Origin of the sequence: Pseudomonas sp. Irchel 3A7, assembly GCF_900187565.1 — a bacterium.
Lineage (GTDB): Bacteria > Pseudomonadota > Gammaproteobacteria > Pseudomonadales > Pseudomonadaceae > Aquipseudomonas.
Map to the genome: position 1 here is coordinate 56,231 of NZ_FYED01000010.1, position 55,629 is coordinate 111,859.

At 59.7% G+C, this 55,629-nt stretch carries 54 protein-coding genes and 1 tRNA gene (2 of these 55 only partly in view); 30 read left to right on the forward strand and 25 right to left on the reverse strand.

Going from position 1 to position 55,629, the window contains the following annotated elements; all coding sequences use genetic code 11:
* On the forward strand, positions 1-379 hold the 3' portion of the coding sequence (locus CKW21_RS17375; protein WP_095195180.1) for an LLM class oxidoreductase. Its footprint begins 644 nt before the window's first position; 379 of the gene's 1,023 nt are visible here — the last part of the coding sequence; the start codon falls outside the window, past its left edge; its stop codon occupies positions 377-379.
* A 30-nt stretch (positions 380-409) separates the two neighbouring features.
* On the opposite strand, the gene CKW21_RS17380 is transcribed toward CKW21_RS17375, so the two are convergent.
* The gene (locus tag CKW21_RS17380; protein WP_095195181.1) at positions 410-1,588 is read right to left on the reverse strand and encodes a GGDEF domain-containing protein; all 1,179 of its coding nucleotides are present in this window, start codon (positions 1,586-1,588) and stop codon (positions 410-412) included.
* A 181-nt stretch (positions 1,589-1,769) separates the two neighbouring features.
* Here CKW21_RS17380 and CKW21_RS17385 point away from each other — a divergent pair, with 181 nt between their 5' ends.
* Entirely contained in the window at positions 1,770-3,974 is a 2,205-nt protein-coding gene (locus tag CKW21_RS17385; RefSeq protein ID WP_095195182.1) for an OsmC domain/YcaO domain-containing protein, read from the forward strand.
* Positions 3,975-4,089: 115 nt separating this feature from the next.
* On the opposite strand, the gene CKW21_RS17390 is transcribed toward CKW21_RS17385, so the two are convergent.
* Positions 4,090-5,427, reverse strand: coding sequence for an MFS transporter (locus CKW21_RS17390; RefSeq protein ID WP_095195183.1), 1,338 nt, complete (start codon positions 5,425-5,427; stop codon positions 4,090-4,092).
* Between the two features lie 254 nt (positions 5,428-5,681).
* Here CKW21_RS17390 and CKW21_RS17395 point away from each other — a divergent pair, with 254 nt between their 5' ends.
* The gene (locus CKW21_RS17395; RefSeq protein WP_095195184.1) at positions 5,682-6,608 is read left to right on the forward strand and encodes a Gfo/Idh/MocA family protein; all 927 of its coding nucleotides are present in this window, start codon (positions 5,682-5,684) and stop codon (positions 6,606-6,608) included.
* Between the two features lie 20 nt (positions 6,609-6,628).
* On the opposite strand, the gene CKW21_RS17400 is transcribed toward CKW21_RS17395, so the two are convergent.
* On the reverse strand, positions 6,629-6,847 hold the full coding sequence (locus tag CKW21_RS17400) for a DUF4287 domain-containing protein (RefSeq protein WP_095195185.1): 219 nt from the start codon (positions 6,845-6,847) through the stop codon (positions 6,629-6,631).
* A 132-nt stretch (positions 6,848-6,979) separates the two neighbouring features.
* Positions 6,980-7,405, reverse strand: coding sequence for a DUF2871 family protein (locus tag CKW21_RS17405; protein WP_095195186.1), 426 nt, complete (start codon positions 7,403-7,405; stop codon positions 6,980-6,982).
* 165 nt (positions 7,406-7,570) lie between these two features.
* Between CKW21_RS17405 and CKW21_RS17410 the strand changes: the two genes are divergently transcribed.
* Entirely contained in the window at positions 7,571-8,230 is a 660-nt protein-coding gene (locus CKW21_RS17410; RefSeq protein ID WP_095195187.1) for a TetR/AcrR family transcriptional regulator, read from the forward strand.
* A gap of 7 nt (positions 8,231-8,237) precedes the next feature.
* Here CKW21_RS17410 and CKW21_RS17415 read toward each other — a convergent pair whose 3' ends face one another.
* On the reverse strand, positions 8,238-9,155 hold the full coding sequence (locus CKW21_RS17415; RefSeq protein ID WP_095195188.1) for a LysR family transcriptional regulator: 918 nt from the start codon (positions 9,153-9,155) through the stop codon (positions 8,238-8,240).
* A gap of 121 nt (positions 9,156-9,276) precedes the next feature.
* Here CKW21_RS17415 and CKW21_RS17420 point away from each other — a divergent pair, with 121 nt between their 5' ends.
* Positions 9,277-10,020: an SDR family oxidoreductase gene (locus CKW21_RS17420; protein ID WP_095195189.1), complete on the forward strand. Its 744-nt coding sequence runs from the start codon at positions 9,277-9,279 to the stop codon at positions 10,018-10,020.
* Positions 10,021-10,279: 259 nt separating this feature from the next.
* On the forward strand, positions 10,280-10,672 hold the full coding sequence (locus CKW21_RS17425; RefSeq protein WP_095195190.1) for a GFA family protein: 393 nt from the start codon (positions 10,280-10,282) through the stop codon (positions 10,670-10,672).
* Positions 10,673-10,729: 57 nt separating this feature from the next.
* Here the strand turns inward: CKW21_RS17425 and CKW21_RS17430 are convergent, their stop codons facing one another.
* The 4 genes from CKW21_RS17430 to CKW21_RS17445 form a co-directional block, all read right to left on the reverse strand.
* Positions 10,730-11,908 carry a PLP-dependent aspartate aminotransferase family protein gene (locus tag CKW21_RS17430; protein ID WP_095195191.1) on the reverse strand — a complete coding sequence of 393 codons (1,179 nt, stop codon included), beginning with the start codon at positions 11,906-11,908 and terminating at the stop codon, positions 10,730-10,732.
* Positions 11,905-13,281 (reverse strand): pyridoxal-phosphate dependent enzyme, encoded by a 1,377-nt coding sequence (locus tag CKW21_RS17435; protein WP_095195192.1) that lies wholly within the window; start codon positions 13,279-13,281, stop codon positions 11,905-11,907. Before CKW21_RS17435 ends, CKW21_RS17430 begins: the two co-directional genes overlap by 4 nt.
* Before the next feature lie 313 nt (positions 13,282-13,594).
* The gene (locus CKW21_RS17440; protein ID WP_095195193.1) at positions 13,595-13,879 is read right to left on the reverse strand and encodes a hypothetical protein; all 285 of its coding nucleotides are present in this window, start codon (positions 13,877-13,879) and stop codon (positions 13,595-13,597) included.
* Between the two features lie 85 nt (positions 13,880-13,964).
* Positions 13,965-14,657, reverse strand: a complete 693-nt coding sequence (locus CKW21_RS17445; protein ID WP_095195194.1) for a glutathione S-transferase family protein — start codon at positions 14,655-14,657, stop codon at positions 13,965-13,967.
* A gap of 557 nt (positions 14,658-15,214) precedes the next feature.
* Between CKW21_RS17445 and CKW21_RS17450 the strand changes: the two genes are divergently transcribed.
* Positions 15,215-16,540, forward strand: coding sequence for an OprD family porin (locus CKW21_RS17450; RefSeq protein ID WP_095195195.1), 1,326 nt, complete (start codon positions 15,215-15,217; stop codon positions 16,538-16,540).
* Between the two features lie 180 nt (positions 16,541-16,720).
* Here CKW21_RS17450 and CKW21_RS17455 read toward each other — a convergent pair whose 3' ends face one another.
* Positions 16,721-18,424, reverse strand: coding sequence for a sigma-54-dependent Fis family transcriptional regulator (locus tag CKW21_RS17455; protein WP_095195196.1), 1,704 nt, complete (start codon positions 18,422-18,424; stop codon positions 16,721-16,723).
* A 384-nt stretch (positions 18,425-18,808) separates the two neighbouring features.
* Between CKW21_RS17455 and CKW21_RS17460 the strand changes: the two genes are divergently transcribed.
* The 7 genes from CKW21_RS17460 (at position 18,809) to CKW21_RS17490 (ending at position 24,542) form a co-directional block, all read left to right on the forward strand.
* On the forward strand, positions 18,809-19,063 hold the full coding sequence (locus CKW21_RS17460; RefSeq protein WP_095195197.1) for a phenol hydroxylase subunit: 255 nt from the start codon (positions 18,809-18,811) through the stop codon (positions 19,061-19,063).
* A gap of 42 nt (positions 19,064-19,105) precedes the next feature.
* Positions 19,106-20,101, forward strand: coding sequence for an aromatic/alkene monooxygenase hydroxylase subunit beta (locus tag CKW21_RS17465; RefSeq protein WP_095195198.1), 996 nt, complete (start codon positions 19,106-19,108; stop codon positions 20,099-20,101).
* Positions 20,098-20,370, forward strand: a complete 273-nt coding sequence (locus CKW21_RS17470) for an MmoB/DmpM family protein (RefSeq protein ID WP_095195199.1) — start codon at positions 20,098-20,100, stop codon at positions 20,368-20,370. Before CKW21_RS17465 ends, CKW21_RS17470 begins: the two co-directional genes overlap by 4 nt.
* Before the next feature lie 47 nt (positions 20,371-20,417).
* Positions 20,418-21,929, forward strand: a complete 1,512-nt coding sequence (locus CKW21_RS17475; RefSeq protein ID WP_095195200.1) for an aromatic/alkene/methane monooxygenase hydroxylase/oxygenase subunit alpha — start codon at positions 20,418-20,420, stop codon at positions 21,927-21,929.
* 135 nt (positions 21,930-22,064) lie between these two features.
* Positions 22,065-22,424, forward strand: a complete 360-nt coding sequence (locus CKW21_RS17480) for a phenol hydroxylase subunit P4 (protein ID WP_095195201.1) — start codon at positions 22,065-22,067, stop codon at positions 22,422-22,424.
* 10 nt (positions 22,425-22,434) lie between these two features.
* On the forward strand, positions 22,435-23,496 hold the full coding sequence (locus CKW21_RS17485) for an NADH:ubiquinone reductase (Na(+)-transporting) subunit F (protein ID WP_095195202.1): 1,062 nt from the start codon (positions 22,435-22,437) through the stop codon (positions 23,494-23,496).
* Positions 23,497-23,651: 155 nt separating this feature from the next.
* Positions 23,652-24,542: a transporter gene (locus tag CKW21_RS17490; protein ID WP_095195203.1), complete on the forward strand. Its 891-nt coding sequence runs from the start codon at positions 23,652-23,654 to the stop codon at positions 24,540-24,542.
* A gap of 132 nt (positions 24,543-24,674) precedes the next feature.
* On the opposite strand, the gene CKW21_RS17495 is transcribed toward CKW21_RS17490, so the two are convergent.
* Positions 24,675-26,387 (reverse strand): amidase, encoded by a 1,713-nt coding sequence (locus CKW21_RS17495; protein ID WP_095195204.1) that lies wholly within the window; start codon positions 26,385-26,387, stop codon positions 24,675-24,677.
* A 334-nt stretch (positions 26,388-26,721) separates the two neighbouring features.
* On the opposite strand from CKW21_RS17495, the gene CKW21_RS17500 reads away from it, so the two are divergent.
* Positions 26,722-26,796: transfer RNA gene (locus tag CKW21_RS17500), tRNA-Gln, on the forward strand.
* A 569-nt stretch (positions 26,797-27,365) separates the two neighbouring features.
* Positions 27,366-28,466, forward strand: coding sequence for a polyamine ABC transporter substrate-binding protein (locus CKW21_RS17505; RefSeq protein WP_095195205.1), 1,101 nt, complete (start codon positions 27,366-27,368; stop codon positions 28,464-28,466).
* 128 nt (positions 28,467-28,594) lie between these two features.
* On the opposite strand, the gene CKW21_RS17510 is transcribed toward CKW21_RS17505, so the two are convergent.
* The 7 genes from CKW21_RS17510 to CKW21_RS17540 all read right to left on the reverse strand — a co-directional run bounded on the left by CKW21_RS17510 (position 28,595) and on the right by CKW21_RS17540 (position 35,589).
* A complete protein-coding gene (locus CKW21_RS17510; RefSeq protein ID WP_095195206.1) occupies positions 28,595-31,036 on the reverse strand; it encodes a TonB-dependent receptor in 2,442 nt (813 codons plus the stop codon).
* Positions 31,037-31,124: 88 nt separating this feature from the next.
* A complete protein-coding gene (locus CKW21_RS17515; RefSeq protein ID WP_095195207.1) occupies positions 31,125-32,105 on the reverse strand; it encodes a FecR domain-containing protein in 981 nt (326 codons plus the stop codon).
* Positions 32,102-32,608, reverse strand: a complete 507-nt coding sequence (locus tag CKW21_RS17520) for a sigma-70 family RNA polymerase sigma factor (RefSeq protein ID WP_095195208.1) — start codon at positions 32,606-32,608, stop codon at positions 32,102-32,104. Before CKW21_RS17520 ends, CKW21_RS17515 begins: the two co-directional genes overlap by 4 nt.
* A gap of 226 nt (positions 32,609-32,834) precedes the next feature.
* Positions 32,835-33,293, reverse strand: coding sequence for a MarR family winged helix-turn-helix transcriptional regulator (locus CKW21_RS17525; RefSeq protein ID WP_095195209.1), 459 nt, complete (start codon positions 33,291-33,293; stop codon positions 32,835-32,837).
* 152 nt (positions 33,294-33,445) lie between these two features.
* The gene (locus CKW21_RS17530) at positions 33,446-33,898 is read right to left on the reverse strand and encodes an Ohr family peroxiredoxin (RefSeq protein WP_095195210.1); all 453 of its coding nucleotides are present in this window, start codon (positions 33,896-33,898) and stop codon (positions 33,446-33,448) included.
* A 79-nt stretch (positions 33,899-33,977) separates the two neighbouring features.
* On the reverse strand, positions 33,978-34,430 hold the full coding sequence (locus CKW21_RS17535) for an Ohr family peroxiredoxin (protein WP_095195211.1): 453 nt from the start codon (positions 34,428-34,430) through the stop codon (positions 33,978-33,980).
* A gap of 202 nt (positions 34,431-34,632) precedes the next feature.
* Positions 34,633-35,589: a LysR family transcriptional regulator gene (locus tag CKW21_RS17540; RefSeq protein ID WP_095195212.1), complete on the reverse strand. Its 957-nt coding sequence runs from the start codon at positions 35,587-35,589 to the stop codon at positions 34,633-34,635.
* A 99-nt stretch (positions 35,590-35,688) separates the two neighbouring features.
* Between CKW21_RS17540 and CKW21_RS17545 the strand changes: the two genes are divergently transcribed.
* On the forward strand, positions 35,689-36,438 hold the full coding sequence (locus tag CKW21_RS17545; RefSeq protein WP_095195361.1) for an SDR family oxidoreductase: 750 nt from the start codon (positions 35,689-35,691) through the stop codon (positions 36,436-36,438).
* 8 nt (positions 36,439-36,446) lie between these two features.
* On the opposite strand, the gene CKW21_RS17550 is transcribed toward CKW21_RS17545, so the two are convergent.
* From CKW21_RS17550 to CKW21_RS17560, 3 genes are read right to left on the reverse strand one after another with little or no spacing between them, the layout of a single operon-like run.
* Positions 36,447-36,725 carry a Rho-binding antiterminator gene (locus CKW21_RS17550; RefSeq protein ID WP_095195213.1) on the reverse strand — a complete coding sequence of 93 codons (279 nt, stop codon included), beginning with the start codon at positions 36,723-36,725 and terminating at the stop codon, positions 36,447-36,449.
* 4 nt (positions 36,726-36,729) lie between these two features.
* On the reverse strand, positions 36,730-36,990 hold the full coding sequence (locus CKW21_RS17555; protein WP_095195214.1) for a DUF2024 family protein: 261 nt from the start codon (positions 36,988-36,990) through the stop codon (positions 36,730-36,732).
* The gene (locus CKW21_RS17560) at positions 36,990-37,730 is read right to left on the reverse strand and encodes a hypothetical protein (RefSeq protein WP_095195215.1); all 741 of its coding nucleotides are present in this window, start codon (positions 37,728-37,730) and stop codon (positions 36,990-36,992) included. Before CKW21_RS17560 ends, CKW21_RS17555 begins: the two co-directional genes overlap by 1 nt.
* A gap of 125 nt (positions 37,731-37,855) precedes the next feature.
* Here CKW21_RS17560 and CKW21_RS17565 point away from each other — a divergent pair, with 125 nt between their 5' ends.
* The 3 genes from CKW21_RS17565 to CKW21_RS17575 all read left to right on the forward strand — a co-directional run bounded on the left by CKW21_RS17565 (position 37,856) and on the right by CKW21_RS17575 (position 40,510).
* Complete coding sequence (locus CKW21_RS17565; RefSeq protein ID WP_095195216.1) at positions 37,856-38,419, forward strand: MarR family winged helix-turn-helix transcriptional regulator; 564 nt, start codon at positions 37,856-37,858, stop codon at positions 38,417-38,419.
* 201 nt (positions 38,420-38,620) lie between these two features.
* A complete protein-coding gene (locus tag CKW21_RS17570; protein WP_095195217.1) occupies positions 38,621-39,841 on the forward strand; it encodes a helix-turn-helix domain-containing protein in 1,221 nt (406 codons plus the stop codon).
* A gap of 36 nt (positions 39,842-39,877) precedes the next feature.
* Entirely contained in the window at positions 39,878-40,510 is a 633-nt protein-coding gene (locus CKW21_RS17575; RefSeq protein ID WP_095195218.1) for a PQQ-binding-like beta-propeller repeat protein, read from the forward strand.
* Positions 40,511-40,772: 262 nt separating this feature from the next.
* Here CKW21_RS17575 and CKW21_RS17580 read toward each other — a convergent pair whose 3' ends face one another.
* Together CKW21_RS17580 and CKW21_RS17585 are read right to left on the reverse strand one after the other, a co-directional pair.
* Positions 40,773-41,159 (reverse strand): cupin domain-containing protein, encoded by a 387-nt coding sequence (locus CKW21_RS17580; protein WP_095195219.1) that lies wholly within the window; start codon positions 41,157-41,159, stop codon positions 40,773-40,775.
* A gap of 97 nt (positions 41,160-41,256) precedes the next feature.
* The gene (locus CKW21_RS17585; protein WP_256590271.1) at positions 41,257-42,069 is read right to left on the reverse strand and encodes an AraC family transcriptional regulator; all 813 of its coding nucleotides are present in this window, start codon (positions 42,067-42,069) and stop codon (positions 41,257-41,259) included.
* Between the two features lie 187 nt (positions 42,070-42,256).
* Between CKW21_RS17585 and CKW21_RS17590 the strand changes: the two genes are divergently transcribed.
* Positions 42,257-43,174: a LysR substrate-binding domain-containing protein gene (locus CKW21_RS17590; RefSeq protein WP_095195220.1), complete on the forward strand. Its 918-nt coding sequence runs from the start codon at positions 42,257-42,259 to the stop codon at positions 43,172-43,174.
* Between the two features lie 116 nt (positions 43,175-43,290).
* Here the strand turns inward: CKW21_RS17590 and leuD are convergent, their stop codons facing one another.
* Complete coding sequence (gene leuD, locus CKW21_RS17595) at positions 43,291-43,899, reverse strand: 3-isopropylmalate dehydratase small subunit (RefSeq protein WP_095195221.1); 609 nt, start codon at positions 43,897-43,899, stop codon at positions 43,291-43,293.
* A 3-nt stretch (positions 43,900-43,902) separates the two neighbouring features.
* Positions 43,903-45,324, reverse strand: a complete 1,422-nt coding sequence (leuC, locus tag CKW21_RS17600) for a 3-isopropylmalate dehydratase large subunit (RefSeq protein ID WP_095195222.1) — start codon at positions 45,322-45,324, stop codon at positions 43,903-43,905.
* A gap of 460 nt (positions 45,325-45,784) precedes the next feature.
* Between leuC and CKW21_RS17605 the strand changes: the two genes are divergently transcribed.
* From CKW21_RS17605 to CKW21_RS17645, 9 genes are all read left to right on the forward strand, one after another.
* Positions 45,785-46,471: a GntR family transcriptional regulator gene (locus CKW21_RS17605; protein ID WP_095195223.1), complete on the forward strand. Its 687-nt coding sequence runs from the start codon at positions 45,785-45,787 to the stop codon at positions 46,469-46,471.
* A 184-nt stretch (positions 46,472-46,655) separates the two neighbouring features.
* Entirely contained in the window at positions 46,656-47,507 is an 852-nt protein-coding gene (locus CKW21_RS17610) for a glycine betaine ABC transporter substrate-binding protein (protein ID WP_095195224.1), read from the forward strand.
* A 168-nt stretch (positions 47,508-47,675) separates the two neighbouring features.
* A complete protein-coding gene (locus CKW21_RS17615) occupies positions 47,676-48,794 on the forward strand; it encodes a glycine betaine/L-proline ABC transporter ATP-binding protein (protein ID WP_095195225.1) in 1,119 nt (372 codons plus the stop codon).
* Positions 48,791-49,639, forward strand: coding sequence for a proline/glycine betaine ABC transporter permease (locus CKW21_RS17620; protein WP_095195226.1), 849 nt, complete (start codon positions 48,791-48,793; stop codon positions 49,637-49,639). Before CKW21_RS17615 ends, CKW21_RS17620 begins: the two co-directional genes overlap by 4 nt.
* The gene (locus CKW21_RS17625) at positions 49,636-50,487 is read left to right on the forward strand and encodes a proline/glycine betaine ABC transporter permease (RefSeq protein WP_095195227.1); all 852 of its coding nucleotides are present in this window, start codon (positions 49,636-49,638) and stop codon (positions 50,485-50,487) included. The genes CKW21_RS17620 and CKW21_RS17625 overlap by 4 nt, the downstream gene beginning before the upstream one ends.
* A 293-nt stretch (positions 50,488-50,780) precedes the next feature.
* Positions 50,781-51,791, forward strand: coding sequence for a GlxA family transcriptional regulator (locus tag CKW21_RS17630; protein ID WP_170948686.1), 1,011 nt, complete (start codon positions 50,781-50,783; stop codon positions 51,789-51,791).
* A gap of 300 nt (positions 51,792-52,091) precedes the next feature.
* On the forward strand, positions 52,092-52,814 hold the full coding sequence (locus CKW21_RS17635) for a GntR family transcriptional regulator (RefSeq protein ID WP_095195229.1): 723 nt from the start codon (positions 52,092-52,094) through the stop codon (positions 52,812-52,814).
* Between the two features lie 107 nt (positions 52,815-52,921).
* A complete protein-coding gene (locus CKW21_RS17640) occupies positions 52,922-54,241 on the forward strand; it encodes an FAD-binding oxidoreductase (RefSeq protein ID WP_095195230.1) in 1,320 nt (439 codons plus the stop codon).
* A 170-nt stretch (positions 54,242-54,411) separates the two neighbouring features.
* Positions 54,412-55,629: the 5' portion of an MFS transporter gene (locus tag CKW21_RS17645; protein ID WP_095195231.1), read on the forward strand. It continues 111 nt past the right edge of the window; 1,218 of the gene's 1,329 nt are visible here — the first part of the coding sequence; its start codon is at positions 54,412-54,414; its stop codon lies beyond the right edge, outside the window.

The window sequence follows — 55,629 nt, forward strand, 5'->3', positions numbered from 1 at the left end:
CGGTCAGGCCCAGCAGAGTATCGAATGGTTGGCGCAACACCTTGATGGCTATCTGGCCGGCGTGCAAAGCCCGGAGCGGTTGGCGTCATTGAGTGAGAGCTGGCACGGCCTGGTGCAAGAGGCCGAGGGCCGCAACGCCTTCAAACCGTTGGGGCTGGGCGGGTATCTCGACCTCAGCGACAACCCGGACCAGCCATTCCAGCGCATCCAGGGTGGTTTCCGGGCGGGGCGCAACGGCCTGCGCAATTACCTGGAGCAAGCGCAAGCCGCCGGTGTCTCGCACATTGCGCTCAACCCCAAGGTCAGCCGTCAACCCTATGGCGAAATCCTCGAAGAACTCGGCGAATACGTCCTGCCGCACTTTCCGTCACATGCGTGAAATCGCGGATGGCTGCCTGCAAACAGCCCATCAACCTGCTTGCAGCGGTTCTTGCCTGGCCAGGGTCCGATCGACCAGTCGCATGCTGTCGCGTCCGCCCCGCTTGGATTCATAGAGTGCTGCGTCGCCTTGCTCGATCAAGGCCGCCAGGCTGGCGGGGGGATGGTCGTAGAGGTTGGCGCCGATGCTGAGGGTCACCGCTTCGGGGGTGGCGAATGCCTGAGAGGCGGTGGTATGGAATTGGTCACGCAGGGTGTTGCCCAGTTCCACGACGCGTTCGCTCGAAGCGTGACTGAGCAAGATGACGAACTCGTCACCGCCCAGCCGGGCCGCGAGCGAGTCTTCGGGCAGCAGCGAACGGATCATCTCGCTCAGCGCCACGAGCAGTCGGTCGCCTGCAGTGTGGCCATACAGGTCGTTGACCAGTTTGAAGTTGTCGATGTCGATCAGCAGCAAGGCGCCCGGTCGGACGGTCGAGACTTGCGCCAACAGGCGCGGTGCCCGCACCTCCAGGGCGCGGCGGTTGTACAGGGCGGTCAATGGATCCCGTTCGGCCAGCCGTGAGATGCGTTTCTCCCGCTGATAGCGCTCGGTGCCGGTCATCGACAGGGCGATCAACATGATCGCCATCACGCCCTCGACCAGCGAAATCTGAATGATTTCGCCACGCAAGGAGGCCAGATCGATCAGGGTGCCCGGTACCACTGCCGTCAGTGCCTTGATGACATAGAAAAGGCCGTGGACCAGCATCACATAACGCAGTTGTACCGCCCCCACGCTCAGCGACTTGCCATGGGGGCGCAGCAAAAAGCTGGCCCTGAGCGACAGCAGGGCGACGAGCAGCGAATTGGCCACCAGCATGATCTTCGACCAGGAGGGCTCGTCCGGCAGTAACAGCAGCGCAAGCCACGATACGAAAATCAGGTACCAGGCACGGGACAGGCGCTTTTGGGTGAAGCGCGCAACGCCCAGCAGGAAAAACCAGTGGGCCACCACCAACAGGCCATTGGCGAACCAGATGCCGATCAGCAGAAGACCGCTCATGCGCAGCAAGGCCAGGGTCGAGCCCACGGTAATCGTCGCAAATCCGGCGCTCCAGAACAGCAGCGAAGGTTCACGAATGCTGCGCCACTCGATCGCCAGGTACAGCGCCGCGGCGGCTGCGAGGGCGGTGGAGATTGCCAGCATTGTGGGTGGGTCGAGCGCCATGTCTTTACTGCCTGTCTGATTCTGGGTGAAAAGGCAGGATTGTAGCGTTTGGGCGGCTTTTTCGCTGACGGCGTCGTCGGGCAGCGCCAAACCCCGGGTTTTCGCTGAAAGGACAATACATCCGCTGGAAAACCCGGATAATGACGGCCAATTTGTTAGCTCGCTATTCTGGTAATCCCGCATGGAAATCAAGGTCAACTTTCTCGACAACCTTCGACTTGAAGCCAAGTTCGATGACTTCACCGTGGTGGCCGATCAACCAATCCGCTACAAGGGCGATGGTTCGGCACCGGGTCCATTCGACTACTTTCTGGCTTCGTCGGCCTTGTGTGCGGCGTACTTTGTGAAGTTGTACTGCGAAACCCGCAACATCCCCACGGATAACATTCGCCTGTCGCAGAACAACATTGTTGATCCGGAAAACCGCTACAACCAGATTTTCAAGATCCAGGTCGAGTTGCCGGCGGATATCTCCGACAAGGACCGCCAGGGCATTTTGCGCTCCATCGACCGTTGTACGGTGAAGAAGGTGGTGCAAGCCGGGCCTGAGTTTGTGATCGAGGAAGTGGAAAACCTCGATGCCGATGCCCAGGCGCTGCTGATGCCCCATTCGGTGTCGGAGGCGGGCACTTACATCGTGGGCAAGGATCTGCCGCTGGAGCAGACCATCGCCAACATGTCGGGCATTCTGGCCGGCCTGGGCATGAAGATTGAAATCGCTTCGTGGCGCAATATCGTGCCCAATGTCTGGTCGCTGCATATCCGCGATGCACACTCGCCGATGTGTTTCACCAACGGCAAGGGCGCGACCAAGGAAGCCGCGCTGGCGTCGGCACTGGGCGAATTTATCGAGCGACTCAACTGCAACTTTTTCTACAACGATCAGTTCTGGGGCGAAGAGATCGCCAATGCACCGTTCGTGCATTACCCGGACGAGCGCTGGTTCCAGCCCGGCCGCAAGGATGAATTGCCGGCTGAAATTCTCGACGCGTATTGCCTCAAGATCTACAACCGCGATGGCGAGCTGCGTGGCTCGCATCTGTTCGATACCAACTCGGGTAATGAAGAGCGCGGCATTGTTTCGCTGCCGTTCGTACGCCAGTCGGATGGCGAGGTGGTGTACTTCCCGTCCAACCTGATCGAAAACCTGTACCTGAGCAATGGCATGAGTGCCGGCAACACCTTGGCCGAAGCCCAGGTGCAATGCCTGTCGGAAATCTTCGAGCGCGCGGTGAAACGCGAAATCATCGAAGGTGAATTCGCACTGCCGGATGTGCCGCAGGAAGTGCTGGCGAAGTACCCGGGGATTCTGGCCGGTATTCAGGCACTGGAAGCCCAGGGCTTTCCGGTGCTGGTGAAGGATGCGTCCCTGGGCGGTGAGTTCCCGGTGATGTGCGTCACCTTGATGAACCCGCGCACCGGCGGCGTGTTTGCCTCGTTCGGCGCGCACCCAAGCCTTGAAGTGGCGCTGGAACGCAGCCTGACGGAACTGCTGCAGGGCCGCAGTTTCGAAGGCCTCAATGATTTGCCTCAGCCTACCTTCGAAGGCCATGCGGTCACCGAGCCGAATAACTTCGTCGAGCACTTTATCGACTCCAGCGGTGTGGTGTCGTGGCGCTTCTTCAGCTCCAGGTCGGACTACGAATTTGTGGAGTGGGACTTCTCGGGCCAGGGTGAAAACTCCAACGCCGAGGAAGCCGCGACCTTGTTCGGCATTCTCGAAAACATGGGCAAAGAAGTGTACATGGCGGTGTATGAGCATATCGGCGCAACCGCCTGCCGCATCCTGGTGCCGGACTACTCCGAGATTTATCCGATCGACGATCTGATCTGGGATAACACCAACAAAGCGTTGTTCTTCCGTGCCGATATCCTGAATCTGCATAGCCTGGACGAGACCGGGCTGAAGTCCCTGGTCGAGCGTCTGGTGGAAAGCGAGCTGGATGATTACACCGACATCACCACCTTGATCGGCATCGAATTCGACGACAATACCGCCTGGGGTCAGCTGACGATCCTGGAGCTGAAGCTGTTGATCTGGCTCGCCTTGCAGCAATACGAAGAGGCGAAAGAGGCGGTGGAGATGTTCCTGCAGTACAACGACAACACGGTCGAGCGCGGGCTGTTTTACCAGGCCGTGAATGGGGTGTTGGAGATGGAGCTGGACGAGGATCTGGAACTGGCGGACTACGAAGCCAATTTCCGCCGCATGTTCGGCAACGAACGTATGGATGCCGCGATCGGTTCGGTGAACGGCAGCGTGCGTTTCTTCGGCTTGACGCCGACAAGCATGAAACTGGAGGGGCTCGACAGGCACCTGCGCCTGATCGACAGCTACAAAAAACTGCACATGGCACGGGCCAATGTGGCGGCTTTATCCCGTTGAAACAGCGCCAACAAAAAAAGCACCTCAGGTGCTTTTTTTGTTTTTGGCGGCCGGTCTTTTGTCTTGATTCATCCGCAGGCCGAGTCGGTCGACCCACCGCAACTCATGATTTCTTTCAGGCCACGGCGTTCACGCTTGCTGCTTTTTCTTGCGTCGGGATGTCGTGCAGGGAAATCCTTGAGGTTTCCGGCAATGCCAGGCCACCTGCCAGCGCCAGCAACGCGATGGCGATCAGATAGAACGCCGGCGACAGGTTGCTGCCGGTGGTGCTGATCAGCCAGGTCGCCACCAGCGGCGCGGTGCCGCCGAAGAGGGTGTAGGCCATGTTGTAGGTGATGGCGGACGCGGTGTACCGAGTCCGGGTGGGGAAAGTTTCCGAGAGCAAGGCCGCAGTCACCACGCCACACAACACGGCGCCAATCGCCAGGAGCATAACGCCGACGATGGAAGCTGCGAACGAGCCGGAACTGGCCATCAGGAACGATGGATACACGGCCACGATCAACAGCGCGCAAGCGGTCATCACCGTCATTCGACGCCCCACCCGGTCCGAATACAGGCCTGCCAATGGACAAATCGCGGCGGCAAACAGCAAGGCAATCAGCGACACCAGTAATGCCGAGGCTCGACTCAGACCGCCAGCCACTTGCAGGTAGGTGGCAAAATAGGTAGTGAACATATAGAACGACAGCGCCGTCAGTGACACAAAAGCGCCCAGGCAACAAATAGCCGCACCATGGTTGCGCAAGGTTTCCTTGAGCGGAGAGTGTGCGACGGCATGTTCCTGAGTGACCGCCTGGAATGCCGGGGTCTCATCCAGCTTCCAGCGCAGGTAAAGGCCGACCAGTCCCAGTGGCGCAGCAATCAGGAACGGCAGGCGCCAGCCCCAGCTGCCCATCGCTTCGGTTGATAATGACGCCTCGAGGGCGTAGGCCACCACGGCTGCCGCGGCGAAGGCGGAAAATGTCGACACTGGAATGAAACTGCCATACCAGGCGCGTTTATCATTTGGAGCATGCTCCATAAGGTAGGCACAGGCACCTGCGTATTCTCCACCGGCGGAAAAGCCTTGAGCGCAACGGATCAGGGATAGCAGGATCGGGGCCGTGACGCCGATGGCGGCGTAAGTCGGCAAAAGGCCGATCAAGGTCGTGGCACCGGCCATCAGCAGAATCGTCATCGCGAGGGTTCGTTTGCGGCCGATCCGGTCACCCAGCATGCCAAAGAAAATCCCGCCAAGAGGCCGGAACGCGAAGGCTACGGCGAACACCGCAAAAGTTTTGAGCAAGGCGGCACTGGGATCACCGCTGGGGAAAAATTGTTGGGCGATGGTCGTGGCCAAAAAGCCATAGACGGCGAAGTCGAACCACTCGACGAAATTACCGATGGCGGCCGCGACAATCACTTTTTTCAGGGTGTTCGGGCTGACCTGCTGTGCCGTTGCGCTCGTCATGCTGGACCTCGACATTCCGTGTGTGAGATTTCGATTATCGGGCCTGTCTCTGAAACGGTTCACTTCAAAAGTGTCATCCGCATAGTCAGTACCGACTCATGTCATTGAATCAAAGCATGATCCGCGCCAAGCCGATCGCAGCACTCGTGCTCACGTACCCGATCGAACGTGAGCACGTAAGCAATGACTTCCCCGCGATACAAACGTAATCTGGCCGGGCGCTTTCCAATACAAGAAAAAAACAGGAGTCATTGATGCAACCGATCCGTCTCGGTCTGGTGGGCTACGGCAAAATTGCCCGGGATCAACACGTTCCAGCGATCAATGCCAACCCGGCGTTCCAGTTGGTGTCTGTCGCCACGCAAGGGCCGCCCTGCGCCGCGGTGGCGAACTTTCATTCCCTGGGCGAGCTGCTCGAAAATGGCCCGCACGTCGATGCGATTGCGTTTTGCACACCACCGCAAGGACGTTTTGCCCTGGTGCAACAGGCGCTGGCTGCTGGCAAACACGTGTTGGTAGAAAAACCGCCCTGCGCCACGTTGGGTGAAGCCATGGCGTTGGTGACACAGGCTGAGGTGCAAGGCGTCAGTGGTTTGTTCGCCTGGCATTCACGCTACGCTCCCGGCATCGAAGCCGCCCGGGACTGGTTGGCCACCCGCACCCCGCGAAGCGTACAGATCGACTGGAAGGAAGACGTGCGCAAGTGGCACCCCGGCCAGGCATGGATCTGGCAACCTGGCGGCCTGGGCGTCTTCGATCCCGGCATCAATGCCTTATCGATTGCGACCCATCTGCTGAAACTGCCGCTGTTTGTCGAGTCTGCCGAGCTGCGAGTGCCCGGCAACTGCCAGTCGCCGATTGCCGCTTCCGTTAAAATGTCTGACGCGCACCACCTTGATGTCCGCGCGGAGTTCGATTTCGACCACGGTCATGAGGAGCTCTGGAGCATCGAGATACGCTGCGCCGAAGGCATCCTGCGACTGGACAACGGGGGCGCACTGTTGAGTATTGACGGCGTGCACCAAGCCGTGTCGAACGAGGGCGAGTACGCGGCGGTCTATCGACATTTTCAACAGTTGATTGGCAACAAGGCCAGCGACCTGGACCTCCAGCCACTACGACTGGTGGCCGACAGCTTTTTTGTCGGCAGTCGGACGCCGGTTGAGCCGTTCTACGATTAGTGGCGGCCGGGCCATGCATGTCAGGCGCTTTTGGCACCCGCCAAATGGTACGCCACCAAAGCATTGGCATGACCATGGCCCATGCCGTGCTCGGTTTTGAGCAAGGCCACCATTTCCATATGCTTCTTGCCACTGACGGTGTTGAGTAAATTCAGCCAGTGGGAAATGGGCTGCCCGTACTTTTTCTCAATCGAGGGAAAGTACGACGCTGGCCCTTTTACTTTCTGCTCTTCGGTCATGCTGCAATCTCCATTTTTGCTTCGAAAGCAGTATAGGCAAGGTTAGCCATTTGCCATTCCTGGGACCACTCAACAGCTTAAGGGCCCAGGATGGGCAACCTGTTGCTCAGTGCCGAGCACATGCAGGACGCATCATGACAGGCGTGACTCCCGTGTCGCGCTGCCCAGGTATCCGGCGGTTGCACCGATGCGCGAGAACACCAGCCATACAAAAAGCAGCACACTGCAACCAATGAGAATCGAGGCGATGGCAATCAAGGGTTCCACTGACGGGAAGCCCTTGAGGCGCAGCGTCAGTGCACCGAGCATTACCGGGACGCCGACGTTGTACATCCAGAATTGTGCGGCAGCTGCGCGCCCTTCGGTGATGGACGGGTGCACTGCGCAGATGAGTCCGAACAGGGCCATCGACACCCATCCCAATAGATTGATATGGGCATGTACCGCGAAGAGCGAGTGGTCGCCGGAAGCGCCCATCGCCACACCCAGCAGCACGCCAATGGCAAAGTAGAGGGCAGCGAGCCGAAACCAGGTCCGCGAACGGGGATTGTGATTCATGGCATTCACCTCATGCGCCCTGAGGCGCGCTCAGTTGCTGAAAAATGATGTGAAGTCGTCAAGCCCGGCGCGGTGGTTGTGCCGGGTTTGCCACATGTCTATCATGAGACTCAAGTTCTATCGTGAGACTTAAGTCTCATTACAAGACGGAGTATCATTTATTCCATGTGCAGCCAGAAGTCAATCCCGTCGGACCTGAACGGCGATTCCCAAGGTCGCGCCAACCAGCGCAACCGAACGCGCCAGGCGCTTATCGAGGCCGCCGTCGAACTGCGCGACGAGGGCCTTAACCCTACCGTTGCCCAAGTGGCCGAACGCGCGAGGGTGTCGCGCGCCACGGCGTATCGCTACTTTCCCTCGCCTGAGGCGTTGATCAGCGAGACGGCGGCCGATCGTGACATGCAGCCGTTGGAGCGTTTCTGGAGGCCGGGAGACGATCCGGTAAAGGGCATTGGCCTGGCGGCGAACGCCTTGAACACACTGTTGATCGACGACGAGATCGGCCTGCATGTGATGGAGCGTTCGTTCATGACGGTGTGGCTCGAAAACGAGTCCCGCGAGGCACCCCTGCGGCCCGGGCGACGCATGAGCTACATTGAGCCGATCGTCGATTCGCTGAAGGATGAACTCACACCCCGGGCGCGCAAACGCCTGAAGCAGGCGCTGTCGATCGTCATGGGCACCGAGGCGCTGATCGCCGTGCGCGACATCAGTGGCGCGAGTGTCGAAGAGTCACTCGACGCCACGGCCTGGGCGGCCCGGGCGCTGGTCCGTCAGGCGCTGGCGGAGAATGAGCCGGCGCGGCGCAAGCGCGGCAAGTCGTAGCGCTCGTTCAGCGTTTGCTCTGCGGGAAGATGTCCGGATTGGAGAAGCTGTTGACCAAATGGTCGTACACCAGCCTGACCCGGGGCGCCACCGGCCCTGACTGCGGGCGATACATGATCAGTTCGGTCGGTGCCGGAGCATCCTGTTGCATGACCTCGACCAGCCGGCCTTCAGATAAATACGGCTGCGCCAGATAGCTGGGCATTTGCCCGAAGGCGAGCCCCGCCAGAACAATCTCACGCTCGGTTTCGGGATCGTCGCAAGTAAAGGCCGGGGACACGGGCAGGAACGCCTGTCCCTCGGCCAGCACCCACGGCCAGGGGCGGCCGTTGTTGCGATCCATCAGCATCGACAGGGGCAGGCGTTTCAATTCCTCGATGCTGCCGGGGTGTTGAACGGCGTCGAGGAGTGATGGGGTCGCCACGATTTTCAAGTCGACACGGGCAACCGTTCTGGCGATGTAGCGCCGATCCCGTACGGCACCGATACGAATGCCGATGTCTATTTTGCTGGCCACCGCGTCGGTGAGCTGATCATCAAGGCTCAAGTCGATGCTCAGGCCGGGGTTTTCGCGCATCAGCGGTTTCAGGTATTCGATCACATACAGCTTGCCGATGGCGTGGGGAGCCGTGATGCCGACGCGGCCGGCAATGCCTTTTTCCTCGTGTTTGCTGTTGGCGAGAAACAACTGATCGACACGCTCCAGGGTTTCCCGCGCCTGGAGGGCCAGTTCGGCGCCAAACGCGGTCACGTGGACCTGTCGGGTGCTGCGATGGAACAACGGCTCGCCGAACGTGCGTTCCAGCTCCTTGATTGCCCGGGTCACAGTCTGTGGAGAGGTGCCGAGACGAATGGCGGCATCGCGAAAGGTCAGCGACTGCGTCGCCACCGAAAAGATGCGAATCAGCTCCATGCGATTGAGCATTGCCGTCAACTCCTGTTCCAGAAAGTGGAATTCTCAAATCCGAACTCTTCCATTTTCTGATAGATAAAACCAGCGCAGACTGAATCCATCAACCCAGGCAAGCCTCAACAGGAGCGCGAACATGAGTACAAACATCCAGGGCAAAGTGGTCGTCATCACCGGTGCAAGCAGCGGTCTGGGCGAAGCAACGGCTCGTCATCTGGCAGCACTCGGCGCACAGGTGGTGCTTGGCGCTCGTCGCCAGGATCGTCTGGACGCGATTGTCCGGGAAATCACCGCCGCTGGCGGACAGGCGATTGCCCATCCCATCGACGTCACCCGCCAAGAGGACTTGACCGCGCTGGTCGCCAAGGCCGTCGAAGCGTTCGGTCGCATAGATGTCATGATCAACAACGCAGGTCTGATGGCGATCTCGCCAATCGCGGAGCGGCGTGTCGATGAGTGGGATCGCATGATCGACATCAACATCAAGGGCGTGCTGTATGGCATCGCGGCAGCGTTACCGCTGTTCGAGAAACAGGCCAGCGGGCACTTCATCAACATTTCCTCGGTCGCCGGCATCAAGGTGTTCAGCCCCGGTGGATCGGTCTACAGCGGCACCAAATTCGCCGTACGTGCCATTTCCGAGGGCCTGCGTCACGAAGTGGGCGGCAATATCCGCACGACCACTATCGAGCCGGGCGCGGTCGATTCCGAACTCAAGTTCGGCAGCGGCCACCAGCCAAGCGCCGAGGTGGTGGGCGAGTTCTACAAGAAGGCCATCCCCGCGGCTTCGGTTGCACGGGCCATTGCCTACGCGATCGAACAGCCGGCGGATGTCGACATCAACGAGATCGTCCTGCGTCCTGCTTCGCAAGACTTCTGATCGTTGCCTTGCACCGTTTGCGCCTTTGCCGAAAGGCCAGGGCGCTTTGGGTTATTCAATGGCGCACGTTGCGTTTTTCTCCGGCCACGACTTGCCGTTCTCATGCGGTTTACCGACAGTGAAACCTTGGCAATTATCAAACGGCTGGTTTTACTATCGATCATTGGCCGATCGCGAAACGGTCGAGCCATTGCTCTCGGCCAACTGACGGACTTCGTTGTCAAACTTTGCGACCCGTCGTGCGAAGAGGAGATGCACCATGGAACGATTCACCGGCGGTTGCCTGTGCGGCAATGTGCGGATCGTGGCGTCGGGACGCCCGTACCGGGTCGGTCTTTGTCATTGTCTCGACTGCCGCAAGCACCATGGGGCACTGTTTCACGCCTCCGCGATTTTCCCTGAGAATGCGGTGACCATCGACGGTGAAACCCGGGACTACGCCGGGCGGTTTTTCTGTCCGCGCTGCGGCTCATCGGTGTTCAATCGCACCGACGATGAAATCGAAGTGAACCTGGGGGCCCTCGATGCGCCCGACCAACTGACGCCCACCTACGAAAGCTGGACCGTACGCCGCGAAGCGTGGTTGCCGGCGTTTCCCTTCGACAGGCATTACGAGCGCGATCGCGAGTCCACGGGGCGTCTTGAGGAATAACCCGCCGCCGTGCCCCATCGGCACGGCGGCGGACCTTCGCGGCCTGTCCTTGAACCGTCAGATCCGCGCCAGCGCCTGAGCCAGATCCGCCCGCAGGTCTTCGACATCCTCGACCCCCACGGACAGCCGTACCAGTGCATCGCCGATACCCAGTTGTGCACGGGTGTCGGCGGGGATGGTGGCGTGGGTCATGATGGCCGGGTGTTCGATCAGACTTTCGACGCCACCCAGGCTCTCGGCGAGGGCGAAGATCTGCACGTTTTCCAGAAAACGTTTTGAGCCGGCAAGGTCGGTGTTCAGGTCCAGTGAGATCATCCCGCCGAAGCCGCGCATTTGCTGACGCGCCAGTTCGTGCTGCGGGTGCGAGGGCAGGCCCGGGTAGTAGACGCGCGCCACCTGTGGCTGACGTTCCAGCCATTGCGCCAGTTCCAGCGCGTTGCTGCAGTGGCGTTCCATGCGCAGCGCCAGGGTCTTCACGCCGCGCAGGGTGAGGAAGGCGTCGAACGGCCCGGCGATGGCGCCTACCGCGTTTTGCAGGAAGCCCAGGCGCTCGGCCAGTTCGGCGTTCTGGCCGACCACGGCGATGCCGCCGATCACGTCGGAGTGGCCGTTGAGGTACTTGGTCGTCGAGTGCAGCACGATGTCGAAACCCAGCTCCAGCGGGCGCTGGATCCAGGGGCTGGCAAAGGTGTTGTCGGCCACGCAGATGATGCCGCGGTCACGGCAGGTGCGGGCGATGGCGGCGAGGTCGGTGAGGCGTAGCAGGGGGTTGCTCGGCGTCTCGACCATCACCATGCGCGTGTCGTCCTGCAACGCCGCTTCGAAGGCGCCCGGCTTGGTCAGGTCGACGTAGCTGAAACGGTGTCCGGCGCTGCGCTGGCGCACCTTGTCGAACAGGCGGAACGTGCCGCCGTACAGATCATTGCCGGAGACGATGTGCGAGCCGGCATCAAGCAGTTCGAGCACGCCGGAGATCGTCGCCAGCCCCGAGGCGAAAGCGAAACCCCGGGTGCCACCTTCGAGATCCGCCACACAGCGTTCCAGCGCAAAGCGTGTCGGGTTATGCGAGCGCCCGTAGTCGAAGCCCTTGTGTACGCCGGGACTTTCTTGCAGATAGGTGGAGTTGGCGTAGATCGGCGGCATCAGCGCCCCCGTGGTCGGGTCTGGCGTCTGTCCTGCGTGGATCACCCGGGTGGCGAAGCCGCGGGGTGCGGCGTTTTTATCGTGCTGACTCATGCAAGGGTTCTCCGTAAGTGATTGAGCATGTCGACCCGGGTAATCAGGCCATGAAAGCCCGAAGCATCGGCGATGATCGCCACCAGCCCGCGGTCGATGACAGCTTCCAGTTCCGCGCGGGTGGCGTCGGGAAGAAGAGTTTGCAGTTTGTCGGTCATGACGCTGTTGACGGTTTTGCGAAAGAGCGACGCGTCTTCGTGCACCCCCAGTAAAATGTCGGACTCGTCGATCACACCGACCAGTTGCTTGCCGCCGACTAGCACCGGCAGTTGCGAAACATCCGCCAGGCGCATGCGCTGGAAAGCGGTGAGCAGGGTGTCGTCCGGGCTTACGCTGATCACCCGGCCATCCTCGAAACGTCGGGCGATCAGGTCGCGCAGGTCACCGTAGCGCTTGCTCGGCAACAGGCCCTGATCGTTCATCCACTGGTCGTTGTAGACCTTCGACAGGTAACGGGTGCCGGTGTCGCAGACGAAGCTGACCACCCGTTTCGGTTCGGTTTGCTCGCGGCAATAACGCAGCGCCGCCGCCAGCAAGGTGCCGGTCGACGAACCGCCGAGAATGCCTTCGGCGCGCAGCAGTTGGCGGGCGTGATCGAAGCTTTCCTCGTCGCTGATGGAGTAGGCGTGGCGCACGCTGGACAGGTCGGCAATCGACGGAATGAAGTCTTCGCCAATGCCTTCCACGGCCCAGGAGCCGGGCGTGCCGAGGGTGCCGCTGCGGCTGTACTCGGCCATCACCGAACCGACCGGGTCGGCCAGCACCATCTCCAGGTTCGGCTGCACGCGGTTGAAGAACCGGGTCAGGCCGGTCAAGGTGCCGGCCGAGCCGACGCCGACGACAATCGCGTCGACATCATGCTGGGTTTGCGCCCAGATCTCCGGCGCGGTGCTGCATTCATGGGCCAGCGGGTTGGCCGGGTTGTTGAACTGATCGGCGAAGAAGGCGTCGGGAATTTCCGCGGCCAACCGTCCGGCAACGTCCTGGTAGTAATCGGGGTGGCCCTTGCCGACATCGGAGCGGGTGATGTGCACCTCGGCGCCCATGGCCTTCAGGTGCAGGACTTTCTCGGTGGACATCTTGTCCGGTACCACCAGCACCACCCGGTAGCCTTTGGCCCGGCCGACCAGCGCCAGGCCCAGGCCGGTGTTGCCGGCGGTCGCTTCGACAATGGTGCCGCCGGGCTTGAGGCGGCCGTCGCGCTCGGCGGCGTCGATCATCGCCAGGCCGATGCGGTCCTTGATCGAACCGCCGGGGTTTTGTGATTCAAGCTTGAGAAACAGAGTACAGGGACCGGTATCGAAACGGCTGACACGCACCAGCGGCGTGTTGCCGATCAGTTCGAGCACGGCAGGGCGGGAGTCGTTCGGCATGTCGTCACCTCGCTGCTTGGATCCTCGGTGGGTTGCCATCAACCGTCGGCGAGTCATCGCACGGGTTACGGCAATAACGCTTCGTCTGGACCATAGGCCGGGATCGTCACACGCGCAACCGGCCCGGCGAAACTACACCCGATATTGGGTAATTTCCCTGTGATGGGTTGGCTTTATGGGGAAGGATCTTCGCTGGACGGGCGCATACCTGTGGGAGCGAGCCTGCTCGCGAAAGCGGTGAATCAGTCGACAACATTGTTGCCTGACACTCCGACTTCGCGAGCGGGCTCGCTCCCACAAGAGCGAGGAGGCGTTAGAGCGTGGCCATGATCATGGCCAGATTGATCTGTTGCATCAGCTCGGTGACGGTGGTCAGGCTCCCGGCTTGCAGGGTAGCCATGATCATTGCCTGGTTCGGCGTCAGGGCCAGGGCCGCCAGGGGCTGGATATCCGGCATGACCCGTTCCGCAAGGCCGATGGCGGTGAAAGTGGCTGACGTAACCAGCGCCGCCGCGGCTGCCGCGCATACCGCGACCATGACGATCACGATGGCTGCCAGTGCAGCCGTCAGTACCGTCAGCGTTGCTTGCCCCGCCATGCGCACCTCCACAGTCGATTGCGCCGCAGGGATGCACACCCACATTCCCCGGCGACATCAGCCAAAGCAAGGCGCGGGCCAACTGTCAGGAATCTTCGTTGGCCTGGTACAACGGTTGGCGGAACCGCTCCGGTATAGCCTCGGCAAACGGGTAGTAAGAAAACCACGGCCTGGCTTCGTCGATGACTCGCTGGATCGAGGGTCGTTGTGTCAAACGCTCGAAATACTCGCCAAGGTATCGGCAGTCGTCGGGGAAGGGCACGAGGGTGCTGGCATAGAACAGGGCCGGGGCCGCGGAGCAATCGGCCAGGCTGAAGTCCGGGCTGGCCACCCAGGTTCGGGCGTGCAACTGGAGCTCGAGCATGCCGTAGGCGGTCAACAGGGTGGCACGTTGTTTCGTCAGGTCGCCCTGGGTGGCGTACAAACGATCGGCGACGATCTGTTGCAGCGGCCCCTGGACGTAGTGGTCAAAAAAACGATCCCACAGCCGTACCTGCAAGGCAGTGTCCCAATCGTCGGGAATCAGCTGATGCAGGCCGGCATACAACTGGTCCAGATATTCGATGATGACACTCGATTCCGGCACGTTGCGTTGGCGGTCGTGGTCGCGGATCACCGGGAATTTCCCAATCGGCCAGAGGGCTTCGAGCTCCGCGCGGTCGGATGCGCTGGACAGGTCGATGATGCGTTTTTCGAATTCGATACCGTGTTCGTAGAGCGCGATCAGGACTTTGTGGCAGAACGATGAGAGGGGGTGGTAGTACAGAGTCAGGGGCATCTTGCTGCTCCTCGGTACGGGGGTGGGATGCAGTATTGACCATCGCTCGCGTGGACGCGATGTCGGTTTGTCCTGTGGAAGTTGAATGAAAACCTGTGGGGTGGATTTTCATTTGCTCCGGCCATTCGTACCTCTGCGCGACAAGCCTTGTCCCTGCACGAAAACTACTTTCATCTTGTTTGATAAATGGTTCTTGAAATGATTTAAGAGTTTCACAAATTTTAGCGTGATGCTTTCAGGGGATGGGGGTGGAAGGTGTACATATCCGTTTCAGACCCGTTTGCGATCCCATTGTGGGAGCGAGCCTGCTCGCGAAGGCGGTGTGACAGTCAAGTAATCTTCGACTGAAACTCCGTCTTCGCGAGCAGGCTCGCTCCCACAGGGGATCGCGGACAAACCTGTAATCAGGTCGGCTGTCAGGCCGCCTCGCTTTGGCTTTTCCAGCCGCTAGAAAACAAAAAAAACATAACACCCATGTTCACCCATCGGGCGCGGGATCTTGCGCGCCCGAATTAGCAACGAAATACCCAAATAACGATAAGAAACAGGAGCCCCGTATGTTCAACCGAGCAATCCCCACCGCCATCCTGCTGGCCACAGGCTCCCTGTGCGCCCAGGCTGCCGACAACAACACTCATGGCTTTCTCGAAGACAGCAAAGCCACCCTGTCGATGCGCACCTTGTATTTCAACAGCGACAACCGCGACGGCACGGCAGCCCCTTCGAAAACCGAAGAAACCGCCCAGGGTTTCGTGCTGCGCTACGAATCCGGTTTCACCCAGGGCACGGTCGGTTTCGGCCTCGATGCCCAGGCGTTGCTGGGGGTGACGCTCGACAGCGGCAAGGGGCGCCACGTCGGCAGCGGGATGATCCCGTCTGATGGCGACGACGCAGCGGACACCTGGAGCAGTTTCGGCCCGACCGCGAAAATGCGCCTCGGCAAAACCGAGTTGCGCTACGGCACACTGCTGCCAAAACTGCCGATCCTGATCTCCAACGATGCCCGTGTGTTGCCGCAATCGTTCACCGGCACCCAGATCACCTCCAAAGACATCGATGGCCTGACCCTGACCAGCGGCTTGCTGGAACAGGCGGTGGGGCGTGCCTCGACCGATCGCACCGGGCTGTCGGTCGCCGGTGCTACCCGGGACAGCAACAAGTTCTACTTCGCCGGTGGCGACTACGAGGTCACCAAGACCCTCAAGGCCCAGTACTACTTCGCGCAGCTGGAGGATTTCTACAACCAGAACTTCTTCGGCCTGACTCACCTGCTGCCGATTGACAGCGCCAGTTCGATCACCACCGACCTGCGCTACTTCCGCACCACCTCGAGCGGGGCCAACAGTTCGGCCGCGGGCCGGGCGCAAGGCTATCGGGTGTCGGGTTACACCGAAAACAACGACGGTGAAATCGACAACAACACCTGGGCTGCGATGATCACTTATGCCAATGGCGGCCACGCGGTGGCGCTGGGGTATCAACAGGTAGGCGATGGCAGCAACTTCGTCCAGCCCAACCAGGGCAGTCTGCCGGACAAAGGCGCCGGTGGCGGCAGCGTCTACCTGCCCACCGACCGCATGATCCAGAGCTTCACCCGCGCGGGCGAACAGACCCGTTTCGGCCAGTACACCTACGACTTCGCGGCGCTGGGCGTACCGGGGCTGAAAGCGTCGATCGTGTATCTGAAGGGTACCGGCATCAAGACGCAGGACGCCGGGGACCAATCCGAGTGGGAGCGCGACATGACCCTGGACTACGTGATTCAGTCGGGCACGTTCAAGAACGTCGGCTTCTCGTTGCGCAATGGCCAGTCGAACACCGATGCCGGTCGTGATGTTGATCAGAGCCGCTTCATCGTCAACTACGCGATCCCGTTGTTGTAACCCCAACGGTTGAACTGTAGGAGCGAGCTTGCTCGCGAAAAAGACAGGGGCGCCACTGCGCATCCGGTTTTACGCGTTATCGTTCACGATCATCGCGAGCGAGCTCGCTCCTACAGGGAGAGAGGAGCGATAGCCGGCATGCGTCTATGATTATTACCGGCCACGCTATTGCCCAAATGATCAATCCTTGGAAGCGGGTGTTTCCGCAGGCGATTTTTTCAGGCGGTAGGCCAGTGCCGGACGCGTCATGCCCAGCAAACGCGCCGCTTCCGAGACGTTTTGCTGGCTACGCTCCATGGCCGCGTGAATCAGTGCGTCTTCCACCGAGTCCAGTGCGATACCGCTGTCGATGATCTTGTCGACCCAGTCCTGGCTGCACGACGGAGCCGTCTTGACCAGCCGCCCGTCACTGGCCAGGCCAATGCTTTCGGCCAGTTGCGGCGAATGCGGGAAGAGGGCGTCGACGGTGATGCTCTGGTTCTCGTCAGTGATGATCACGCCGCGTTCCATCAGGTTTTCCAACTCGCGAATGTTGCCGGGCCAGTCATGGTTCAGGCACACCTGAAGGGCTCGGTCAGACAAGCCCAGGGTCTTTTTTCGGTAGCTGGCGTGGAGTTTTTCAAGGAAGTGTTCGATCAACAGCGGGATGTCTTCGCGACGATCGCGCAAGGCCGGGATACGCACCGGGAATACGTTCAGGCGATAGAACAGATCGGCGCGGAAACGCCCTTGCCTGACCGCTTCTTCGAGGTCCTCGTGGGTCGCGGTGATGACCCGCACGTCGACCTTGCGGGTCTGTGAGTCACCGACCCGTTCCAGTTCCTGCTCCTGCAACACGCGCAGCAACGTGGCTTGCGCGCGCGGGGTCAATTCGACGATTTCATCGAGAAACAGCGTGCCGCCATTGGCCCGCTCGAAACGGCCCATGCGCGACTGTTGGGCGCCGGTGTAGGCGCCTTTTTCCACGCCGAACAATTCAGCCTCGATCAGGTCCGGCGGGATGGCGGCGCAGTTCAGTGCGATGAACGGCCCACCGGCGCGTTCACTGCGCAAATGCAGGCTGCGGGCGATGACTTCCTTGCCGACACCGGTCTCACCCAGCAGCAACACCGACGCCTTGCCCAGGGCCACCTTGTCGATCAGCGCGCAGGTGCGGCGGTAGATCGCCGACTGGCCGATGCCGTAGAACTTGCCGGCCTCGATCTGCAGGCGCTGGCGCATGTTCGCCACTTGCACCTGCAGCGCTTGCAGTTCATCGATGATCGGGTCGCTCTGGAAGTAACGCATGATCTCTTCGGCATCCTCCCATTGCTCGGCCGGCTTACCGATGATCCGGCAATGGGCATCGCCGCAACCGCGGCAGGTGACCTCCTTGTAGATGATTTGCCGGCCGACGAAAAACGAGCTGTAGCTGATGGCGTAACCGAGCAGCATCCAGCACACCGGCTGGTCGGAGTGAAGGTTTTCGGTCTGGCAATTTTCCACTTCGAAGGAATCCTGCCACTCGATCTCGGCGTAGAACTGACCGTTGGCCAGATCGATGTCGATGGTCTGCGGGATGACATTGACCATGCCCTTGAGCGAGTGCAGTTGCGGACCGGTGAAGAACATTTCCAGGTCGCTGCCCTGGGGCCGCAACTTGCGCGCCAGCTCGGCGTCCTTGAGCCCGGACTGATAGCCCAGGCGCAGGAAAAATCCCTTGGCGCGCTCGACGCCGAGCATCTCGATCAGCTCGCGCCTGCACGACGCCATCATCGAAACCTGGATCAACAGCATGCGTTGCTCGTTCAGCCAGATCTTGCCCTCGCTTCCGTGAAAGCGAACCTGGTCGCTCAGGTCCTTGAGTGACGGCGGATGTTGGGAAGCCTTGTACGTGGTGATCATTCAGTGCGCCCCTGGGGTTGTAGTTATTGGGGTGGTGACGCGTTCCGCTCAGGCCATGGCGGTTTTTTTTACGCATCGTAGCGGCCCGTTTTTTTTAGGCAAGGCAAGGTCGCTTTTTCTTTTTCTAAGCGGCCTGAAAGCGAGTGAAAAGTCAATCGCCGCGTGATTGATTCATTTGCTCGAAAGCGCTGGAGACGATTGAGCAAATGATCAATTTGCCGGTTCACGGGAGGGGTTCTTCACAGGGGAGTGATTGTTCGCGTGCTTCGAAAGTGAGTAGTAACTATCTGTTTTATAACGAATAAAAAATCAATTTCAGACGATTTTCCCGCACTGGCACCCTTGTTGCTCCGTACCCCGAACATAACAAGGGAGTACCCGAGCATGAGCCAACCTGGCAGCACTTTCGATCAGATGCCGCGCTACATCCGCGTACGCAGCGGGCCTGATGACACCTTCGTCGAATTCGATTTCGCCATCGGTTTTCCCGACCTGTTTGTCGAGCTGGTGCTGCCGCGTCAGGCATTCCGTCAGTTCTGCGAAAACAACCGCGTGCAGCACATGGATGCGCAGATGTCCGAGGCCCTCGACGCCGATGCGCGCAAGTGGCGCTACGGCGAAACCCGCGACGCTGACTAGCCACCCATTGCCAAAAAAACAATAACCACAGGAGTCCACTCCATGAGTGTCGAGATCAAGACGACCACCGTCGAGACGATCCGCAATACCTTCAGCCACACCCGTCGCCGGTTTGGCGACAAGGTCGCCAGTCGTTATCAGGAAGCCAGTTTCGACCTGGAATCGGCGACCAATTTCCACTACCGGCCGCTGTGGCAGCCGGACAAGCTGCTCAACGATGCCACCCGCACCGCGGTGGTCATGGCCGACTGGTATGCCGTCAGTGACCCGCGCCAGTACTATTACGGCGCTTACGTCCAGGCCCGGGCCAAGATGCAGGAAAACGCCGAGCACGATTACGCCTTCTGCGAAAAACGCGACATGCTCGCCGGCCTGTCCAGCGCCAACATCCAGCTGATCAGCAAGCTGCTGTTGCCCCTGCGGCACGCCGAAATGGGCGCGAACATGAACAACAGCAACATCGCCGCCGATGGCTTCGGTACCAGCGTGACGCAGATGCACATGTTCCAGGCCATGGATCGCCTGGGCATCGCCCAGTACCTGTCGCGGATCGGCCTGATGCTCGATGACGGCGACGTCCTGCTGCTGGCCCAGGCCAAGCAGCAGTGGCTCAACGATCCGGCGTGGCAGGGCATGCGCCGCTACGTCGAGGACACCCTGGTGGTGCGTGACTGGTTCGAATTGACCGTGGCGCAGAACCTGATCAGCGATGGCCTGGTTTACCCGTTGCTGTTCCACAAACTCGACGAACAACTGACGGCCAATGGCGCCGGGCAGGTCGGCATGCTCACCGAGTTCATGCGCCTGTGGTTCGCCGAAAGCCAGCGCTGGGTCGATGCGCTGCTCAAGACGGTGATCAACGAAAGCCCGGCCAACAAGGACCTGGTCCAGGGCTGGGTCGATCACTGGAGCCAGCGTTCGGTTAATGCACTGCAACCGCTGGCCGGGCTAGGTCTCGATGAGTCGGCGCTGGATGGCGTCTGCACCGAGTTCAGCGCTCGCCTGAAAAAGCTCGGCCTCACAGGAGCCCGCCCATGACTTCCCTGGTTTACATGAACCTGCAGGACACCGACTACGCACGCTCGATCGTCGACGCCATCGTGCAGGACAACCCCCATGCCCAGATCCAGCACCAGCCTTCGATGATCCGCATCGAGGCCGAGGGCCGCCTGGACATTCGGCGCGACACGGTGGAACAGCTCACCGGCAGCCCCTGGGATATCCAGGAAATGCTGATGTACGTGATCACCCTCGGCGGCAACGTCGTGGAAGAGGACGACAGCTTTTCCCTGTACTGGAACAGCTGATCACGCCTGTAGCCACTGATCCATAACAAGAATTCGGGAGCGCCATCATGGCCGTGAAAAAACGCCTCAATGCCAAAGAAAAATACCGCTGCATGACCCGTGACCTGGACTGGGAGCCGAGCTACCAGACTCATGAGGACATCTACCCTCACGAGCGTTTCGAGGGGATCAAGATCACCGATTGGGACAAGTGGGAAGACCCGTTCCGCCTGACCATGGACACCTATTGGAAATACCAGGCCGAGAAAGAGAAAAAACTCTACGCGATCTTCGATGCGTTCTCGCAGAACAACGGCCATACCACGCTCTCGGACGCCCGTTATGTCAACGCGCTGAAGCTGTTTCTGTCCGGTGTCACGCCGCTGGAGTACCAGGCCTACCAAGGCTTCGCCCGGGTCGGCCGGCAGTTCAGCGGCGCCGGTGCGCGGATCGCCTGCCAGATGCAGGCCATCGACGAACTGCGCCATGTGCAGACCCAGATCCACGCCATGAGTCACTACAACAAACACTTCAACGGCCTGCATGATTTTGCCCACATGCACGACCGTGTGTGGTTTCTCTCGGTGCCCAAGTCGTTCTTCGAAGATGCGCGTACCGCTGGCCCGTTCGAATTCCTCACGGCGATTTCGTTTTCGTTCGAGTACGTGCTGACCAACCTGTTGTTCGTGCCCTTCATGTCCGGCGCGGCATTCAACGGCGACATGGCCACGGTCACCTTCGGTTTCTCCGCGCAGTCCGATGAAGCCCGGCACATGACCCTGGGCCTGGAGGTGATCAAATTCCTGCTGGAGCAGCACGAAGACAACGTGCCGATCATCCAGCGCTGGATCGACAAGTGGTTCTGGCGCGGTTACCGCCTGCTGACGCTGGTGGGGATGATGATGGACTACATGCTGCCCAACAAAGTCATGTCCTGGTCCGAAGCCTGGGGTGTGTATTTCGAAGAGGCCGGCGGTGCGCTGTTCAAGGACCTGGAACGCTACGGCATCCGTCCGCCCAAGCATGTCGAAGAGGCGAACATCGGCAAGGACCACGTCAGCCATCAGGCCTGGTCGATCTTTTACCAGTACAGCCAGGCGACCAATTTCCACACCTGGATGCCGACTGACGAAGAGCTGGATTGGCTGTCCTCCAAATATCCAGACACCTTCGACAAGATCTACCGCCCACGCTTCGAGCACTGGCGGGCGCTGCAAGAGAAGGGCGAGCGCTTCTACAACCCGACTCTGCCGATGCTTTGCCAGATCTGCCAGATCCCGCTGGCGTTCGGCGAACCGAATGACCCGACCACTCTCAGCCATCGCAGCGCCGAACACGAAGGCGAGCGCTATCACTTCTGCTCCCAGGGCTGCTGCGACATCTTCGAATACGAGCCGACCAAGTACATCCAGGCCTGGTTGCCGGTGCACCAGATCCTGCAGGGCAATTGCGGTGGCGGCGACGTGGAGTCGGTGGTACGCGACTACTACAACATCAACCCCGGCCAGGACAACTTCGAATACCTGGGCTCGACCGAGCATCGACGCTGGCAGGACTGGCACCCGGCCAAGGCCGGCTGACACAACCAAGATCCACTGTGGGAGCGAGCCTGCTCGCGAAGGGGCCATGTCAGTCGACATGTGTGCTGAATGACACACCGCTTTCGCGAGCAGGCTCGCCCCCACATTCAACCTCACAAAAATAAGGAAAAGATCATGCCCGTGACAGCCATCGGCGCCTACAACGCCCAACCCCTGGACCGCCAGGAGAATTTCCACGGCCTGCAACTGGTGTACCTGTGCTGGGAAAAACACCTGATGTTCTGCTCCCCGTTTACCTTTCCGCTGCCACCGGCCATGCCGTTCAGCGACTTCATCGAACAGGTGGTCAAGCCCTCGATTGCCCGGCACCCGGACGCGGCGCGGGTTGATTTCAGCCAGGCGCTGTGGCGCCTCAACGATCGGCCGTTCACCCCCGATAACGCGGCGAGCCTGATCGCCAACGGCATCGACCACAAGAGCCTGCTGCACCTCGACACCCCTGGCTTGCACGGCATAGCCGGCAGCTTCAACTGAGGACACGGCCATGAGTTACCAAGTCACGATCGAACCCACTGGCGAACAGATTGAAGTGGAAGAGGGGCAGACCATCCTCCAGGCCGCATTGCGCCAAGGCGTGTGGCTGCCGTTTGCCTGCGGCCATGGCACTTGCGCCACCTGCAAGGTCCAGGTGCTGGAAGGCGAAGCGGACCTGGGCGCGGCGTCGTCCTTTGCGCTGATGGACATGGAGCGCGATGAGGGCAAAGTGTTGGCGTGCTGTGCGATCCCGCAAAGCGACATGGTGATCGAGGCCGATATCGATGCGGACCCGGATTTCCTCGGGCATCCGGTCGAGGACTATCGCGCGGTGGTCAGCGCGCTGGTGGACCTGTCACCCACCATCAAGGGCGTGCACCTCAAGCTCGACCGGCCGATGGCGTTCCAGGCCGGTCAGTACATTAACCTGCAACTGCCGGGGATCGAAGGCACCCGGGCGTTCTCGCTGGCCAATCCACCGAGCCGTGCCGATGAAGTCGAGCTGCATGTGCGACGGGTCGAAGGCGGGCTGGCCACCGGCAAGATTCACGATGAGTTGAAGGTCGGCGATGCGGTGGACCTGTCCGGACCCTACGGGCAGTTTTTCGTACGCACTTCGCAAGGTGGCGACTTGATTTTCATCGCTGGAGGCTCCGGGTTGTCGAGCCCGCAGTCGATGATCCTCGACCTGCTGGAAGCCGGCGATACCCGCCAGATCGTGCTGTTCCAGGGCGCGCGCAATCGCGCCGAACTGTACAACTGCGAACTGTTCGAGGCACTGGCCCGGGATCACGCCAACTTCACCTATGTGCCGGCGCTCAGCCAGGCGGTCGAGGATCCTGAATGGAGGGGGTTCAAGGGCTATGTGCACGACGCCGCCCGGCATCATTTCGACGGTCGCTTCAGCAACCGCAAGGCCTACCTGTGCGGGCCGCCGGTGATGATCGATTCAGCCATCACCTGCCTGATGCAGGGCCGGCTGTTCGAACGCGACATCTTCATGGAGCGCTTCTACAGCGCCGCCGACGGAGGCGAATCGACCCAGCGTTCGGCACTGTTCAAAAGAATCTGAGTACATACAAACCTGAGACCTACACAGCTTCCCTGTGGGAGCGAGCCTGCTCGCGAAGGGGCCGGCACATCCAACATCAGTGTCGCAGGCCAGTACGCATTCGCGAGCAGGCTCGCTCCCACAGAAGCCAATAACAACAATAAAGGTTGAACTGCATGACTCGCACAACAACAAAACTGATCGTGACCGCTGCACTGACGGCCTTGCCTCTGGCAGCCCACGCCACTGAAGGTGGCGGCACTTCCTACCCGTTGGGTGCGGAAAACTACCTGTCCGGGGCGATGCCGCCACCGGGTTTCTACGGGCAATTGTTCGTCACTCACTATGAGGCCGATAACCTGCGCGGCAACGACGGCCGCAAACTGCCGGTGGATTTTCGCGTACGCGCCAACGCCATCACCCCGCGGCTGATCTGGGTCAGCGACTACACCTTGTTCGGCGCCAGCGTGGCGCTTCACGCGATCGTGCCGCTGGTGGATCTCAAGGTTGAACTCAACGGCCAGTCGCAAAGCAAACAAGGCTTGGGCGATGTGATCTTCGGCCCGGCGCTGGGCTTTCACCACAGCGAAAAGTTCCACAGCATCCTCGCCCTGGACATGATCGCTCCGACCGGTCGCTACGACCGTGGCGACCTGGCCAACACCGGGCGCAATTACTGGGTCATCGAGCCGGTCTACGCCCTGTCGTACATCGACCCGAACGGGCTCAACCTCGATGCCAAGATCATGTATGACTTCAACCGCGAAAACCCGGCGACCGACTACCGCTCGGGGCAGGAATTTCATGTCGACTATGCCGTTGGCTGGGGGCTGGGCAATGGTTGGGTACTGGGCGTCGGCGGCTACTACTATCGACAGGTCACCGACGACCGCCAGAACGGCGAGACAATTGAAAACAACAAGGGGCGCTCGCTGGCCATCGGGCCGTCGATCAAATACACCAGCAAGGCGGGGTGGATTGTCACGGGGAAGTGGGAGCAGGAAACCGGCGTGCGTAACCGGGCGCAGGGCAATGCGTACTGGATGAAGCTGACCGTGCCGTTTTGAGAATGCAGTCCACGACTGTGTGAACACTGCTGAACCTCGTGGGAGCGAGCCTGCTCGCGAAAGCGGCGTATCAGACACATCAATATTGGATGTGCCGACACCTTCGCGAGCTGGCTCGCTCCCACAGGTTATTTATTTGCCGGCAGACAGCGGCGGGGTGCGCGGCGGAATCTGGCGCTTGCTGCCGGTCGATTCGAACGCCGCCGCAAAGCGCAGCAGTGCCGAGTCGTCATAGGCCCGGCCGGCAAAGGTCAGCCCGACCGGCATGCCGATGTCCGGCATGACGCCCATGGGCACGGTCACCGTGGGCACGCCCAGGTGGCGGATCGCGAGGTTGCCGTTGGCCACCCAGATACCGTTGCTCCAGGCGATATCCGCGGACGCCGGATTGACATCGGCATCCGCCGGGCCGACGTCGGCCACCGTCGGGAACAGCACCGCGTCCAGGCCCAGCCGATCCATCCATTGCTCGAGATCGATCTTGCGGGTCTTTTCAAGCCCGCGCAGTCCGTCAGGCACTGTGCTGATCCGGCCCCACGGGGTAATACCGCGTTCGGCCATCTTCACGTACTCGTCCATACCGGCCGCCAGGTCGCCCTCGCGGTTGGGCAGGGTTCCCGGGTCGTGGGGGAAAATCAGCGGACCGTTGACGTCCACCAGGCGATTCAACTTCGGATCGCCGTTGGCTTGCAGGAAGTCATCGAAGGCCCATGCCGTCAGGTCCCACAGTTCGTGATGCAAGAACTCCTTGGACACGATCCCGCGGTTGAACACGGTCGGCGCGCCAGGACGATCGCCCTCGCAGTTGGATACCAGCGGGAAATCCACTTCGAGCACTTCGGCACCGGCGGCTTCCAGGGCCTGGCGAGCGGATTGCCAAAGGCCGATCACCGAGTCACGGGTGTTGATGCGCTGACCGGTCGGGCCACCGATACCCGGTGCTTCGCTGGTGCCCGCTTCAGGGTCGGCGTTGATGTACATCTTTGGCACACCGAAGCGCTTGCCAGCGAGGGAATCGGACTTCACGGCCAGTTCCTGATAGGAGGCGGGACGCACCGAAGCAACGCTCGGAATCGGCACCCAGGGTTGCAGGCGCCACAGGTCGCCACGGGTATCCGGGTCCTCGGCCACCACCACGTCGAGAATTTCGAGCAGGTCGGCCATGGTCCTGGCGAACGGCACGACCACGTCCATGGTCGGCGTCAGCGGCCAGTTGCCACGCACCGAGATCACCCCGCGCGAAGGCGTGTAGGCGCACAAACCGTTGTTCGACGCCGGGCCGCGTCCGCTCGACCAGGTTTCTTCGGCCAGGCCGAAGGCGGCGAAACTGGCGGCGGTGGCCGTGCCGGCCCCGTTCGACGAGCCCGAAGCGAACGGAGCCGTGAGGTAGGCAGCGTTGTACGGGCTCTCGGCACGACCGTAGACCCCACGCTGCATGCCGCCATTGGCCATCGGCGGCATGTTGGTCTTGCCCAGGCAGATCGCCCCGGCGCCGCGCAGCCGTTCAATGGTGAACGCATCACGGCAGGCAATCAGGTCCTTGAAGGCGGGGCTGCCTGAAGCGGCGGTCAAGCCTTTGACCAGGTAACTGTCCTTGGCCGTGTAAGGAATGCCATCGAGCGGACCCAGCGTCTGGCCCTTGGCCCGACGGGCATCGGAAGCCTGCGCTTCCTTGAGTGCATCCGGGTTGCGGACTACCACGGCATTGAGCGCGGTCGGGGTAGCGGGGCCGTCGTAGGCGTCGATGCGGGCGAGGTAAGCCTCAACCAGCTCGACAGCCGTGGTTTGACCTGACTCGAGTGCAGTACGCAATTGGGCAATGGAAACTTCGGTGACTTCGATCATGCGGTTACCACCGGCTGCTGATGTGGAATGCGGTGAGTGTTTGCCTCACGGGGAAACTTGAGCACAGGGACATCACTTCTCTGAAAAGGGTTTTCAAGACGGTACGGGTTGCACAGCCTTACGCGGCGGCATCGGGATTTCAACCCTTGGTGTTCTATTTTGCACCAAGCCGTGGCGGACTCGATTAACAAGTAGCTGTTTTAAAAGAAAAATTGTGATCGATGGGGCTTCCCAGTTGAAGTAAAAGTTGGTAAATTTCCGCGCATTCCAGCACAGCCCGTTAAACAGGCGGTGAATCAGGAATCGAGTGCCAGGCACTCATCGCAGTATCTGCAGGGGCGTCGCCAAGCGGTAAGGCAGCAGGTTTTGATCCTGCCATGCGTTGGTTCGAATCCAGCCGCCCCTGCCATCTTCAAGAAACGCCAGTTCCGACAGGGACTGGCGTTTTTTTATGCCCGCATACTTGGCTCGGCATGCCCTCACTCCAGCCATCGTGGTTTAACGGGGCGTCTGGATCAAAAGCAAAAGCGAGGCGGCCTTAAAGCCGACCTGATTTTGGCGGATGTATTCATTTCACTGTGGGAGCGAGCCTGCTCGCGAAGGACGTCAACGATTACGCGCCCTGACTGGATGATCGCGTTGCCTGGACGCTCATCGCGAGCAGGCTCGCTCCCACAGGGGAACACGGGTATCTACAAAAATCAGGTCGGCTTTAAGGCTGCCTCGCTTTGGCTGTGGAGGTGTACGGCTCCTCCAGATCCATCCGGACACGGATATTGGCCATTTCGATCTCCTTTTGGCCTGCCTCACGCTGTGAACCGTCCAGGCTGTCAGCAAGAATCGAAACAGGCCGCTGACTCAGCTGCACCGCCTGAATCCATAACCAGAATCTTGATCATCTTTGCCCTTGGCTATTCTTTAGGCCGCTGCCGTTTACGAAAAACAAAAACCAACGAGCTGACATTGGGGAACTGATCCATGGAAACCATGAAACGCATCCTGGGCGCCACGGTTTGTGGGCTGACGCTGCTGGCCAGCGCGGTGCACGCCGAACAGCGCGAGTTGAGGGTTTATAACTGGGCGGACTACATCCTGCCGTCCGTACCTAAGGATTTCGCTGAGAAGACCGGCATCAAAGTGACCTGGGACACTTTCGACACCAACGAGTCACTGGAAGCCAAGCTGCTGACCGGCAACTCCGGATACGACCTGGTGGTGCCATCGAACCAGTTCATCGAAACCCAGATCAAGGCCGGCGTGTTCCAGAAACTCGACAAGTCGAAGCTGCCCAACTGGCAGCATCAGGACCCGGCACTGCTCAAGCTGCTCGACGCCAACGATCCCGGCAACCAATACGGCGTGCCTTACATGTACGGCACCGTGCTGATCGGCTTCAACCCGGCCAAGGTCAAGGCGGCGCTGGGCGAGAATGCGCCGGTCGATAGCTGGGATCTGGTGTTCAAGCCGGAAAACATGCAGAAGCTCAAGGCCTGTGGCGTGGCGATGCTCGACTCGCCTTCGGAAATCCTGCCGTTGGCCCTGCATTACCTGGGACTGGACCCGAACAGCCAGAAACCGGAGGACTACGAAAAAGCCAAGGCGCTGATGCTGAAGGTTCGCCCTTACGTCACCTACTTCAACTCCGCCAAGTACATGACCGACATCGCCAACGGTGACATTTGCGTGGCCATCGGTTACTCCGGCAGCTTCTACCAGTTCGGCAACCGCGCCAAAGAAGCGGGCAACGGCGTGGTGGTCGACTGGCGCTTGCCGAAGGAGGGCGCACCGATCTGGTTTGACACCTTCGCCATTCCCAAAAGCGCGAAAAACGTTGAAGAGGCCCACGAGTTTCTCAACACCTTGCTCGATCCGAAAGTCATTGCGCCGATCAGCGACTTCCTCGGTTACCCGAATGCCAACAAGGATTCGCTGGCGCTGATCAACAAGGAGATCACCGGTAACCCGAACCTGACACCGACCCCCGAGGCGCTGAAAACCCTGTATGTCGTGCAGCCGTTGCCGCAGAAGATGGAGCGGGTGCGTACGCGGGTCTGGACGGCGATCAAGTCCGATAAATAATTTCGTACTGCACCAAACCCTGTGGGAGCGGGCTTGCCCGCGATGGCTGCGCCACATTCAACTTTGATGTTGTCTGGCACATCGCTTTCGCGAGCAGGCTCGCTCCCACACTGAATGTGCGATCAGCGTCAGAAGGTCGGGGTGTACTTCACGCTGAACATCACATTGCGCGGATCACCGAAGTTGTTGTTGCCATTGGTTTGGCTGTATCCGGCGGTGTAGTAATGCTTGTCGAACAGGTTGTTGGCATTCAATGCCAGTCCGATCTCCGGTGTCAGCTGGTAGCCGACACGGGCACTCCAAACAGTGTAACCCGGTACCTCGAAGCTGTTGTCGTAGGCCAGCGTCTGGCTTTGGGTGGTGAAGCCCAGGCCGGTGCTGACACGGTTCCAGTCGCCACTGAACTGGTAATCGCTCCAGACCCGCAGCATATGTTTAGGCGTCCATGTGCTGAAGACTTTGCCTTCGTTGTCTGGGTCCTTGAGGTACTTGGTCGTGTTGTAGGTGTAACCGGCAAACAGTTGCAGGCCGGTGAGTACTTCGCCGCTGATCTCTGCGTCGATCCCCTGGCTGCGGACTTTCCCCGCTGCCGTCGAGCAGTACCAGCCGTCGCACGCAAAGCCCGAAGCCAGGTCGTTGAGGGCACGGTTTTCCTGGTTATAACGGAACACGGCCAGGGAGGTGTTGACCCGGCCATCCATCAGCTCGCCCTTGAGGCCGACTTCGTAGTTGCTACCGCTTACCGGTTTGAGCACAGAACCGCTCGCGTCGCGCACGGTTTGTGGCTCGAACACATCGGTGTAGCTGGCATAGACCGCCCATTCGCGGTTCAGGTCATAGATGATGCCGGCGTAGGGTGTGACTTCCCCGGTTTCATTCGCGGTGCTTTCAGGGTTGGGGGTGGCAACGTCGCTGAACGCGGCCTGGGTCCACGATTTGTAGCTGTAGTCGTACCAGCTGACCCGTGAACCGAGCACCAATGTCAGCGGTTCGATCGGCTTGACACGCCAGCTGCCATACAGGCCTTTCTGGCGAATGTCGTATTTGCTCGGTGTACCTCGGCCACCGGCGGTATTGATCAAACTGTCGTAGCTGATTTCGGGACGGTTGTGATTAATGCCGAAGAGGGTGTCGGTGCTGTCATTGAAGGTTCGGGCGAAGCGGTCGTCCGACGTCAACTTTTCATAGTTGCCACCCACCATGACTTCATGCTGCATGGACAGGGCGTCGAAGTGGCCGATGAGATTCATGTCCAGACCGATTTTGGTCGAATCGAAATCCGTCACGAAATCGGCGTACTGCACGCCGCTGCCATCGGGTTCCAGGCCATCGTCGATACTTTGCACGCGCTGGTTTTTCGCCTTGTTGTCTTCCGTCATGCGCACTGCGCCGACCTTGAATGCCCAGTCGTCGTTGAAGCGATGCTCCAGATCGGTGTAGACGGTGGTGACATCGATGTCCGAGTGGTTCCAGCGCGCGCCAGTGTAAGTTGAGCGCGACAGGTCGACGGTTTTGCCATTGGCGTAGCGTGGCAAGCCGCGGATCATGGGTCGTGACTCGCCATCGGAGTGGCTGACTGCCAGGCCTAGCGTGGTGTCCTCGCGCAGATCAAAGTCCAGCGCGCCGTAGAGCGAGTGAGTCTTGCTCCACTCATAGTCGATGAAGGAGTCGCTCTGATCTTCGTCGGCCACGAAACGCCCACGTATCGTGCCGCTGTGGTTCAGCGGTCCGCCAGCGTCCAGTTGCAGGCCGTAGTGATCCCAGGAACCGGCCTTGCCGGTGATGGTCACGGTCGGTGTGCTCTGGCCGCGCTTGCGCACCAGGTTGATGGCGCCGCCGGGGCTGCCGGTGCCTTGAAGCAGGCCGGACGCACCACGCAATACTTCCATGCGATCGAAGAAAATCAGGTCCTGGGTGGCCCAGTTGCCCAGTGCATAGGAGTTACGCAGAATCGGCACACCGTCGTACTGCCAGTCATCAATCTGGAAGCCGCGGGAGGTCAGGACCATGCCCTTGCCCACGCCTTGAACGCCGACCAGCCCGGTGGTCTTGTTGGCCGCATCCTTGAGGTCGGTCAGGTCTTGATCGTCCATTTGTTTGCGGGTCATCACGGTGATCGACTGCGGAATTTCCTTGAGCGTGTGGGTGCCCTTGCCGATGGTCACCGCCCGTGCGGCATAGGAACCCGAGCCTTCGGTGGTGGCGTCGGCGCTGCGCTCGACGATGTTGGTCGCGCCCAATTGCAGCGCCGTGCTGCTGCTCGCGGCGGGCTCGACGCTGAAGTTGCCCTGTTCGGTCACTCGCAACTGCAGGCCGCTGCCTGACAGTGCCGTTCGCATGGCCTGCTCAGGTGACATCTGGCCGATGACGGCAGGCGCCTGTTTGCCCTGCACCAGTGATGGCTCCAGCGAGACGATCTGCCCGCTCTGGCTGGCGATCGCGTTCAGCGTGCTGGCCAGGGGGCCGGCGGGCAGATTGAAGGGCAGGGTCTGGGCCTGTACCAGGCCAGGACCTGCCAGGCTTGCCAGGGCAACGGCTACGGAAAGCGAGTGGGACCACGGGTTGAACACAGCATTCTCCTGAAGGTGTAAGTGTCAGGAGATAGGTGGGTTGAGAATTGAAAACCAGACACGAATAAGAGTTATTTTCAAAAAAAAGTTATTGTCTGGATGATTTTTCACGGATCAGCGTCAGCCAAGGGCTGTAGTGGTCCACCCGGATCGGCAGGGTTTCAGCCAGGGCGTTGAAGGCACGGTCGGGCTCGTTGAGCGGAAACACGCCCTGGACCCGCAAGTCGCGAATCTCGGGTGATACGCGGACAAATCCACGGCTGTAGGGCCGCAGGGCGTTGACGACCTTTTCCAGTGGTTCGTCCAGAACGTTGAGTCGTCCGCTGAGCCAGTCGGCACGATAGCGCTGATCACCGGCGACAGGTTCGATGCGCCGCGCGTAGAGCAGGGCGGATTCTCCCTCCCGCACGTTTCGCCGGGTGCCATCGAAGAGACTGGCCTGGACTGAATGCTCCAGCACCACCACGCGACTGGCGTCCTGTTCCTGGGCGACCAGGAAGCGTGTGCCCAACGCCCGCACTTCGCCTTGTGCGGTGCGCACGCGCAAGGGACGCTGAGGATCGGCCGCCACCTGAATGACCAGTTCGCCATGACGCAGGATGATCAACCGCTGTTGGTCGTCGAACTGCAGATCCACCGCACTGTCGGCGTTGAGGCTCAAGCGACTGCCGTCCGCCAGGTTGAACTCCTTGCGCTGCCCGCGCCCGGTGTGCAGATCAGCGAACAAGGAATCGCCCAGCGGGCTGCGCGCACCCAGCCATAATCCGCCACCGATCAGGCCCAGGCCGGCGATCACACGCAGGGCATCACGCCGTGAACGATGAGGCTGCAATAGCAGTTGGCGGGCATGTTCGGTCTGGCCGGGCAAACGTCGATCAAGGGCACGCACCGTATTGAACGAGCCACCCAGACGCTCCTGTAATTGTGCCCAGGCCTGGGCGTGTGCAGGGTCCATGCTCAGCCAGGCATTGAAACGTTCCTGTAGCGCGGCCGTGGGTGTATCGGCGCGCAGGCGCACCATCCAGTCGATGGCCTGCTCGCTGACAGGATCGAGGCGCGGCTTGCTCATGATGCCGACTCGCTCAAATAGCACTGGCGCAACGCTTGTTTCATGTAGCGGCTGACGGTGCGTTCCGACAGGCCCAGCTTGTCTGCGATCGCCACGTAACTCAGACCGTCCAGCTGGCTATAGAGGAAAGTTGCCTTGACCACCATGGGCAAGCCATCCAGCGCGCGGTCAATGGCCACCAGGGCTTCGATCAGCAACAGTTGTTCTTCCGGCGAGGGCGCCAGCATCTCGGGCAGGGTGGACAGACGTTCCAGATAAGCCAGTTCCAGCTTGCGCCGGCGATAGCGGTCGAAAACAAGCCTTCGGGCGATGGTCGAGAGGTAGGCGCGAGGCTGTTCGATGCTGTCGGGATCGACGCGGGCCATCAACATCTGGCAAAAGGTATCGGCGGCGGTGTCCTCGGCGTCCGCGTGATTGTGCAGCCGCCGCTGAATATATTGCAGCAGCCAACGGTGGTGGTCGCTGAAAAAATAGCTCAGCTTGCGGGTCGAAGGAGGTTGCACCGGTCGTCTTTCCAGATGTTAGTGTAAATCGTTCTCAATACTACCTGTGTGATGAGAGGCGCCGCAATCTTTGGCTGCGTGGAATCTGGATGATGCGACGGAGGTGCCTGTAGGAGCAGCCGGTCGACGCTCGATTGCTCGCGATGGTCGTCAACGATAATGCGTGCTAACTGTCTAAACGCGGTGCTTTCGAGTCCATCGCGAGCAAGCTCGCTCCTACAGGTGTTCATTTATCGGCATTCGTCGTGCGAATGAGGTTGTTGCGCAATGCCACGACAGCCTTCTGCATCAGCACGAAGTCATCGGGATCAAGGCCGGTCTGCGGGAAGCCGTCTTCGGTCAGGCCTTCGCGCAGCTTTCGGCCTTCTTTGGTCAGGCTGATGCGCACTTGGCGTTCATCTTCCGGGTCGCGCTGGCGCAGCAGATACCCCATCGCCTCAAGCTTTTTCAGGATCGGCGTCAGGGTGTTGGATTCGAGAAACAGTTTTTCACCGAGGCTGCCAACGGTCTGGTTGTCTTCCTCCCACAGCGCAACCAGGGTGATGTATTGCGTGTAGGTCAGGCCGAGCCGTTCGAGCATCGGCTTGTAGGCCTTGCCGAAGGCGAGGTTGGTGGAATAGACCGCAAAACACAGGAAGTCGGAAAGCTTGAGATCCAGGGCGGATGGCTTGTCGGTGGTTTTCATGGGTGATCTCTTTGGCCGATCTTGACAGGCTGAAACTATACGTCGGATGCGATGGAGTCGGAAGTGCTCGACCCCGTCGGTCGCCTCAAGCCGCGTAAAGGCCGACGGCCGGTTCACCAGGGAAATACCTGGCAAACCGACCGTAGGGTGCGTTACGCGGTGACGACATTCAGGGTGACGTCGATGTTGCCGCGGGTTGCCTTGGAGTACGGGCAGATGGTGTCCGCCTTGTGCGCCAGTTCGGTGGCGACGCCATGGTCCAGGCCAGGTGCACGCAAGGTCAGGCGAGCCTGGAGGAAGTACTCCGCACCGGTCTGACCCAGATCGACTTCGATATCGACCGCCAGATCCGCCGGCAGTGTCACCTTCGCTTGCTGGGCGGCCAGACCCACGGCGGCGATGTAGCAGGCCGACCATGCGCCAGCGAACAGTTGCTCGGCTTTCGGGTGCGGCTGGACGCCGCTGAACACGTGTGCCGGAGTGGCGCTGCCGGGTGACGAAAGTTCGATGTCGAGGCTGCCGTTATGGCCGCGCGAGGTGGTGCCGGCGCTGCTGTGGGTGGTATGGGTTTTGCCGCTGGCCAGTACTTTTTCGATTTTGCTCATGATAATTCCCTCGGGTTAACAGTCTGGATTGTTCGTGTGCGCTTGCATCGCATGCGATATTAATGCCGCAACAAAACATTTACGCCGTGATTACGTTCAGGGCAACGTCGATATTGCCGCGTGTTGCTTTGGAGTAAGGGCAGATGGAATCGGCGATGTGCGCCAACTCGGTCGCGACATCCTGTGCCAGCCCCGGCACACGCAGGGTCAGTCGGGCCTGAAGGAAGTAGGCCGGACCAGTCTGGCCCAGGTCGACTTCGATGTCGACGGCCAGATCAGCTGGCAAGACGATGTTGCGTTCCTGGGCCACCAGACCGACCGCGGCGGTGTAGCAGGCCGACCAGGCACCGGCGAACAGTTGTTCGGCTTTCGGGTGTGGCTGGGTGGCGGCGAACACGTGATCCGGCTTGGCGGAACCGGGCGACGACAGCTCGATGTCGAGGTTGCCGTTATGGCCGCGCAAGGTGTTGTCAGCGCTGCTGAGGGTGGTGTGGGTCTTGCCGGTGGCCAGGACTTTTTCGATCTTGCTCATGGTTGAATCCTCGTTGGTGCAATCAGGTTTGATTTAGTGTCGTGTGCGTTTAGATCGCATCCGATGGAAGTGATACTCCCGCAGAACCCAATCGACGTCAAGGGGTATTTTTATGTCTTGGCGACGAATGGTCGGAGGCGGGTGCGTAACGGCCTGCTGGCGATCCAAATGTGGGAGCGAGCCTGCTCGCGAAAGCGGCAGGTCAGTCAATGGGGAGGTTGGATGTGATGGCCTCTTCGCGAGCAGGCTCGCTCCGACCGGTAATCGGGGAACTCAACCGCTGCAGCTCCCGCTGCACAAAATCGGCAAACAGCTTGATCCGGATCGGCGTCAGCGTGCCAAAAGCGTGCAGCGAATGAATCGCCCGGGTTGGCAGCGGGTGATCGGCCAGTACCTGTCTCAAGGCACCTGAGTCCAGGTCTTGCTGCACCGTGCATTTCATCAGGTAGGCCACCCCCATGCCGCCGAGTACGGCGGCGCGAAGGCCGAACCCCGAGTCCAGGCCAATGCGGCCACGCGGGACCAGGGTTTCACCGTTGGCAAAAACGATGGGCAGGGTCTGGCCGTTCAACTGATAGCGCACGAAGGGCAGGGCACGCAGGGATTCGATGGAGGTCGGATTCCCCCATTCTTCGATGAACGCCGGGGACGCCACCAGCGCCATGTCGAGTTGGGCGAGGGTGCGGCTTTTCAAGTCGCTGTCGGTGAGGGTGCCGACGCGGAAAATCACGTCGTAACCTTCGCGAATCAGCTCCACACGGTGATCGAGCAAGGTCAGGTCCAGCTCCAGGTCGGGGTGATCGGCGAGGAATACCGAGCTGATCCGCGGCATCAGCAATCGCCCGAGTTCGCTGGGCATGCTGACCCGCAGGTGACCGCGCGCATCGCCGCTGTCCCGCAGGGCGTCGGCGGAGTCATCGATGGCTTGCAGTAGCGGTGCGACGCGCTCGAAAAAGGCCTTGCCCTCGGGCGTCAGGCTGAGCATTCGCGTGGAGCGACGGAACAGCTTTGCCTTGAGCTCCGTTTCCAGCCGGGCAATGCTTTTGGAGATGGCCGAAGGTGTGGTCCCGGCGTTGCGCGCGGCAGCGCTGAACGAGCCGGCTTCGACGGCACGGACGAAGGCAATCAGGCTGGCGGATTGATTCAACAGACTCGACATCTTGTGACTCCGCAGCACAACAGATGTGCCTTTTGCTGGACTGGTTGGCTGGATGCGCGCGCCATGATACTGCGCTTCTTCAACAAGCGGAGTCAGCAAATGCAACGTCTTCAAGGTAAGGTCGCGGTGATCACCGGCGGCAACAGCGGTATCGGTTTGGCCTCGGCGTGCCTGTTTGCCAAAGAGGGCGCGCAAGTGATTGTCACGGCCCGTCGGCAATCGGTACTGGACGACGCCGTTCGCCAGATCGGTCATGGCGCCATCGGCATCAAGGGCGATGTCGCCAGTCTTGAGCATCATGCCGAGGTGGCCGCGCAAGTCCGCGAGCGATTCGGGGCGCTGGATATCTACATGGCCAACGCCGGGGTCGTCACCTCGACGCCTTCGCAGCAGGTCACGCCAGAACAGTTCGACGCGCAATTCAACATCAATACCCGTGGCGTGTTCTTCGGCGTGCAATCGATCGTGCCGTTGTTGCGTGACGGCGGCAGCATCATTTTGACCAGCTCCCTGGCCGCAACAAAAGTGTTCGAGGGGCATGCTGTGTATGCAGGGTCCAAAGCGGCCATCGCGGCATTTGCGCGCAATTGGGCGCTGGAACTGCGAGCGCGGCGGATACGCGTCAATGTGCTGAGCCCGGGCCCGGTCGACACGGCGATCATCGGCAAACTGGGGGTTTCAGAGGAACAGCGTCCAGGCTTCATGCAGATGCTGGCGGACATGATTCCCGCCGGTCGCGTGGGTGAGGCCGATGAGTTGGCGCAAGCGGCGCTCTACTTGGCGTCCAGCGACAGCTCATACGTCAACGGCATCGAGTTGCACGTGGACGGTGGCATGTCGCTGGTCTGAGATCGTAGCTAGAAGGTGCAGACAGACTCCGAAAAAACCACCCGCCCGAACTGCGCATTGGCGTCCAGCGGTGTGATGGCCAACAGTTGGTCCAGGCGGACCTCCTGCTGGCCGTCAGCCGTTTCCAGGCAGAGAAATTCTTCCTTGCTGCTGGCGGTTCGGGTGGTCAGCGCCTTGGCTTGCAAGCGCGCGCCATCCTTCAATTCCACATCCAGTCGGTAACCGCGCAGACAGGCGATTTCCAGATAGTCATGCAGGTCGCAGTTCAAGGGCTGATAGGTGTTCATGGCTTTACTCCCGGCAGCCTTGCAGTTTGAGGATGAAGTAACCCTGCTCGGCGATCGCCGCGGCCACTTGTGGATTGGACGGTTCGACGTGGCAGAACTGGCAGCGGTCCTGGGCAATATCCTGATCCTGAACGCCTTGTTCATCAAGGAAACGACGCGCATAGGTTTTCGCCAGTTCGGGATTGTTATCCTCGATCAACACATCGAAGTGCAGGTAGCGGCCGTCTTTGGTGCGTACGTGGGTATCGAAGACCTTGATGCTCATCATTTGCTCTCCTTCAGTTTCCAGGTGCCCGGCAGCGACAGATCGCCCGAGGCAATGTCATAGACGCTGCTGACGCACAGCAACGGGTTGTGCAGGTCGGCATTGACCTTCAGTGCAGCGGTGACGCCGTCGTAATTAAAGCTTTCCGGGAACCCGACCGCCGCCAGCGGCACCCGGATTTTCGCCGCGTTTTTCTCGATGCTCAGATCGTAGCCGGGGGAGTCGATGTAGATGGGCGCACCCGGCCAGGTCGCCGGCAATTTGGGCTTGGCATCCTTGGGAATGTCGCGGACTTTCAAACCGCCAGGCCCGCAGCTTTCATCCTTGGTCAGCACCACCCAGTGGGCGTGCCACAGACCGCCATCGTTGTCTTTCTTGCCGTCCTTGTTTTCATCCAGTTGCGGGGTGTCATCGAAGTCCGGGTGCGATGTCAGCGCCAGGGCGAGGATGCCGGACTGGGCCTCAAAGCCGACGGCGGAACTGTCGAGGCTGGTCGGCCAGACATAGCTGTACACCTCGGCGCCGGCGAACGAGCCTTTGGCAGTCGGCACGCGACTGCCGGCCTTGCCGTCGACCAGTTGCTCGAACACCAGGTCGTTGCCTTCCTTGGAGACTCGGGTATTGACCAGGTCGAACGCTGCGTCGGTCTTGCCTTTGTCGCTTTGGATGCCTTGCGAATCATGAGCCCAGGCTTGTGACGCCAGCAGGGCGCCAAGGCTCAATGCCAGTGCGGTTTTCATGGGTGCCTCCCTTTCAAATTTGGCTGGATAACTGTTTCGAATCGACACCATAAAGCCTACGGCAAGGCATGCTTTTGTCAATATGGTTTTTATCCGATACTATTTATCAACATTTTTAATCAGGAATGGCCCCCGTGTTGTTTGATCTGCTGGAAAGGTTGTCGAGCCTGACGCGCGTCTGGTTTCGCGAGCACCCGCTACTGACGGACCTGCAACCGATTCAGTTGAGTGCGCTGATGTACCTGGGCCGCTGCAATCGCTACTCCGATACACCCTTGGCGGTGACCGAGTATCTGGGGCTGACCAAAGGTACGGTGTCGCAATCGCTCAAGGCCCTGGAAAGCAAAGGTCTGTTGATCAAGCGGCCGGATGCCCGGGACAAACGCAGCGTGCACCTGATGCTGACGCCACCGGCCCAGGCGTTGCTGGACGCCGTGACGCCACCGGATTTTCTGGTGGCCGCCGCCGGGCGCATGGGGGCTGATGCGGTGGTGCTGGAAGGGTTGTTGCTGGAGCTGCTGCGCAATATTCAACAGGGGGAAGACGTGCCGGGCTTCGGCTTATGCCGAACCTGCCGTTTCCATCAGACCGTGGCGGGCGGGGCGTTTTGTGGATTGACCCAGGAGTCGCTGGAGCCACGGGAAATCGAGCTGATTTGTCGGGAGCATCAAACTCCTGATCCCGCGTAAGCAGTAAGAATTTCCGCTGTTTTCAATGGCCTCTTCGCGGGCAAGCCCGCTCCCACAGGTTATGTGTCGACCACAAAATTTGTGAACGGAAAAAACTGTGGGAGCTGGCTTGCCAGCGATGGGGTCAGCACAAGCACAGAAAGTCTGAGATAGACTCACAGCGACTATTCGACTCTGGAGCGTCGCCATGGCAAGCCTGCAATGGACTCGCTGATCACCGCCGCCGCCCAGGCGCTGGCCGCCGGTGATCCCCTTGGCGCGCTCGATCGGATTGCCTTGCGCGAAGACGCCCCCGCGCTGGCGCTGCGCGGGATCGCCATGGCGCAACTGGGGGATCTGGTGCGGGCCAAGGTGCTGGTGCGCCGGGCCGCGCGGGCGTTCGGGCCGAAAGAGGCGGTAGCCCGGGCGCGATGCGTTGTCGCCGAAGCCGAAATCGCATTGGCGTCCCGGGACCTTGGCTGGCCCGTGAAAGCACTCGATGCCGCGCGGCTCACGCTGGAGGCTCATGACGACTGGGTCAACGCTGCCCATGCGCGGTATCTGGAGATCCGCCGCCTGGTGCTCATCGGGCAGCTGGATGAGGCGCAGGAAAAACTCACCCGACTTGACCCCGCCACCCTGCCGCCACCCTTGCGAGCCACCCATGAACTGGTGACAGCAGGGATCGCCATGCGGCACCTGCATTCACACACGGCGCGTGCGGCCCTCGTCAGGGCTGAACTCGCCGCGCGGCAATCCGCCATCCCGGCGCTGGAGGCGGAAGTCGCCAGTGCCGTTCGGCTGCTCGACAGTCCCGCCGCACGCTTGCTGGCCCAGGGTGAAGAACGGACATTGTTGCTCGACGAAGTAGAAGCGCTTCTCGCCTCGACATCGCTGGTGGTGGACGCCTGTCGATACGTTGTGCGTGGCGCGGGCATGTCGGTGTCGTTATCGACGCGGCCGATCCTGTTCACCCTCGCGCGAACATTGGCCGAAGCCTGGCCGGACGATGTGCCGCGGGAAATCCTGATCACCCGGGCTTTTCACCTGAAACTCAGCGATGAATCCCATCGCGCCCGGTTGCGGGTCGAAATCGGTCGACTGCGTGCGGCGCTCAAACCCCTGGCCGGTGTGATTGCCACCAAACGCGGCTTTGCACTGGTCCCACAGGTTTCAGCCGAGGTTGTGCTGCTCATACCACCGGTTGAGGAAAAACATGCAGCGCTGTTCGCCTTGCTCAACGACGGTGAAGCATGGTCGAGCTCGGCGCTGTCGCTGGCGTTGGGTATCAGTCAGCGCACTGCGCAGCGCATGCTCGATACGTTGGCAGAGGCGGGCAAGGTGCAGTCGTTCGGGCAGGGACGGGCACGACGCTGGCTGACCCCGCCGGTGCCGGGTTTCGCGACGACCTTGTTACTCCCGGTTCCGCTGCCCGGTGGCTAGGATGAACGCCACCAACCCCTTTCGAGGAACCGCGAAATGAAACAGTCAGCAGCCGAAATTCTCCGCGAGTATGGCCCCTTTGAAGGCGTCGAAACCGTGCACGGCCTTACCTGGGACGGGCACCAGGTATGGTTCGCCGCCACCGACAAGCTCCAGGCCCTGGACCCCGACAGCGGCCGCACGTTGCGCTCGATCGATGTCGCCGCCCACGCCGGCACTGCCTTCGATGGCAAGCATCTGTACCAGATCGCAGAGGACCGTATCCAGAAAATTGACCCCCAGACCGGCCGCGTACTCTCCACCATCCCGGCTCCCGGTGGTGGCAACGATTCGGGCCTGACCTGGGCCGAAGGCACGCTCTGGGTCGGGCAGTACCGCGAACGCAAAATCCACCAGATCGACCCCGAGAGTGGCGCGATCCTGCGCACCCTCGAATCCAACCGCTTTGTCACCGGTGTGACCTGGGTCGAGGGTGCGCTGTGGCATGGCACGTGGGAAGGCGATGAAGGCGAACTGCGCCGGATCGATTCGAACACCGGCGAGGTGCTGGAAAGCCTGAAGATGCCGGCCGGTATCGGCGTTTCGGGGCTTGAGTCTGATGGTGGCGAGCGGTTTTTCTGTGGCGGTGGCAACAGTGGGCGGGTGAGGGTGGTGCGTCGTCCCTCATAACGCACCTGGCGGTGGTTGGATGTTTAACAACGTCCAACCATCAGGCGATTCTTCCGCCATGGCTCCAAGAGGTTTCCCGCCTGCACACAGGAACTGTCCGGTTTTAGCAAGGAAAGGGGACAGATCTATTTATGCCGGACTCACCGCGCGAATGCGGGACAAATCTGCTTTGCGATTAAATAGATCTGTCCTCTTTTTTCTTTTTTTACTGGGACAAACCACGTTTTTTCCTGGATGAAAAACATGGCCTGTCCCACCTGTCCTAAATCCAGATGTCATTCTCTGCGGTTTTATCTCCTGCCTCATCGCCTGTATTCAATACACCGCTAGGCTCGATCAGCAACAACTTCACCTCGCGTTCCGCGTACGGTTTGTGCTCTGTGCCCTTAGGCACTACATACATTTCACCTTGCTCGATCAGCACCGCTCCATCCCTGAAATCAATGCGAAGCTGTCCTTCCAATACGATAAAAGCTTCATCCGTGTCAGCATGGCAATGCCAGATGAAATCTCCTTCGAGCTTCACAATTTTGAACTGGTAGTCGTTCATTTTTGCGATGACTTTGGGTGCCCATTGTTCACTGAAGAGGGCGTATTTCTTCGAGAAGTTGATTGCAGAGTAGTGCGCCACAACGGATGTATCAGGCATTTGAGTCTCTCAAGTTATCAAGAAATCGAAACCTGACCTTAAGCGGGAAGCGAAGCGGCGTATTGCACGATTGTGCAGGTCAAGGACGGCAGTCTGGTCAAAACTGTTTCAGACGCGTCAGCCAGCGTCCAGGCGGCACGCCATAGGTCTGGATAAACTGACGAGTCAAATGGCTTTGGTCGAAGAATCCCGTCGATAGGGCTGTTTCTGCCAACGGATAGCCCGACTTCAGCAGGACCCTGGCGAGATCAAGTCGTCGCTGAGTCATGTACCGATAGGGGCTCGTACCGTACAGCGCACGGAAGTCTCTGCTGAGGCTCCACCGATCCCGACCACTCGCCTGTGACAGTTCATCCAGTGTTACCACACGATCCAGCGCAGAATGAATAAACGCCCGTGCCCGCTCCGCAGCGACAAAGTCCAGTGCCTTGCGGGCCACCCTCCGCCCTGATACCTGATCCAGCGCCTGCGCCAGGTCATAAAGCACGTCGTCTTCCTCAAGCGGCTCCATCGCGGAGTCCAGGTTGCACAACAACGCCCGAGTAGCGCGATACAAACGAGGGTCATCAGATAACCCCCCTTCAATAAACGGCAGCGGCTTGCCACCCAATATCTGCTGAATCAAAGCGGGCTGGATGTACACCATCCGATAACGAAACCCTTCCTCAGTACCTGCTTGACCGTCATGCACCTCATCAGGATGCAGCACCAGGATATTGCCAGGCAGACTGTGACGTTGGCAGCGACGGTACTGGAAGCTTTGCACGCCGGACAGGGTTGTGCCGATGGCATAAGTGTCGTGACGGTGGGGGGTGAAGCCATGCCCGTTAAAGAAAGCTTCGATGCGTTCCATTTTTTGGAGTTCGGGCGAGTATTTGACCCAGTCGCCAGCAGGAATGTGATCCGACATAGTGCAGCACCAAGGCGATGATGGTTACACAGTACCAGACTCCACAAATGCCTTCAGGCACTCGGGTTCAGACCAATGACCGCAACAACACCGTCGTCAGCATCACCACGCCAGGAGTGAGTTGCTAGCCCATGGATCGATGTTATCCTTCGCAAATAGCGTGATAAACAGTGTAAGTATGAGGCGTATGAACACGAATCGTGATCAATTTCCTTTGCCTGAAGACCTCAAGGTTTTCCTCACCGTGGTGCGTAAAAATGGCTTCGCCAGCGCCGCTGAAGAGCTGGGCTACTCGCCGGCCTACATCAGCAAACGCATTTCCGTGCTGGAAACCACGCTGTCGACACGGCTGTTGCACCGCACCACCCGGCGTATTGCACTGACCGACGACGGCGAACGGGTGCGGGTGTGGGCCGAGAAACTGCTGGGCGACTTTGACGATTTTGTCGGTGAAATTTCCGAGGCCCGGCAGCAGCCCATGGGCTCGTTGCACATCTGCAGCAGCTTTGGTTTTGGCCGTAATCATGTCGCCCCGGCCATCTGCAAGTTGTCGCAGACCTACCCGAAACTGGAGATTCGCCTCGATGTGTTCGATCGGGTGGTGGATATCGTTGGCGAGGGGTTCGACCTGGAGATTCGTGTCGGCGATGACCTGCCGGGTCAGCACCTGGGTCGCAAGCTGGTGAGCAATCGGCGCGTGCTGTGTGCGACGCCGGAGTATCTGGCGCGGCGCGGAATGCCACACTCGCTGGCGGACTTGAAAGACCATGATTGCCTGGTGTTGAAAGAGCGCAACTATGCTTTCGGCGTGTGGAACCTGACCCGGAATGGGCAAGAGGAATCGGTGCGTGTCAGCGGCCCGTTGTCCTCCAACAGCGGCGAGATCGTTCTGGAGTGGGCCTTGAGCGGCGGCGGGATCCTGCTGCGTTCGATGTGGGACGTCAAACCGATGCTGGAGCAGGGGCGACTGGTGCAAGTGCTGCATGACTACACCCAGAGCGCCAATGTCTGGGCGGTCTATCCGACCCGGCTTAGCCAGTCGGCGAAATTGCGGGTTTGCGTCGAGTTTCTGGAAGATTACTTTCGCGATCTGTCAGTCGAATGAATAGCCCTCTGTGGGAGCGAGCCTGCTCGCGAAAGCGGTGTATCAGGCGGCATTAACGTCGACTGATACAGCCTGTTCGCGAGCAGGCTCGCTCCCACAGGTACAGCGTACTTCCGTCAGGCTAGCCAGGGGTTGTCCGCCAGATGCTGCACCTCAAAACGGCGAATCTGCTCGGCACGCTGCAGCGTCGTGCCGATGGCATCCAACCCCGATAGCAGCGATTGCTTGCGCAGCTGATCAATCTCGAACGGGATCACGCTGCTGTCAGCCAGCGCGATGGTTTGCTCCGGCAGGTTGACGCTGATCCGCGCCGTCGCTGCGACGCTGGTCACCTCGGCAATCTGCTTCAGTTGAGCCTCGCAAAGCTGGATCGCCAACACCCCGTTGCGCTGGCAGTTGTCATAGAAAATTCCGGCGAAACTCGTGCCGATCAAGGCCCGGATGCCCACTTGCTTCAAGCCCCAGACTGCGTGCTCGCGACTGGAGCCGCAGCCGAAGTTGGGGCCGACGACCAGAAAGGCTGCATCGTTCCAGGCGGGTTGGTTGAGGATGAACTCAGGATTGGGCTCGCCCGATTGCAGGAAGCGCAGATCGAAGAACAATCCCTGGTCCAGCCCCTGGCGATCGATGCCCTTGAGAAACTGCTTGGGCATGATCACATCGGTGTCGATGTTGGCTGCCAGCAGTGGCGCGGCACTGCCGCTGACCGTAGTGAAAGGTTGCATGGTTCAAGCCTCCAGAGCGAATGAGCGGACGTCGGTCAAATGCCCGGTGATCGCGGCGGCCGCGACCATCGCCGGGCTCATCAGGTGCGTGCGCGCACCGGCACCCTGACGGCCTTCAAAGTTGCGATTGGTACTGGAGGCGCAGCGGTCGCCCGGCGCGAGTACATCGTCATTCATGGCCAGGCACATCGAGCAACCGGATTGCCGCCACTCGAAACCGGCATCGAGGAAGACCTGCGCCAGCCCCTCGCTTTCAGCCTGATTGCGAACCAGTGTCGAGCCGGGAACGATCATCGCCCGTACATGAGCGGCCACGCGTTTGCCACGTACGACACGGGCGACGTCACGCAGATCCTCGATGCGCGCGTTGGTGCAGGAACCGATGAAGGCATGGCTGATCATCACGTCGGTCAGGGGCATGCCGGGCTTCAGGCCCATGTAGTCGAGGGCGCGCTGTATGCCCTGGCGCAGGATCAGGTCCGGCTGGCTGGCGGGGTCCGGGACACGGCTACCGACCGGTGCGGCCTGATCGGGGCTGGTGCCCCAGGTGACCATGGGCTCCAAGGCACTGACATCAAGGGTCACCTCGCGATCGAACAGGGCGCCTTCATCACTATGAAGACCTCTCCATGTGGCGACAGCCTGTTCCCACAACTCGTCCCGGGGCGCGCGTGGTTTGTTTTGCAGGTAGGCAAACACCTTGTCATCCGGCGCCATGAACGCACCCCGGGCGCCAGCCTCGACGGCCATGTTGCAAATGGTCATGCGCGCTTCCACGCTGAGTTCGGCGATCGCTGGACCTGCGAATTCAATCGCATAACCCGTGGCCCCCGAGGCTCCGATTTTTTCGATCAGGGCCATGATGATGTCCTTGGACGTCAGCCCGCTGCCGAGCAAGCCGTTGACTGTCACGCGCATCGTCTTCAGGCGTTTGTAGACCAGGGTTTGCGAGGCCAGCAGGTGTTCGATTTCAGAGGTGCCGATACCAAACCCGAACGCACCCAGGGCGCCGTAGGTGGTGGTGTGGCTGTCGCCGGCAGCGACGACCATGCCTGGCAGGATAAAACCTTGTTCCGGGGCCACCACATGTTCGATCCCCTGGCGTTTATCCAGCACGTCGAACAACTCGATGCCGAAATCACGGCAGTTTTCTTCGAAGTACGAAACCTGACGTGCACCCCCGGCATCCGCCATCGTGGCAATGCGTGTCGGGGTCGTGGGGTTCACATGGTCGACCACGGCCAGCGTCGCGCCCGGACGCCAGACGCAGCGCCCCGACTCGCGCAGACCGCTGAAGGCCTGCGGACTGGTGTATTCGTTGGCGACCTGGCGATCGACGTACAACAGCACATGGCCCTGGTCGTCGAGTTCGCAAACGGTGTGACTGTCGATGTGCTTCTGGTAGAGCGTTCTTGGACGGGTCATGGAATGGGCTCGTTAATCGGTCTTGTGCGAGATCACGGGTTCTGACGCATGGATAGAATATTCGTCGCGGATCTTGCATCAAGGGTCATAAAGTGAATGCTTTGCGCACGATTTGTGAATAATCGCCAAGTCACTCACGCGACCATCCATGGCCGGAAATGGAGTTGGCGGTCCCGAGCATGTCGCACAGCGGCAACCCATTGCGTGGACTGGATCAATACCGGCCATTCAGGCCATTCAATTCGCGACAGAAAACATTCCTGTTAACGACCACCTCAATTCACGCACGTAAATCCAAGCCCCTGTTTTTCAAGGGTTTGAGCGATTTTGCACGTGTGTTCTTACAGTATTTTCTGTGTATACATAAAAAATACAAAGCATTGACGGTACCCGAAACCCGTGCGAATCTGATTTCAACACGATGACATAAGCGCTGATTTGCCTGCCCTGGAGGTCTTTTGTGAAAAACGGCAAGAGCACTCTTTACGACGACCTCAAGCGTCAGATCCTCACCATGGAACTGGACCCAGACGAGGCGCTGGACGAGGTGGCGATCAGCGAACGCTACGGTCTCTCACGCACCCCGGTGCGCGAGGTGTTCCGGCGCCTGGCCGGTGAGGGCTACATCGATATCCGGGAAAACCGGGGCGCGCGGGTGATTCCGATGAACCATTCGACGTTGCGCAACTTCTTCCTGGTCGCACCGATGGTCTACGCGGCGATCGGTCGCCTGGCAGTGCAAAACTTCAAGGCCCACCAACTGGTCGACCTCAAGGAAACCCAGCGCCGTTTCCGCGCTGCGACGGTGTCCCGCGATGCGCTGATGATGGTGGTGGAGAACAATCGCTTTCACGCGATCATGGGTGAAATGGCCGGTAATCAGTATCTGGAACCCAGCCTGGAGCGATTGCTGATTGATCACGCACGCATCGGCCATACATTTTTCCGTCCTCGCGACGAGGACACGGAACGACGCCTTGAACTTTCAGCCGAGCATCACGATTCATTTATTGTCGCTATCGAAAATCGTGACGAGAGCGCCGTGGTGGATCTGGTGTTTGAACATTGGGAGCTTTCCCGCGAAAACATGGAAATGTTTATAGCGCCTCAAGGGATGAAAGCGGACCTTCCGTTTGCATTTAAATAATATTGATCCCGGCCCGATCAATAAAAATTTCTGCCCCCGCGGCAGACTGCATTGAGTGTCAATTCAAGTGTGAGTTGACAGGCAATAAACGCTGAACCGGATGGTGGACTTAAGGTTTCACACCACGGGCTTCTATTGTTTAGAGGCTGATAAAAACAGATTTCATCGAAGATCGAGGAACGCCATGAACAAGTTTTTTAAGGCAGTCTGCGCGGTCGCGCTTATGGGCATGGCAATACTGCCTGTTCACGCGGAAGAAAAGACCATTACGGTGGGTACTTTGTCATGGGAGGATTTGACGCCCATTACCGGTATTACCAAAAAAGTACTTGAAGACTCCGGTTATACCGTAAAAGTTATCGAGTTCTCCGAGTGGGGCATCGCCTACGCGGCGCTGACCAAAGGCGATATCCAGGTGCTGGCTTCGCAGACCGACTATGCGGCGCACGATTACTGGAACAAGAACAAGAACCGCCTGGAAAAACTGTCGCCGGTGTCCTACGGCCTCTATCAGGCCATTGCGGTGCCCAAGTACGTCGACATCGACTCGCTCGAACAGCTCAATGACAACGCCGACAAGTTCGGCGGGAAAATCATCGGTATCGAACCGGGCTCGGGCCTGATGAGTGATGCCACCAAGGCGGTCAAGGACTACGGCATCAAGCTGCAACTGCTTGAAGGCAGTACCGCGGCCATGACTGCAGCATTGAAGTCGGCGGTCGATCGTAAAGAGTGGGTGGCGGTGACTGTCTGGGAGCCGTCCTGGATGGCGCAGAAGTTTGATCTGAAGTTCCTCAAGGATCCAAAAGGCGTATTTCCGCCGCCACAAGGTTACTACTGGATCGGACATAAGGGTTTTACCCAGGAATACCCGCATGCCCGTGAAGTCATTGCCAGTGTTTATGTTCCACTGGGCGATATCACAAATATAAATGGCCAGGTTAAAGACGGAAAAAGCATGGAACAGGCGGTAAACGACTGGACTACCAAAAATGCTGACCTGTTGAAGCGTTGGGAAAATATCAAGAAGCCATAATCATGTAGGAGCGAGCTTGCTCGCGATGGAATTAAGGGCGACGCGTTCAGTCAGACGCCCCTCGTTATCGTTAACGTCCATCGCGAGCGAGCTCGCTCCTACAGTCATGCCACTGCCGAGTTTTGATCAATTAGAAAAACCAGCAAAACTGGTTCAATAGGCAAAAAAATGAATACGGTCAAAATAGACACTAACGAATTGCTCGTGGATTGTCAGTCAGTCTGGAAAATCTTCGGTCAGAACGCCAAGGCGGCGATGGATGCTGTGGTGCAAAAGGGACTCAGTAAAACCCAGATCCTGCAGGATTATGGCTGTGTGGTCGGGGTCTCTGATGTCAGTCTCCAGGTCCGTCGTGGCGAGATCTTTTGCATCATGGGACTGTCCGGTAGTGGCAAGTCCACCCTCATCAGGCTACTCAACAAGCTGATCACCCCCAGTTCCGGCAAGGTTCTGGTCAAAGGCAATGACCTTGCCGCCCTGTCTCCCGCGAAACTGCGGGAAGTCAGGGCACGCAACATCGGCATGGTGTTCCAGAGTGTCGCCTTGCTGCCCAATCGCACGGTGCTGGAAAACACCGCGTTTGGCCTGGAAGTGCAGGGCGTCGGTAAAGCCGAGCGCTATCAGGTGGCGGAGCGGGCATTGGCCAAGGTCGGCTTGACCGACTGGTCTTCGCGTTACCCCAGTGAACTGTCCGGCGGGATGCAGCAACGGGTCGGTCTGGCGCGGGCCATTACCGCAGACCCTGAAGTCATCCTGATGGACGAACCCTTCAGTGCGCTGGATCCGCTGATTCGTCGGCAGTTGCAGGATGAATTCCGCCAGTTGACCAAGGACCTTGGCAAGTCCGCGGTGTTCATTACCCACGACCTGGAAGAGGCCATCCGCATCGGCGATCGCATCGCGATCATGAAAGATGGGGTGATCATCCAGGTCGGCACCGCCGAAGAGATTGTCCTCAATCCGGCGGATGACTACGTGGCCGAGTTTGTTGCCGGCATTTCCCGCTTGCACCTGGTCAAGGCCCATTCGGTCATGACCCCGGTGGCGGCATTCCAGGGGGCCAATCCATCCTGTGATCTCACGCGGCTGCCGAAAGCCTCGGCGGAAGCCGATCTCGACGAACTGATCGGCCTGACCACGCAATCCAGCCTTGAAGCCATCACCGTCGTGAAAAACGGTGTGGTGGTGGGGGTGATCACCCCCCGCGATCTGCTGCGAGGCGTGCAGGGTCTGCCGAATGAAGTCGCGGCTGAACACGCGGCCACCGTCCTGGAGGCGTCGACATGAGTACGCCCGATTTTTCCTCGCAATTCGACTCGGCTGTCGACTCCGGCCTGGAGTGGCTTTCCGAGAACGGCGAGTTCGTATTCGAGACCTTCAATACGGTATTGGAAGGTATTTTCAAAGGCGTGTTGTGGTGCCTGGCCTACCCACCGTATTACGTGATTGCGATTCTCTTTGGCCTGATCGGCTGGCGCATGGTGGGGCTTCGCTTTGCCGTACTGTCGGCCCTGGCGTTGCTCGCCTGTGCCATGATCGGCCTGTGGCCGGAGACGGTGAGTACGCTGGCATTGGTGCTCACGGCCACGGTATTGGCCTTGATGGTCGCCGTTCCTTTGGGCGTGTTGGCGGGGCTGGCGCCGGTATTCGATCGCGTGGTCGATCCTTGCCTCGACCTGGTCCAGACCATGCCGCCCTACATCTACCTGCTGCCGGCCATTGCATTGCTCGGCTACGGTCCGGCCACGGCCTTGTTGGCGACCTTTATTGTGGCGGTGCCACCCGCGCTGCGCCTGACTTCCCTGGGTATTCGCATGACGCCCAAAGAGTTCATCGAGTTGGGCGAGGCCAGCGGGGTCACCGGGTTGCAGATGTTCTTCAAGATTCGCCTGCCGTTCGCCATGCCCAGCATCATGGCCGGGGTCAACCAGAGCCTGATGATGGCCTTCGGCATGGTGGTGATCGCCGGGATTGTCGGCTCCGGCGGTCTCGGTGAATCGATCTACGGTGCCGTGCGAACGCTGGATATTGCCAAGTCGATCAACGCGGCGATTGCCATCGTGATTCTGACCATGATCCTCGATCGGCTCGCACAGAGTGCGGCGCGGTCGCGGATGGGAGACAACCAATGAGCCTCCTCGATCTGCGTTTCTCGCCCGGTGCGTTTCTCGCGCCAGCCATCGATTGGATGAATGCCAATCTGCACGGTCTGTTCGTGCTGATCAGTAAAGTGATCGAAACCAGCCTGGGCGGTATTGAAAGCGCATTGCTGGCGCCGTCGCCTTATGTGTCGATCGCGGTGGTGGTGGTCCTGGCGTTCATTTTCGCCAATCTGCGGGTGGCGATTTTTGCCGGGCTGATGTTGGCCTTCTGTCTGTTCTCGGGGCTGTGGGTGGCGTCGATGCAGACCATAGCCCTGGTCTCGGTGTCGGTGCTGATCTCGGTATCGATTGCCTTCCCCCTTGGCGTGCTGGCGGCACGGGTCAAGCGCGTCGATGCGGCGTTTCTGCCAATTCTCAACGTGATGCAAACCGTACCGCCGTGGGTCTACCTGATCCCGGCAGTGATGTTGTTCAGCCTCGGTCGCGTACCGGCCATCATCGCAACCATCGTGTATGGCATCCCGCCGATGCTGCGGCTGACGACCCTGGCGTTCAAACAATTACCCAAGGACCTGCTGGAACTCGGCCAGGCGCTGGGTGCTTCTCCGCGGTCGATTCTGTTCAAGATCGAATTGCCCACCGCAGCACCGACGCTGCTGGTCGGACTGAACCAATGCATCTTGCTGTCGCTGGCGATGGTGGTGTTGGCGGGGCTGGTGGGTGCCGGCGGTCTGGGTGCGGAAGTCACCCGTGGCCTGACCCGAATGGAAATGGGCCTGGGGCTTCGTGCCGGTCTGGCGATCGTTGCGGTTGCCTTGCTGCTCGACCGCTTGTCACGCGGCGCCTTGCAACGTCATTCGCCACGGCAGATGGTTTAAGACCGTTGTACCCATCACTTAAGGGTAGGGGGCAGCACAATCCCTGTGGGAGCGAGCCCGCTCCGGGCGGCGTTCCGACGAAAGCGGTGTGACAGTCAACATCACTGCTGAATGTTACATCCTCTTCGCGAGCAGGCTCGCTCCCACAGGTTCTACTCCTGAGCTAAGCGTTAAACCCACTTGCCCACGGCGTTCAATTTGCGTAAACAGGCCACTCACCGAGCCTGCTCAGGAGTATCAGGTATCAAGGCGTTAATTCACATGTTCGTCAACACGACGAAGCGAGGCGTGCGTTGGTAGAGCGACGTCAGTTCAGCGGTGGCATGAAGGGCAAGAACCTGCGCTACCTCAATGAGCACGAAGGCCAGTCGGTCCGGGCGCGGGCGGGATTTCTGTTGCTGGAGCATTTTTCCTTGCCGGCGTTCACCCAGGCGCTCGACACAGTCATCACCGCCAATTTGCTGCGACCTGAGTTGTTTTCAACGAAAACCTTTGGCTTGACCGAAGGGGAAGTGATCAGCGATCTGGGGTTGGTGATTCGACCCGATGCCTGTCTCAGCCACGCCGAAATCCAGGCCCTGGATTTGCTGGTGGTGTGTGGCGGTTATCGTACCGCGCTCAAGGCCGATGAGGCGTTGACCACCCTGTTGCACGGTGCGGCCGAACTGGGTGTGACCCTGGCGGGCATCTGGAACGGCGCCTGGTTTCTCGGGCGCGCGGGATTGCTGGACGGTTATCGCTGCGCGATTCACCCCGAACATCGCCCGGCACTGGCGGAAATCGCCAAGTTGACGCAAGTCACCAGCGAAGCCTACGTGGTGGACCGCGACCGTCTGACCGCCTCGAGTCCAAACGGCACCTTCTATATGGCGCTGGAGTGGATCAGGGGTCTGCATGACAAGGCGTTGACCGATGGCATTGAAGATATTCTGGCGTTCGAGGCCTCACGTTACCGGCGCATCAAACCCTCGCTGAACGCTTCGGTCTGCGGCCCGTTGCGCGAGGTGGTCAACCTGATGGACGCCAACCTCGAAGAACCGCTGGAGATGGAAGCGCTCTGTGAGTACGCGGGCCGCTCCCGGCGACAGATCGAGCGGCTGTTCAAGGAACAACTGGGCACCACGCCGCAGCGCTATTACATGGACTTGCGCATCACCGAAGCGCGTCGTTTGCTGCAGCACACCTCGTTGACCATCGTCGAAGTGTCGGTGGCTTGTGGTTTCGTTTCGCCCAGCCACTTCAGCAAGTGCTACAGCTCGTATTTCGGCTATCGCCCATCCAAGGAAACGCGGTTGGTCAAATGACCGCCGCACCGCGGTTTTGTAGGAGCGAGCTTGCTCGCGATGGGCTCGAGAGCGCCGCGTGTAAACCGTAAGCACGCGTCATCGTTAACGACCATCGCGAGCAAGCTCGCTCCTACAGAACGCCCGCGTTAATACCGTCGGTTTTCAACTCGAATTCATTCCCCATCCACCACCCATCACCTGCCATCGGCCGCTGTTTCTTTTGTGTATTTTAATTGTAGACACAAAGAATAACGTTGTTTTATAGTGAGAATACAGGTAGTAGACAATGCTCACTCACCCGTACGAAGGTTTCTGAAGATGGCCATAAAAGAACTCGATCTGCAGGCTTCCACCGATCTGCCTGTTGACCGTAAAGCCGTGTTGGGCGAAGCGCTGCGGCGCCGGATCCTGAGCATGGAACTGGCACCTGGCGCAGTGGTGGATGAACTGGCCTTGTGCGACGAGTTCGGGCTGTCCCGGCCACCGGTACGTGAGCTCATGCGGCAGATGGCAGCCGAGGGTTACATCGATCTGGAAGCGAACCGCGCCGCGCGGGTTTCGTCGATGAACTATCAATCGCTGCGCAGCTTTTTCCTCGCCGCACCGCTGATCTACATCGCCACCACTCAACTGGCCGCGACCCACGCCACGGCTGCCGAGCTTGTCGAGCTCAAACGCATCCAGGCACTGTTCCGCACCGCCATCGAAGAAAAAGACGTCGAGAAGCGCGTGCTCTACAACGACGAATTCCACCTGCAGATCGGCAAGATGGCGCACAACGCCTACCTGATGCCGAGCCTGCAGCGCCTGCTGATCGACCATGCGCGGCTGGGCAAGATTTTCTATCGCCACCCGACCACCGCCGACATGCAGGAAGACCTGGAAGTGGCGGCGGGGCAGCATGACGAAATGATCAGTGCCATTGAAAACCATGACCCGGTTCTGGCCGGGGATATCGTGCGCGCGCATCTGGAGCTGTCCCGCCGACGGATGTCCGAATACGCCGCGCCCGAAGGGCTGGAAGTGGCACTTACCTTCTAACAAGCAGTACCGGTTGCACTGGCATAACCACCACTTACACCGTGATGAGATCGTGCAGAAGGGAAGCTTTTAGTACTCACAACTATAAAAGAGCCCAGGTCGCGAAAATGGCAAAGATCAGATACACACCGGCAGACGACTCCACTTGTGGCTGGTTCCACCTGAGTCAACCCAGAGTGGCGCGTCCGTCTCACTCAGGCATCCGCTCGGCCCGCTGGGTGGTGGTGGGTGCCGGGTTCACCGGGCTGGCAGCGGCCCGGCAACTGGCGCTGAACTTTCCGGATGACGAGATCGTATTGATCGAGGCACAGGAGGTCGGGTATGGCGCTTCCGGTAGAAACGCCGGATTTGCCATCGACCTGCCACACGATATTGGCGCCGATGACTATATCGGCGACATCAAGACCGCCAGGATCAGCATGGAGTTGAACCTGACCGGGCAATCGATCTTGAAGAGTCTGGTGGAGAAGCACGGTATCCAGTGTCAGTTCAGCCTGTGCGGCAAGTACCAGGCGGCCATTGAAGACCGGGGCATCGCGGTGCTGGATGCTTACCGCCGTGGTTTGGACAAGCTCGGTCAACCTTACGAGATGATCGAAGAGAAGGACTTGCCCAGGCACATCGGCACCGGCTTCTATCGAAAGGCGCTGTTTACCCCTGGCACGGCACTGGTCCAGCCGGCTGCCCTGGTAAAAGGCCTGGCCGACAGTCTGCCGAGCAACGTGACGCTGTACGAAAACACCCCGATTACCGAAGTGGAGTATGGCGACAAGACCATCCTTACCCATAAGTTCGGCCGTATCGTTGCTGACAAATTGCTGCTGACCAACAACGCGTTCGCCATGAGTTTTGGCTTCTTGAAAGGGCGCATGTTGCCCATCTTCACCTACGCGAGCCTGACCCGGCCGTTGACGGAGCAAGAGCAGGCACGCCTGGGTGGCCGGCCTTATTGGGGCGTGATACCCGCCGACCCTTTCGGCACCACGCTGCGCCGGACCATGGATGATCGCCTGTTGGTGCGCAACAGCTTCAGCTTCAATGCCGATGGGCGCAGCCATCCCAAGTACCTGCAGCGGTTCCATCAGCGACACAAGGAATCGTTCGAGCGCCGATTCCCCATGCTCCCGGAGGTTGATTTCGAGTACACCTGGGGCGGCTCGCTGGCCATGTCGAGGAATCATATGGCGCACTTCGGCCAGTTGAGCAACAACGTCTACGGCGCACTGTGCTGCAACGGACTCGGGGTCACGCGGGGCACGGTGACAGGCACACTGTTGGCCGACTGGTTGGCGGGCAAAAGCAATCACCTGATCGACTTTTTGTTGTCCTCCCCGGGACCGAACAGAAATCCACCTGAGCCGATACTGTCCGCAGGCGTGAACATGAACCTTCTATGGGGTCAGTGCCGCGCAGGAAAGGAAAGCTGATCAAGCAACACGTAAGTTAGATAAGTTCGAATTTAAACGATTGATTGGAAGTTGTTAGTGCTATTGGCGCGTCCATGGCGGCTGACTGTTTTTGATCGAGACGGCTTTCGTTTACCTGGAATTCAGGTCTTTGAGCCCTTCGAATGACCGAGACGTAATAGGAGACAATAATGACAAGTCCTAATACATCCATTGAGGATGTTCCTCTCAATAACTTCCACCGGTTGTTGACGGCCCGTTCGGGAGGCGGGTCGTTTGTCGACGGTTATGTGTTGAGCATTATCGGCATCGCCATGTTGCAAGTAACGTCGGCGCTGAACCTGAGTGAATTCTGGCAAGGCATGATCGCGGCATCGGCCTTGATGGGTGTGTTTTTTGGCGGTTTTATCGGTGGCTGGCTGACGGACAAGCTGGGCCGCAAGACCGTTTATTTTATCGGCCCTTCACTGTTCATCATCTGTTCGCTGGCGCAATTCTGGGTGGAGTCGGCAGCGGCGCTGTTTGCCTTCAGGTTCATCATTGGGCTGGCCGTGGGCATCGAATATCCAGTGGCCACGTCGTTGCTGGTGGAGTTCCTGCCCAAGAAACAACGTGGCCCGCGACTCGCGGCATTGACCATTCTGTGGTTTGCCGGTGCGGCATTTGCTTACGTGGTGGGTAACGCCATCCTTAATGCGGGGGGCGACGATGCCTGGCGTTATGCACTGGCGAGCGCATCGGTCATCGGCGCAGTGTTGCTGTTGCTGCGCGTTGGCACACCGGAATCCGCGCGCTGGTTGTTGAGCAAGGGGCGTGACCGCGAGGCCGAGCGGGTGATCAAGCAGGTGTATGGCTCGCACTATTCACTGCGGGACCTGCCCGAACAGCCCGATGAAAAGAAGATGACTTTCATGGACTTGCTGCATTCCGGTTATGGCAAGCGCTTGTTCTTTGTCTCGGTATTCTGGTCGTGTTCGATTATTCCGGTATTCGCTGTTTATGCCTTTGCGCCTAAAGTTTTGTTGGCACTTAATCTGAAGGGCGAGTGGGCTTCCTATGGCTCCATGGCCATTACGTTGTTGTTTGTCGTCGGTTGTGTACTTGCAACCAGGCTGATCAATACGATCGGTCGGCGCAGCATGTTGATCCACAGTTTTCTCTGGTCGGGTGTTTCGTTGTTGCTGTTGGCAATATTTTCCAACGGCAACGAATTACTCGTGCTCTTTCTGTTCGGTGCCTACGCGGTGTTTATCGGTGGCGCGCAGGTGCTGCAACTGGTCTATCCGAACGAACTATTCCCCACGGAAATCCGCGCCTTTGCCGTCGGCATCGGCACTTCGCTGTCCCGTGTCGGGGCGGCGGTCGGTACTTACCTGGTGCCGGTTTCACTGCAGACACTGGGTATCGGC

What these genes read in the sequence shown, in the direction of transcription:
- CKW21_RS17570 (WP_095195217.1), top strand. Translation starts at nt 38,621, where the DNA reads ATGGACTCGCTGATCACCGCCGCCGCCCAGGCGCTGGCCGCCGGTGAT.
- CKW21_RS17525 (WP_095195209.1), bottom strand. Translation starts at nt 33,293, where the DNA reads ATGAAAACCACCGACAAGCCATCCGCCCTGGATCTCAAGCTTTCCGAC.
- CKW21_RS17640 (WP_095195230.1), top strand. Translation starts at nt 52,922, where the DNA reads ATGGCAAAGATCAGATACACACCGGCAGACGACTCCACTTGTGGCTGG.
- CKW21_RS17380 (WP_095195181.1), bottom strand. Translation starts at nt 1,588, where the DNA reads ATGGCGCTCGACCCACCCACAATGCTGGCAATCTCCACCGCCCTCGCA.
- CKW21_RS17530 (WP_095195210.1), bottom strand. Translation starts at nt 33,898, where the DNA reads ATGAGCAAAATCGAAAAAGTACTGGCCAGCGGCAAAACCCATACCACC.
- CKW21_RS17565 (WP_095195216.1), top strand. Translation starts at nt 37,856, where the DNA reads ATGGCCCCCGTGTTGTTTGATCTGCTGGAAAGGTTGTCGAGCCTGACG.
- CKW21_RS17560 (WP_095195215.1), bottom strand. Translation starts at nt 37,730, where the DNA reads ATGAAAACCGCACTGGCATTGAGCCTTGGCGCCCTGCTGGCGTCACAA.
- CKW21_RS17420 (WP_095195189.1), top strand. Translation starts at nt 9,277, where the DNA reads ATGAGTACAAACATCCAGGGCAAAGTGGTCGTCATCACCGGTGCAAGC.
- CKW21_RS17635 (WP_095195229.1), top strand. Translation starts at nt 52,092, where the DNA reads ATGGCCATAAAAGAACTCGATCTGCAGGCTTCCACCGATCTGCCTGTT.
- CKW21_RS17575 (WP_095195218.1), top strand. Translation starts at nt 39,878, where the DNA reads ATGAAACAGTCAGCAGCCGAAATTCTCCGCGAGTATGGCCCCTTTGAA.
- CKW21_RS17485 (WP_095195202.1), top strand. Translation starts at nt 22,435, where the DNA reads ATGAGTTACCAAGTCACGATCGAACCCACTGGCGAACAGATTGAAGTG.
- CKW21_RS17515 (WP_095195207.1), bottom strand. Translation starts at nt 32,105, where the DNA reads ATGAGCAAGCCGCGCCTCGATCCTGTCAGCGAGCAGGCCATCGACTGG.
- CKW21_RS17495 (WP_095195204.1), bottom strand. Translation starts at nt 26,387, where the DNA reads ATGATCGAAGTCACCGAAGTTTCCATTGCCCAATTGCGTACTGCACTC.
- CKW21_RS17545 (WP_095195361.1), top strand. Translation starts at nt 35,689, where the DNA reads ATGCAACGTCTTCAAGGTAAGGTCGCGGTGATCACCGGCGGCAACAGC.
- CKW21_RS17410 (WP_095195187.1), top strand. Translation starts at nt 7,571, where the DNA reads ATGTGCAGCCAGAAGTCAATCCCGTCGGACCTGAACGGCGATTCCCAA.
- CKW21_RS17465 (WP_095195198.1), top strand. Translation starts at nt 19,106, where the DNA reads ATGAGTGTCGAGATCAAGACGACCACCGTCGAGACGATCCGCAATACC.
- CKW21_RS17475 (WP_095195200.1), top strand. Translation starts at nt 20,418, where the DNA reads ATGGCCGTGAAAAAACGCCTCAATGCCAAAGAAAAATACCGCTGCATG.
- CKW21_RS17470 (WP_095195199.1), top strand. Translation starts at nt 20,098, where the DNA reads ATGACTTCCCTGGTTTACATGAACCTGCAGGACACCGACTACGCACGC.
- CKW21_RS17550 (WP_095195213.1), bottom strand. Translation starts at nt 36,725, where the DNA reads ATGAACACCTATCAGCCCTTGAACTGCGACCTGCATGACTATCTGGAA.
- CKW21_RS17405 (WP_095195186.1), bottom strand. Translation starts at nt 7,405, where the DNA reads ATGAATCACAATCCCCGTTCGCGGACCTGGTTTCGGCTCGCTGCCCTC.
- CKW21_RS17610 (WP_095195224.1), top strand. Translation starts at nt 46,656, where the DNA reads ATGAACAAGTTTTTTAAGGCAGTCTGCGCGGTCGCGCTTATGGGCATG.
- CKW21_RS17535 (WP_095195211.1), bottom strand. Translation starts at nt 34,430, where the DNA reads ATGAGCAAGATCGAAAAAGTCCTGGCCACCGGCAAGACCCACACCACC.
- CKW21_RS17590 (WP_095195220.1), top strand. Translation starts at nt 42,257, where the DNA reads ATGAACACGAATCGTGATCAATTTCCTTTGCCTGAAGACCTCAAGGTT.
- leuD (WP_095195221.1), bottom strand. Translation starts at nt 43,899, where the DNA reads ATGCAACCTTTCACTACGGTCAGCGGCAGTGCCGCGCCACTGCTGGCA.
- CKW21_RS17580 (WP_095195219.1), bottom strand. Translation starts at nt 41,159, where the DNA reads ATGCCTGATACATCCGTTGTGGCGCACTACTCTGCAATCAACTTCTCG.
- CKW21_RS17620 (WP_095195226.1), top strand. Translation starts at nt 48,791, where the DNA reads ATGAGTACGCCCGATTTTTCCTCGCAATTCGACTCGGCTGTCGACTCC.
- CKW21_RS17400 (WP_095195185.1), bottom strand. Translation starts at nt 6,847, where the DNA reads ATGACCGAAGAGCAGAAAGTAAAAGGGCCAGCGTCGTACTTTCCCTCG.
- CKW21_RS17415 (WP_095195188.1), bottom strand. Translation starts at nt 9,155, where the DNA reads ATGCTCAATCGCATGGAGCTGATTCGCATCTTTTCGGTGGCGACGCAG.
- CKW21_RS17450 (WP_095195195.1), top strand. Translation starts at nt 15,215, where the DNA reads ATGTTCAACCGAGCAATCCCCACCGCCATCCTGCTGGCCACAGGCTCC.
- CKW21_RS17430 (WP_095195191.1), bottom strand. Translation starts at nt 11,908, where the DNA reads ATGAGTCAGCACGATAAAAACGCCGCACCCCGCGGCTTCGCCACCCGG.
- CKW21_RS17505 (WP_095195205.1), top strand. Translation starts at nt 27,366, where the DNA reads ATGGAAACCATGAAACGCATCCTGGGCGCCACGGTTTGTGGGCTGACG.
- CKW21_RS17445 (WP_095195194.1), bottom strand. Translation starts at nt 14,657, where the DNA reads ATGCCCCTGACTCTGTACTACCACCCCCTCTCATCGTTCTGCCACAAA.
- CKW21_RS17390 (WP_095195183.1), bottom strand. Translation starts at nt 5,427, where the DNA reads ATGACGAGCGCAACGGCACAGCAGGTCAGCCCGAACACCCTGAAAAAA.
- CKW21_RS17425 (WP_095195190.1), top strand. Translation starts at nt 10,280, where the DNA reads ATGGAACGATTCACCGGCGGTTGCCTGTGCGGCAATGTGCGGATCGTG.
- CKW21_RS17480 (WP_095195201.1), top strand. Translation starts at nt 22,065, where the DNA reads ATGCCCGTGACAGCCATCGGCGCCTACAACGCCCAACCCCTGGACCGC.
- leuC (WP_095195222.1), bottom strand. Translation starts at nt 45,324, where the DNA reads ATGACCCGTCCAAGAACGCTCTACCAGAAGCACATCGACAGTCACACC.
- CKW21_RS17385 (WP_095195182.1), top strand. Translation starts at nt 1,770, where the DNA reads ATGGAAATCAAGGTCAACTTTCTCGACAACCTTCGACTTGAAGCCAAG.
- CKW21_RS17555 (WP_095195214.1), bottom strand. Translation starts at nt 36,990, where the DNA reads ATGAGCATCAAGGTCTTCGATACCCACGTACGCACCAAAGACGGCCGC.
- CKW21_RS17455 (WP_095195196.1), bottom strand. Translation starts at nt 18,424, where the DNA reads ATGATCACCACGTACAAGGCTTCCCAACATCCGCCGTCACTCAAGGAC.
- CKW21_RS17490 (WP_095195203.1), top strand. Translation starts at nt 23,652, where the DNA reads ATGACTCGCACAACAACAAAACTGATCGTGACCGCTGCACTGACGGCC.
- CKW21_RS17625 (WP_095195227.1), top strand. Translation starts at nt 49,636, where the DNA reads ATGAGCCTCCTCGATCTGCGTTTCTCGCCCGGTGCGTTTCTCGCGCCA.
- CKW21_RS17395 (WP_095195184.1), top strand. Translation starts at nt 5,682, where the DNA reads ATGCAACCGATCCGTCTCGGTCTGGTGGGCTACGGCAAAATTGCCCGG.
- CKW21_RS17540 (WP_095195212.1), bottom strand. Translation starts at nt 35,589, where the DNA reads ATGTCGAGTCTGTTGAATCAATCCGCCAGCCTGATTGCCTTCGTCCGT.
- CKW21_RS17585 (WP_256590271.1), bottom strand. Translation starts at nt 42,069, where the DNA reads ATGTCGGATCACATTCCTGCTGGCGACTGGGTCAAATACTCGCCCGAA.
- CKW21_RS17460 (WP_095195197.1), top strand. Translation starts at nt 18,809, where the DNA reads ATGAGCCAACCTGGCAGCACTTTCGATCAGATGCCGCGCTACATCCGC.
- CKW21_RS17615 (WP_095195225.1), top strand. Translation starts at nt 47,676, where the DNA reads ATGAATACGGTCAAAATAGACACTAACGAATTGCTCGTGGATTGTCAG.
- CKW21_RS17435 (WP_095195192.1), bottom strand. Translation starts at nt 13,281, where the DNA reads ATGCCGAACGACTCCCGCCCTGCCGTGCTCGAACTGATCGGCAACACG.
- CKW21_RS17440 (WP_095195193.1), bottom strand. Translation starts at nt 13,879, where the DNA reads ATGGCGGGGCAAGCAACGCTGACGGTACTGACGGCTGCACTGGCAGCC.